A 57,671-nucleotide genomic window follows, 5' to 3' on the forward strand; every position below is an offset into this window, starting at 1 on the left:
GACCGCATGAAACTGCGGCACCGGGCGGCCAAAGGCTCCGAGGGATCACGACTGGCCCTGGAGATGCTCAAAAAACCGGAATGGCTGTTGTCCACCACCCTGGTGGGCACCAACATAGCTGTGGTTACCAACACCACCATGGCCACCGCCCTGATGCTTGAGTTGTTCGGCCCAGGCTCCAGTTGGATGGCCATCGTACTGGTCGCGCCCCTGATCTGGGTGTTCGGGGAGATCGTACCCAAGAGCATTTTTCAGCAGCGCGCCAACGACCTTACCCCGCGCGTCATCTTTGTCCTGAAATTCTGTTCCTACCTGTTCTATCCCATCCTGCTGGTGTTCAGCTTTTTGGCCCGCCTGCTGGGCCGCCTGCTCGGCGGCAATGATGCACAAAACCCCTTCACACTGCGTGAGGAGATCAAGACCATGATGCAAATGTCTGGCGGTGACGGGGACATAGAGCCTATGGAGCAGGGTATGATCCGACGCCTGTTCAATTTCGGCGAAACCACGGCGCACGAAGTGATGATGCCACTAATCGACGTGGCCATGGTGGAACAGGGCGTCACCTGCAGTGAGGCCAGAAATGTTGCCATCGAGCATTCACACGCAAGAATCCCTGTCTATCAGGAACGGGTGGATCGTATCGTGGACGTGCTTGACACGCTGGAACTGTTGGGGGTGGAGGCGGACGAGCCGATTCAACCCTTCATCAAGCAGGTCACATACGTACCCGCCGGCAAGAGTATCCAGGATCTTTTGCTGGACATGCGCAGGACAAGAGAGCAAGTCACGGTCGTGGTGGACAAGTTCGGCGGTGCGGAAGGCATCGTCAGTATCGAAGACATCCTGGAAGAAGTGGTGGAAGAAATCCAGGACGAGTACGATGCCGCAGAGTCCGAGATACAATTTATTCAGCGGCAGGAGGACGGCACCCTACTAGTGAACACCCGGGTTGATCTGTCTGATTTGGCTGAGGAGTTGGGCATTGATCTGCCAAAGGGCCGCTACTCCAGTCTGGCGGGTTTTTTGTTGGAGAAGGCGGGCGAAATTCCACCGGTGGGCAGCAGTATCGAATACAAGAAACTCAAGTTCGCCATACTGCGCGGGTCAGCCCAATCCATACAGGAAGTCAAAATCAGCTGACGTCTCGTTGGCAAAGGGATGGGGGCTGCTTCCCTACACCAGACAGACCCAGCTGGAAGCTGGGCCTGTCTGTCAGGCAATTTCATTAGGGGGGTAGTCAGCTAGCGCCTCCTGGTACAAGATATAGGGGTGGAAGATTTACGAGACAAACAGAAATCATGGCTAAGTCTGCAAGCAGGGCGAGACTATCCACGAACATATCGGGAATTTGTGGAGTGGTTTCCTGACGAGGAATCCTGTATCGCTTATCTGAAAAGGCTACGTTGGTCCAATAGTTTTATTTGCCCGGCATGCGGCTTTGCTTCAGAACCGTGGCATCAAACTCGAGGGAGACTGGTTTGCCCTCAATGTCGTCATCAAGCATCTGCCACTAGAGGGACTATCTTTGACAAGACACGCACTCCTTTTACAACTTGGTTTGAAACTGCTTGGCACATGACAACAGCAAAGAATGGTATGTCCGCAAAAACGCTACAACGAACATTAGGCACAAGCTATCGTACTGCATGGAAAATGCTTCACCAGTATCGTATTGCTATGGTACGGAGTGAACGAGAGCAGTTGTCCGGAATCGTTGAGGTCGATGAGAGCCTTGTGGGTGGTGTCGATCATGGTGGTAAACGAGGGCGTGGAGCCGATAAAGCTATCGTTGCGATTGCTGTTGAGATCAAAAATCCAAAGGGGTTTGGTCGAGTCCGAATGCGTCATATTCCTGATGCCTCAGGTGATCAGTTGCTTGCATTTATCACTGACGTAGTGGCTTCTGGGAGTACTGTACAAACCGATGGTTGGGGCGGATACAACGATCTGCAGCAGAAGGGTTATGTACACCAAAAGACGGTGCTTTCATCCAGTGATGACCCGGCACACGTTTCTATGCCGGGCGTCCATCGAATTGCGAGTCTGCTCAAGCGGTGGATCCTTGGCACACATCAGGGGTCGGTTAGTGCTGAGCATTTGCAATCTTATCTGGAGGAATTTACTTTTCGATTCAACCGTCGCACATCACGTAGCCGTGGACTGGTTTTTCGGAGATTACTTGAACAAGCTGTCATTACGGGGCCCATAATCGAGCATGAAATTGCTCATGGCTTTGATTGGCAGCACCACAACATATAGTGGGAGGAGGCGCTAGCTGACTACCCCCCTTTCATTATTGGTTGGCGCTACTGGATCTGCACCTTGACTGGTACAGCGGAAACCATGTCAACAATCCTGTTTCTATCGACCATCTTCTCGTTAACCAGATCCGGCCGACCTGTTGCCAGAGCTCTCAGGAAACGCGGTGGGAAGGCTCTGGCGCGTAAACGGACATTGATTTGCAGCGGGCCTTCGATGCCCGCTGGTACATCGACGTCGTAGCGTACATCCACGGTCTTTAACGCGGGAATGGAAAAGCTGTTGTCCGTGTGGGTTGAGAGGAATGGCATGAGCACCTCCTCTTCGATGAAATGCCCCTGGTCGTCCCGCATCGGCTCGCCGTTTTCATCCACCTGAATTCGGATGAACTCGTTGCCGAAATTGGCAAGACCCTGGTAGACAGGCGGATCCTCGTGACGTCGGTTGTAATCCGGGCCATGTATCACATCTGCCTCCAGTGTGAGCGGATCAATAACACCGGAACCACCGTTGGGTCCAACAAGATTACGCAGATCTTCATCATCAAGATTGCCGTCGGGTTCCGTTTCACCGGTTTCCGGATGCGCTGTATCAACCAACGTACCGCTCTCGTAGACCGTCTGACCATTATTATCGGAAACGATCAGTTCGACCCATACCTGTCGTTCCTGAGAAAAGCCGGAAGGCAGATTATGCCCGGTACCGCTGTTGGTTACGTGAACCGTGATCGGGATGGTACTGCCGCTGTCCGCATCCGCAGGGGCCGATACTGCGATCTCGGCTGCTGACTCCATGAGAATCCGGCGCCGTTGTACCTGGCCGATGACATTGCCGTTCTCATCGCGGGCCTCATTGTCCTGGCCAGGGAAGTCGACCAATGCGATATCGATGCCCGTGAAATAATGGGTGCTGACCTCCTCTCGCTCGAACACATATCTGGGACGTGGATACACTGTCGTCTCTCCTTCAGCGTAGGAACCGGCAGGTTCTGGCGGACCCAGATCCATGTGACAGTCCTGGCAGGTCACAACGCCTCCGACCGTATTATTGATCGGCCCGTAGGGACCATTTTTCCACTCAGTGAAGAGGTTTTCCAAGCGCTGGAAAGGCTCGTTGGTCACCGGATCAACGGCATCGGTCAGATTGGCGTCCGGTGGTATACGCACATCATGGCAGGTGCCACAGAACTCACTGCTACTCAGGTAGCCGTCTTGCATATTGATGTCCTGGCCATGAGCCGAAGTATGTGTAGGGCTGTACTCTGGATTATCCAGCGGCCCAAACTTCGTATCTCCGGGTTCCAATACAAACGCTGTATTCGCGATTCCGTCACCGAGACGACCAAATCCAAGTGAGGTATCTGGCCCGGAAATCTGGTGGCAGATGTCGCAGGAGATGCCTCCTCGTCCAGCCTTGGTGGCAAAATCCCTCATCGCATGGCCATTGCTGTCAGACAGGGTTGGGAAACTGCCAAGCAAACTGTCCACCGGATTATGGCAGCTTTGGCAGAACAGGGCCGTAGGATGATCACCGGCAGCGAATCCGGAACCTCCCTGGGATACTGAGAAGGCACTGCCGAGGGCCTCCAGTGCGCTGAATGTTGGACTGAGTGCGCTGTAGGCCATCATGTTGCCGGACCACTCACGGAACTGACGCGGATGGCAAATCCTGCACTGCTCCGGGTCGGAGAAATCTACCGTCTCCAACGGTTGAAGAGGAGTGGGATTTTCCAGGAAAGCTGTAAGCGCCTTGACTTCCTGGCGTGTAACGTCAATACCCGTGTGGACCAGTTCCTCGGCTATCGCACGTTGAGTGTCGTAAGCGGACTTGCCCTGAATATCGCCCCCGGATCCCATGATGCCCGTTCCATCATCGCCGTGACACAGGAAACAGAGTTTGTCCCTATAAATACTCGCTGTCAGGTCCGGTGGGAGTCCAGCGCTACTGCAATTTCCGCCCGTCCGCTTAACCCGTGCTTCCGCAGTGCTACCGCCGGATACCGCACGTACGTAGCAAGGCGAAATTGAAAGACCGTTCACTTTTGCTATCCAGTACCCATCATCATCGGCCTGGGCTGTGGCTAGTTCCTTCCCCGTTAATGCATCCGACAAAAAGACGAGGTTAAGGGTATCGCTCCGGCCTTTCACTACCAAGCGATCCTTATTTCCGTTCCAGCGGGCGGTATCGACTGCTACTGAGGCATTCTGTGCCAGCGCTCCGAAACTGGCAAAATGGATAAGAAGAAAAATTAGACTTGTACGGCAAAACATCCTGATCACCTTTTTCATTATGCATGCTCCTTGGCAAATCCCCGAAGACAGGCAGAGGGTAGAAGTAACCTCGCGTAAATAAAAGTGAACCCCAGCCGTCTATGATGTGATGAAATAGCCTTTGGTTATTGTAGTGGCTATAACCTAGTAAATTAGTAAGGAATGCCTGGTTGTCAACCCGCAAAAACTCATGGATAAAAAATGGTTGTTCGCGGGACCGCAGAACGGTGGGTTGTGACTAGATGCCTGTGGCAAACAATTTCTGCTCCAGGGCAACACAGCGAAGTGCTCTGCCACATCCGGATGCCGATACCAAGGAGGTCTAACAGACCAGGTACCGTACACCCACTCTTCTCCCTGAAAGATATCATCCTGGCCTTCCCTGGCCACAATGAAACGCCTACTGAGAACGTGACTGGCGATGCTGGGCCTGCATCTGCAGAAACTCAGACTCCTTCACCACGCCGTCACCATCCTGGTCGACTTCGCTGAAAGGCCGTGCATTTTTCAGACCTCTCATCATATAGCCCTGTTTGACACGCTCGCTGATTCGCTGACCGCGAGCCTCGATGAATTCATCCTCAGTCATGGCCCCGTCACCATTAAGATCGAATTCAGCGAATGTGGGCATATTCCGGCCCCTACCCACACCGCGCCCGGGGGCTTGCTCTGTCCCCTTCTCCGGCCCCCTTCCATAGGACCGCTGTGACATCTGCTGCTGCCGAATTGCCGCCATTTCGTCTGCACTCAGTACGCCATCTGCATCGAGGTCGAACTGTTCGAATGTCGGAGCCTTGGCGGCATTGCGCATCGGCCGTCCCTCGGCGGCGCGTGCTGCCCTTCGCTCGTTGCGAAGGGCATTGAATTCTTCTGTAGTAATAGCTCCGCTGCCGTCACGATCATAGGCCTCAAACGGCACAGGTCCCCGCTGAAGATAGCTGGGCGACTGAGCTGCAACAAACAATGCTGTTCCACTCAACAGAATCGTAACAATTGATTTATATAACATCTTCATATCGACTCTCCAAAAAACGGCACACTTGCCGGACTACATCCTGAAACACCTCTTTCTATCGGTAATATTAAACCGACAAACTGAAACCTAGCTGAAAACCGCAAAATCGTGTGAGGCACGGTGTTCGAGGTGTTTTTTTCGTTTGCGATTTTTATAGAGGGTTCTTCACGGCGTAGCAGTGCATTCCCCAGAGCTATGACGATACGCATGGTTCAATCACCTACGGTCAATCATTGTGATGAATCGCTCCAGTCCCTCCCGGTAACTGTTGCCACTCTGTAGAAACCCCATATTGTGACTGCCGCCGATCTGCAGAAACCGTTTCGGTTGACGGGCTGCCTGGTAGAGCCGCTGCCCATGCTTAAAAGGGATGATTTCGTCGTCCGGACTATGGACCACCAGAACCGGGCAGGTGACAGATTCAAGATAAGCCTTGGTATCAAATTGGAAACGTAACAGCCAACGCACCGGAAACAGGGGGTAGAGATCTGCTGCCATATCCGGCACTGAAGTGAAGGCAGACTCCAGGATCAGGCCTCTTGCTGGATAACTTGAGGCGAGACGGGCGGCGACAGCGGCCCCCAGAGAGCGGCCGAACAGCAGTATATCCTCCGGCGGGATCTTCCTCTGCTCAGTCAGCAGGCGCCATGCGGCCTCTGCATCCCGGTAATTTCCCGCTTCTGTCGGACGGCCTTCGCTCCGGCCGAAACCGCGGTAATCGAAGATCAGCACCGCCAGACCAAGCCGGTGAAAAATCTCCAGGGAATCCAGGCGATGTGAGATATTGCCGGCATTGCCGTGAAAAAAGAGCAGCGTGGCACGCGGCTTTTCGACCGGCAGAAACCAGCCGTGCAGGGTTATGCCATCGTCGGTGGTGAATGCGATCGTCTCGAAGCTCAGCCCGATTTGATCTGGCGTAGCCATGATCGCCCTGGTGGGCAGGCTGGGATAGTAGAGCAGGCGTGACTGGGAAAAATAGAGTATCAGCAGCATTGCCCCATAGACCGCTACCACTATCGCCACAAACGGCCATAGACTCTCCAGCGAAAAACGTGGCATTGGACGATGCTCCTCCGTCACTTCACATTGGGGCGGATTATGCGGCCATCGACATCAACCCGCGCGTCGGAAAAGACTAGCCATATCATGCGGTTATTCCACCCTGCCACACCCAGGTCCACTGATCGTACTTCTTCCACCCGCTTGCGGCATTACCTCTATCTGGGTGGCGATGCGCTCCTTGAGGGCTGAGACGTGGGAGATCACACCGATCAACTTGCCATCCTGCTGCAACCCTGCGAGGGTCTCCAGCGCAGTGTCCAGGGCCTCTTCATCCAGGGTACCGAACCCTTCATCCAGGAACAGTGAGTCCACCCGGACGTTTTTACTGGCCATCTGGGAGAGACCAAGCGCCAGGGAGAGACTGACGATAAAACTCTCACCCCCCGACAGGTTCTTGGTTGAACGAATCTCACCCGCCTGATAGTTATCCACCACGTTGAGTTCCAACGGCTGCCCATCATCTCTGATCAGAAGGTAGCGATCAGTCATCTTCTGCAGTTGCCGGTTGGCATGCCCGACCATCATTTCGAAGGTCAAGCCTTGGGCGAAGTTGCGATACTTCTTGCCATCCGCCGAGCCGATGAGTTCATGCAGAAGACCCCAGCGCGAACATTCACTTTTTTGTGCGTCGATCAGCTTGGCTCGATCTTGTTGTTTGCGCCTCAGATTCTCATTGTCGTCCAACTTCTGCCGCATGCCACCCACCTCCTGCTGGAGACTCTTTCGGCGGTTTACAAGCGCCTCCAACGCCTCCTTGAGCTGGTCGCGAGATTGGTCCGTCGTCTGTTTTTTTCGTTCGATATCCAACAATGATGATCTATCCCGTCTCCTTGTATTCAACTCTGTTTGCTCAGTTGCCAGCCGCTGGGCTTGCTGCATCAGATTGTTACGTTCTTCTTCGGGCAGACAGGCCGCCTGGTAGCTGGCTTCATCGGTGAAATCGAACTGGCCAAGTCGGATCTTGAACGCCTCCTGACTCTGTTTCAACTGATCAGCCCTGCCGAGCACCGTCCTTTCAATCAACGCAATCGCGGCTTTCAGTTTGCCCTGCTCCCCCGCTGCAAGATGAAATACCTGACGGGACTCTTCGAGTTGTTTTTCAGCCGCTTCAACAGATGTGAAGAGACGGGTCTCTTCGGTATCCGGGTTCTTATCTGCAAAAAGCGCAATTCGATCCCGGGTCAGGGAGTCCTGCTCACGGATCAGGTTGCGCAGAATCTCCCGTTGTTCTATCAGAACGGCCTCTGATGTGTTGATTTGCGTGGCTTGATGATCTGTCTGCAACTCCAGGTTGGAGATGTGTCTTTCAAGATCATTCTGTTGTTTCTGCCGATCAAGCCATTGATCTCGCCGTGTAATCAGCTCAGTCTGAATCGGCTTCAGCGCATCCGTGGCCAGCGCCTGAAAACCGTAGCCCCGCAGATCTTGCAGCGTCTGCTCCTGGGCATTCTGCAACTGGATCCTGAGTGCATCCAACCCATCTTTCTGGCCATCAACTGCCTGTCCTGCTGCGTGTTTTTTATACAGCAAACCTTGAATTTCCTGCTCTGATTGGTCCAGCGTCTCTCTTGTCTCTTCAATCAATTCACGTAGGGAGGCAATCTCCTTCTCGTATCTCTCAGCAGCCGACACGATCTTTGCGGTCATCTCCAGTTTTTCCCTATTCTCCTGCTGTAACCCTGGTAAGGCATCTGCCGGATCATCGCCCCCATCCTCAACAACAGCAAGCACCCTGAACCCTTCACGAATCTGCTGCTCTTCGGTGCTAATCCTGTCTCTGACTTGTTGTTGCAGGGTCTCGTTTTGTTGCAGGTCTTTCCGGGTTTCAGCCTGTTTAATCTGGAGACCGGAAAGCCTGTCACGGGCCTGTTTTAAATCCTCTCTCACACGCTTCAGTTCAGTTGCGGTCTCATCCGTGGCGGGAATATTCCCTTCTGCATACGGGTGTTCCTCTGCACCGCAAAGGGGGCAAGCCTCACCATCCTGAAGTTGCTGCCGGGCCTCCTCAAAACTCTGGATTCGGGTAAGCAGGGAGAGCTGTGTTTCCAGCAGCAACAACTCCCGCTCCAAGACCGCAAATCTCTCAGTTTGTTCCAGGATCTGCCTGGCCAATGGCCCCTCTTCGGCAGTGAATTTTTCATATTGGTTTTTGAGTTGACCGAGGCTAATGCGTGATTCACTCAACGAGTGGAGCGACTTGCCTGTCTCTCTTAGCAGGGACTCTCTCTCTTTGAGATCCGAGAGTAAGTTCCGCCACAGTGAAACCTCTCGTTCAGCGAGAATATCTGTCAGTTCATTCTGCTGTTGAAGCAGTTTTTTCTGGATAACTTCGAGGGCATCGTTTTGTCCCCGTAGCATTTTTGATTGCTCACTCCACAATCGTGAGGCTTCTCTCTTTTGCGTCTCGGCTGAAACCACTTCCCCAGCCTTATCACGGACATTTCCATCCAGTTCACGAAGCCGGTCAAACTGACTCAGAATTCTGGCAAGCTGTTCGACAAGTCCCTTATCCGCCTCGCTTTCTGAAAGAAGTTTCTGAACCTCTTTGAGGATGACTTTCTGCTCATCCAGAATCTGGCTGCCTTCACTATGCCTGGCTCGAAGGGCAACAAGCGTTTCTTCCGTCTCTCTGAGGACATTCGCGGCCATTCTGACAGGCGCCTCTTTTTCCCGCAGTTTGGTATCCAGCACTCGTACCTTGCCGATGACAAGCAGCGTCTCTTTTTGCTCGCCTCGCTTCTGCTTCAGCTGCTCATTGGTCAGTTTCCATGTCTCTTCGGCCCGTCTTACTTCGGCCTCTTTTTCAGGCAGGGTCAGCAGATACTCTTTGTGGCGTTGCTGATCCGTCTCCTGCTCACGACGTAGCGAACTCAAACTGGCAAAATCGCCTGCCAGTTCCAGGGCCTGCATTGCCCGCTCAAGCTTTTCTCCCTCAGGGTGAAAAACCTCCTGACGCATCTTCAAATCCTGCTTCTGCTCTTGCAGTAAGTTCAACTCCTCTTCCAGTCGTTCGATTCCATCCAACCAGGCGATTGCCTGACCTTTTTGATCAACCTGTTGATTCAAACCGGCCTCCTGCAGAACCCTCTGCTCAAGGCCTGCTTTCAACTGCTGCTCATCCTCTTCACTCAGCAGTTGCATCCCGGCCAGTTCAGCCTGAAGGAGATCCAGTTTTTCACGCTCTTCAGAGTGTCGTTTATGAACCTGAATGGAGATCTGGCTGTAGATCTCTGTGCCGGTAATCTGTTCCAGAATGGGGGCGCGTTCGTCAGGAGCCGCCTGCAGAAAAGCCGCAAAGCCTCCCTGCGCAAGCAGCATGGAGCGGGTGAAGCGGTCGAAATCCATGCCGGTAACCGTTTCAATCTGATCGGCAACACCGCGGAGCTTTGCCTCAAGAATCCGGCCTGAATCAACATCCGCAATCTCATGTTTAGGCGCCTGCAACTCCCCGCCTGGTTTTTTTCGCGCCCTGTGCTGGCTCCAGTGACAACGAAATCGTCCCGCCTGGGTTTCAAAGGTCACTTCGGCAAAACACTCACCCGTCTGCCGTGACATAATCTCATTCCCGCTCTTGGTGACCTTGTTGAGACGAGGCGTTCGGCCATAAAGCGCGAGACAGATAGCATCGAGGATCGTCGTTTTGCCCGCACCGGTCGGACCGGTTATGGCAAAGATGCCGTCGGATGAAAAAGCGGGGCATGCCAAGTCAATTGCCCATTCACCGGCAAGCGAGTTCAAGTTCTTAAAACGTACCTGCAGTATGCGCATTGTCCGTCTCTATTCTGCTCGGGTATCGGCTTGGTTGAGAACGGCGATCGTCTCCTGATAGGCCAGCAGAAGTTCAGGGCGCTGTGCTTCCGGCACCTCATGCGCCTCAAGACATCGTGCAAAGACATCATCGATATTCAGATCGTCGAGGGTTTCGTTATCGTGAATTCGGTTGAGCACCCGATCTATGATCCGGTTATTCTTCACCCGAAGAATCTCCAGATTGGTCTCTGATATCGCGGTATCGAGTTGCTCACGCAGGTCACCGATCACTTCCCCGCCTTCATAGACGACCTCCAACCATGCCTGGTTTTGTGTTGCAGTCAGCGCCAGGATCCGGGCGGAGATGTCGTCCCAGTCACCTTGTATGCGCTCAAGCCGTTGGAAGACAGGTGTCTTGATCAGCGTCACCGTTGCTTCTCTGCCAGTGAACTCAACGAGGCAGACACTCTTCTCCTGGGTGGCTTCTCCAAAGCCCATCGGCAGCGGAGACCCGCTATAACGCATCACTTCTGAGGCATCGATCTTCTGCGGGACGTGGAGGTGGCCCAACGCAAGATAGTCGATACATTCCGGGAAGATTCCCGAGGTCACATGGGCAAGTGAGCCGACATATAGCTCGCGGACACCATCGCCATCAACCGTTTGTCCTCCGGCGGCAAAGAGATGCCCCATGGCAATAATGGGAACCTCGATACCCAATGCGTTACGTTTCTGTTCAGCCAGGTCACACACCTCAGCATAGTGGGTGCGTATGCCCTCGATCAGTTTCTGTTCCTTGTCGTCAATGCTCTCACCGGCTTCCGCCACTCGAATATCGCGATCCCTCAGGTAGGGCACTGCACAAACGATGAGTTCCGGGGAGTCGTCACGATTTTGCAGCAGCAGAACTTCTTCATCGCGGCTCTCTCCGATCGAGCCAATGACGTGAACGTCAAGCGCGCGCAATAGTTCCTTGGGGGCATTCAGAAAAGAGGGAGAGTCGTGGTTACCCGCAATCACGATGACATGTCGGCAGGATGAGGCTGCCACACGACACAGGAACCGGTAATAGAGCGCCTGAGCTCGATTGCTCGGTGTGCTTGTATCGAAGACATCGCCGGCCACGAGCAGTGCATCCACCTGCTCTTGATCGATTTTCTCCGCCAGCCAGGAGAGAAACGCTGCGAACTCCTGGTAACGTTTTCGTCCATAAAGCGCCCGGCCGATATGCCAGTCTGATGTGTGGAGGATTTTCATACCCTCGCCCACCCCACAAGTTTCATTCCATTGCCTCACCACAAAGACGAGCCAGCTCATCTCTCAATATGATGGAAAAATGGTACTCCACCACTGAGTGTTTATCGATACGCGGGAATCGGTATTTTACCTGTTCGGCCAGCTGAATGGCTTTTAGGCTTCGATGTGCTCACAAAATGTAGCACATTCCACCAGGACTTCAGCTCGCTTTCCTGCTGTTATTGTCGCATTTACTTGGGGTGGTTCAACCCAGGACATCAGACCTCACGGGTGACTTAAAGCATGGCGTCCTGATTTGGAAGGAAACGATCATGGGAATCTATCCCGGTGCCGAACCGGTGTATCTGGCGCAAGCCCGGGTGGCAGCGCCAAACCAGCAGATCTAATCTGCTGGTCGGCACTACAAAATAGAACAAGTTACTAGCAGATAGCGCCCGTGCTGCACCCATTGGCAGGTACCGCTGCCAGTAACGCACGAACCAATGCGGGCGGCAACGGGCGGGAGAATTCATCCATATCGATTGTGATCTGTGACGTCACGACTCGTGCAGGATTCACATAAATCTCACCTTCTGCCTTGATGGTAACTGTGCCTTTTTGATCAGAGAATGGTGCCCGCAAAACCACACTGTTTTTGCCAAGCAGATGGATATCATTCGACAGTTCCAGCTGAATATTCTCATACTTTCCGACAGAAATCATACGTCCATCAAGGCGTTGAACTGTCGAAGCAAGAAGATCGAGTTGGACAAGCTTTCCAGCCTTATTCTCATACAAAACCTGCTGTCGGCCTTGGGCATCTATTCCAGTGATCTTTCTTACCTGGACGAGCACTGTGACTTCCCTGCTCAGTAAGGCATTGTTTATGAGATCACTAATACTGTATTGCTTAGCGGATTGTGCAGAATCAGCTGATGCTGCTGATACCAGCAGAATTGAAGCAGCACACACGCGCAACATATATTTGATCAGGGACATACTTATTATCCTCCAATAGCTGTTTTCTTTAGTAGGCCAGTAAATCTGTGGCCTTTCGGCATCAGGATACGTTTTGGGAAAAATATCCTAATCACCAAGCTAGTGCAGGTTTCTTAAGAGGGGATTAAAGGTTATTCCTCGAAGGCATTTTTGCCAACTCCGTCACAGTACAGGAAACATGCCTTATGCATCGATGAGCATTCATATGCACCTGCCCCTGGCATCTCGATGAGTTGGGAAGAATCAAATCAATAATTACCTCTGAAAAACGTAAGGGAGCAGTAGATTGGCGCAGAATCAGAGCTGGACTATGGGCAGCGCGATTGGGCCGGTGGCGCGCCATAGAAGCCTATTCTCCAGATTCCTGGCGATTGGCTTTGAACAAATTTTGTATTTGCACGAACTGTAGTGTTAGCATCGACCTTCAAGAAACCTGGAGGTTACTGTGGAAATCCTGTCGGCCATGCCGTTCGGGATAGCCGCAAGGCAGAAGTTGGATGAGTGGGTGTCCGGATACCCCAGAGCGGGATCCGGAATCGGGCCGAACGGCTTGAATGATAGGCACAGGCGGAGAAATCCCTATGAGTGGCGATCAGCAAAACGAAACCGATGACAAGAATAAGGCTGTGAGCGATACCGGCAAGCCCGAGCAACCTCAGGCGCGCATGGTGACAGTTTCCATCATGGGCAAACCCGCCCTGGTTCCCGATGACTCCACGATCATGCGGGCCATCGAGTACAGTGGCCAGCAGATCATCCGCGGAGCGGGCTGCCGCGAAGGCTTCTGCGGCGCCTGCGGCACTATCTACCGACTGCCCGGAGACTACCGGATTCATACCGGCCTTGCCTGCACCACCCTGGTCCAGGAGGGGATGGCACTCTCTCAGATACCATCCGTACCCCTTGAGAAAGCGGTCTATGACCTGGAAACGCTCACTCCTGACGTTGACACCATAAAAGCACTCTATCCTGTCGTCTTCCGTTGCGTGGCCTGCGGCACCTGCACCAAGGCCTGCCCACAGGGACTTCAGGTCATGGATTACATCCAGTCCGCCATGCGCGGTGACATTGCCGAACTCATGGAACTCTCATATGAGTGTGTGGGCTGTGGGCTGTGCGCCCTGCGCTGCCCTTCCGAGATCATCCAGCACAAGGTCGCCATTCTCGGCAAGCGCCTCTATGGACGCTATCTGCGCAAGGAGAGTAAAGAACTCGACATCCGCATCCGGCAGGTAAAGAACCACGAGTACGATGGCGAGTATGCCGAATTGATGTCCCTTGACAGGGAGGCTCTCAGCGAGCGCTATTACGCGAGAGATACGGAGTAGCACGGCCTCCCTGCAGGATTAGGGAAGGTAAGACAACACCACTTTCGGGGCGCTTGAAGGGGCAGTTTCTTAGCGACAACGAGCGTGCTTTCGGAGGAAATGAATGTATCCGGATTATCTAAAAGATTCGCTTGAAAAGGTGAATCAGACTCGATCCAAAAGGCTGGAGCTGGCGAAGAGCGACAAGCCGGTCTATCCACCGATGAATGCGGCGGAACGGGAGGACGTGCTCTCCAAGTTCCACCCCGATTCCGCGTCCGCCGCACGCAGTCACATCCGCATCGGCCCCAACAAAGGTGAGCAACTCACCACTGAGATCACCGATCTGCTCGAAGCCCATTCGATGCTCGACCCGAAGCGGATGGAGGAGAGTCTCGCCAACCCCGATTACGAGACCGATATGCTGATCATCGGTGGTGGCGGCGCTGGCTGTTGGGCCGCTATCACTGCCATTAAAAACGGCATCAAACCGATGATCGCCACCAAGCTGCGCCTGGGTGACGCCAACTCCATGATGTCCGAGGGCGGCATGCAGGCCGCCGTTACACCACAGGATTCGCCCACCCGGCACTATCTGGACGCCATTGGCGGCGGTCATTTTGACAACAAGCCCGAACTGGTTCGCGCACTGACCGAGGATGGCCCGGAGGTCGTCAGGGAACTGGAGAATCTGGGTGTCATGTGGGACAAGATGGAGGACGGTTCGCTCCAGGTCCTGCATGGCGGCGGCACCTCGCACAAACGCATGGTCTCCTGCCGCGACTACATCGGCGCCGTCATCATGCGTACCCTGATGGACGAGGTGGAGAACCACCCGGACGAGATCAGCGTGCGTGAATTCGAGCCGGCCATCGAGCTGCTGCTGGACGACAAGGGTCAATGCGCCGGCGCCGTCCTCTACAATCTGGACACCGAGCAGTTCATGGTGGTCAGGGCCAAGACAACGGTGATCACCACCGGCGGCTTCGGACGGCTGCATATCCGCGGTTTTGCCACCACCAACCACTATGGCGCCACCGGCGATGGACTGGTAATGGCCTATCGCGCCGGCGCCAACCTCAAATTCATGGATTCGGTCCAGTACCATCCCACCGGCGCTATTTACCCAGAGCAGATCGCCGGCTTCCTGATTACAGAGAAGATCCGCGGCGCCGGGGGCCAGCCACTGAACAAGGACGGCTAACTCTTCGTCTTCCCGCGTGAACCCCGAGACGTGGAGAGCGCCGCCATCATCCGCGAATGCAGCGACGTGCGGAACATGGGTGTCGATACCGCCTACGGTCGCAGCGGAGTGTGGCTGGACTCGCCACTCATCGACATGATCCATGGCGAGGGTTACACCAGGCATCAGTTCCCCGGCATGTGCCGGGCGTTCGACAACTACGACATCGATATCGTCAAGCAGCCGATGCTGATCTATCCCTCGCTCCACTATCAGAACGGCGGCATCGAGATCAACGAACGTTGCGAGAGCAATATTCCGGGCCTGTTCATCGCCGGCGAGGCGTCGGGCGGCGTCCACGGCCGCAACCGCCTGATGGGTAATTCGGTGCTCGACTATAACGTCTTCGGCCGCCGCGTCGGCAAGCAGGCCAGCGAGTACGCCAAGTCGGTAAAACTCGGCAAACTCAGCCTGGAGCATGTCACCGCCTACGCCGGAGAGATGACTGACCAGGGCATCGACAGCGATCTGATCTCGCCGGTGATCCTGCCCTCCTATACGCCAGAGGACGTCAGGCTGCATCAACTGGCCCGCCTCGGCAATATTCCGGCGCGCCACTCCATACTGCGCAGCCGGATCGGTTGTGGTTGTGGCAATGGGAAGGAAGGCAAGTGAGCGGTTTTCACGTTCTCCCCTGGTTACTTCCTGACGCAGGAGCTACCTCATGATGGTGTTCGTCTCAAGAGACAAGATCAACAGCGGGTTCACTGCGAAGGTTCAGCGGCTCGCAGACCAGAACCTGATGGCCTGCTACCAGTGTGGAAAGTGTTCCGCCGGCTGTCCCATGGCCGCCTATATGGATATCCCACCGAACCAGATGATCCGGCTGGCGCAACTGGGAATGGAGGAGGATCTGCTCAACTGCGAGGCAATCTGGCTCTGTGTCTCCTGCATGACCTGCAATATGCGCTGTCCAAAAGGGGTTCGGATCGCCGAATTGATCGAGTCCATGCGCCAGATAAAGCTGCGCGCGCGGCAGGACCACCTGCAAGTGGAGAAGATTTCCGCAGCGGATCTGCGCGCCATCCCGCCCATTGCCCTCATCGGCAGTATGAGAAAGTTCACCTCATGAAGCTCAGCTATTTTCCCGGTTGTACGCTCAAGAACCATGCCCGGAATTTCGAGGATTCCACCCTCTACGCGATGGATAAGCTTGGGGTGGAAGCGGTGGAGTTGGATCGCTGGAACTGCTGTGGCACCGTCTACTCTCTCTCTGCGGACGATCTGATGCGTCAGGTGGCGCCGATCCGCAACCTGCTGCGCACCCGTGAACGGGGAGACTCGCAGCTCATGACCGGTTGCTCCATGTGTTTCAACACGCTCAAACGGGCCAACCACCGCGCCCGCGCCAATAAGGAGGATCTGGCTCGCATGAACGATTTCATGTATGACGAGCCGGTCGATTACGCAGGGGATGTCGATGTCCTGCATGTCCTGGAGGTGGTGCGCGATCAGATCGGATTCGATGCCATTCGCGAGCGGGTGGTCAAACCCCTCGAAGGCCTGCGTGTGGCCTGCTACTACGGCTGTATGCTGGTGCGGCCCAACGAGGCGGCGATCGACGATGCAGATAATCCCAGGGTGCTTGAGGACCTGATCACTGTCCTGGGTGGCGAGCCGGTGGATTTCAGCCATAAGACCGAGTGTTGCGGCGCCCACCAGACCGTCGACAAGCCTGAAATCATCGCCGACAAGACTTACGAGATCCTGGGCGCTGCGAAGGCGCAGGGTGCGGACACGGTGGCGGTAAGCTGTCCCCTGTGCGCCTTCAATCTGGATCACCGCCAGGAGACAACCCTGAAAATCCATGCCGATTTCCATACCATGCCGGTCGTCTATTTCTCGCAGCTGATGGCTATTGCCCTCGGAGGGTCCGAGTCGGTACTGAGGCTGGATCTCCATCACACGCCTCCCGGTCCCCTGCTGACCGGGAAAGGTCTGCTCTGAGGGAAACAGGATGGCATTCGGCAAAATCAAACAAATCACCGGCGTTGTCACCATCAACAAGGCCTGGTGCAAGGGTTGCGGTTTCTGCGTCAATTATTGCCCAACCGATGCCCTTGCCATGTCATCCGAATATAACGCCAAGGGATATCATCCCCCGTACATCAAATCGCCGGACGATTGCAGAGATTGTGATTTCTGCCAGACGATCTGTCCGGAATTCGCCATTTACGTCACCCGCAAGGCGGAGACAGAGGAGAATGAGAATGCGTAAGACTGCCGCCGATCCGAAAGGTGTACTCGAGGGCTCTCACTTCCTCGACGGCGATCACGCAATTGCCGAGGGGGCATTGGCGGCCGGATGCCGCTTCTTTGCCGGTTATCCGATCACGCCGTCGACCGAGACGGCCGAACGCTTCGCCGAGCGTTGTCCTGCTGCTGGCGGCATGTTCATCCAGATGGAGGATGAGATTGCGTCCATCGCTGCCCTGATTGGCGGCGCCTGGGGTGGACAGAAGGTGATGACAGTGACCTCTGGTCCTGGCCTTTCACTGATGATGGAGAATCTTGGCCTGGCGGTCATGACGGAGACCCCCATGGTGATCGCCGATGTACAGCGCGCCGGCCCCTCCACCGGCCTGCCGACGCTCCCCGCCCAGCAGGATATGATGCAGATACGCTGGGGATCTCACGGCGACTACCGGATTATCGCCCTCTGCCCGGATTCGCCCCAAGAGTGTTTCGACCTGACGGTAGAGGCGTTCAATCTGTCGGAGACCTATCGGGTTCCGGTCTTCATCATGGCCGATGAGACCGTTGGCCATATGCACGAGAAGGTCGTCATCCCACCCGCTTCGGAGATCGAGGTGGTGGAGCGCAACTGGTATGAGGGTCCCAAGGCGGATTACCGTCCCTACAAGTTCACCGGCAAGGATGTTGCCCCCATGGTCAAGGCGGGTGACGGTTACCGCTTCCACATCACCGGCCTCACCCATGACGAGCGCGGCTATCCAAGCCTGACCGTGGAGCAGAACGAAAAGGTCGTCACCCACCTGATCGAGAAGATCGACTCCAACGCAGACAAGATCATCCAGCTCGATGAGAGTGAGGTGGAGGGTGCAGATGTCGTTGTCGTCTCCTACGGCATCACCTCGCGGATCGTCTCCCGTGCGGTACAGTTGGCGCGCGAGGCCGGCATCAAGACGGGGTCGATGCGGCTTATCACCATCTGGCCCTTCGCGGAGAAGAGAATCGAGGAGCTGGCCGGCAAGGTGAAGGCTATCGTTGTTCCGGAAATCAATTACGGTCAGATGGTGAGGGAGATCGAACGCAGTGCGGCCGGCAGGTGCCGGGTCGTCAGTGTTCCCCATTGCGGTGGCGCGGTGCATGATCCCGACGTCATCCTTGACGCCATCAAGGAGGCCAGCAAATGAGCATCGAAGTCAATATCGAAAAATTCCGCGCAGAGAGCCCGATGACAGATTTTCTGCGTATGGAGCGGATGCCGCATATCTGGTGTCCGGGTTGCGGCATCGGCACCGTGGTCAACTCCTTCGCCGAGGCCGTCAAGAAGAGCGGCATCGACATGGACAAGCTGGCGGTGATCTCCGGCATCGGCTGTACGGGTCGGGTCGCCGGTTATGTGAACTTTGATTCCATCCACACCACCCATGGTCGCGCCATCCCCGTCGCCACCGGTCTCAAGCTGGCCAACCCCGATCTCAAGGTGGTGGTGGTCAGCGGTGACGGCGATCTCACAGGTATCGGCGGTAACCACTTCATCCACGCCGCCCGCCGCAACATGGACATCATGGTCATCTGCGTCAACAATTTCACCTACGGCATGACCGGCGGCCAAGTGACGCCGACCACGCCGCAGACAGCCAACGCCTCCACCACACCCTACGGTAATTACGAATACCCCTTCAGTCTGCCGTTTCTGGCGGACGCCTGCGGGGCGACCTACGTGGCGCGCTGGACCTCGCTGCATGCGCGCAATATCACCAAATCGATTCGCGAGGCGCTGAATCACAAAGGCTTCTCCTTCATCGAGGTGATCGCCCCCTGCACCACACTCTATCAACGTCGCAATCGCCTGGGCGACGGCCTCGATGCACTCGAATATTACAAAGAGGACGCTGGGGTTGAGAAGGATGTCGACACCCGCGATGTAGGCATCGACTTCCAGGGCGATATCGTCATGGGCCGATTCGTCAATCAGGAGAAGCCGACCTACTACGAGGCAGTCAACGAGCGTTACGCCAACGTCTTGGGCGACGACTACCAGCTCTACGGCATGAGCAAGCCCGAGCGTGAGGAGAAGGCCAAGCGCGAGGCGGAGGAGAGAACCAAGGTACAAGCCCTGATGGAGGATGAAGAGGCCCAGATGATGGCCGAAGATATGGGCGTGGATGAGGAAGGGCTCTGAGGTGTTTATGTTTAACCACAGAGGACTCAAAGGAACGCAAAGGGAAATAAATGCATCGGATCCCAATGTAGGATGTGGTGAGCATAGCGAACCGCATCGCTCGGGGTGTCAGCGAATAATGCGGTTCGCAGGCTCACCAGCATCCTACAAATTTTGCAACGCGAACCAATCGCTTTTCTTTACTTTTCTTTGCGCCCTTTGCGGTTATAAAAATCAGGAGATCAACCATGCGTGAGGTCAGATTTTCCGGGTTTGGCGGTCAGGGCATCGTCCGTTGCGCCCTGATCACCGGCAAGGCGCTGTCGATGTATGATGACAAATTCGCCACCATGACCCAGAGCTTCGGCCCCGAGGCCCGTGGTGGCGCCTGCAGCTCCCAGTTGGTGGTCTCCGAAAGTCGGATTCTCTATCCCTACGTCACCCTGCCCGGCGTACTGATCGCACTGTCACAGGATGCCCACGATACCTACGAGCCGAAGCTGAGGGACGGCGGTCTCCTTATCTACGAGGCGGATCTGGTCACACCTAAAGAGGATACAGGGCGGGTACAGATGTATCCCGCGCCGGTCACCCGCTTCGCCGAGGAGTTGGGCAACCGCCTGTTTGCCAATCTGGTGACCCTTGGTTGCTTCTCTGCCATCACCAGGATCGTCACCCCAGAGGCGATGAAGAAGGCCCTGCCGGGGCTGATCCCGGACCGCTTTCTCGAAATCAACAAGAAGGCCTTCGACAAGGGTTTTGCATACGGGCTCGAATTGCTGGAGAAGAAGCCACTCGTGACTGGGGACGCGCAATGACAAAGCGCACCGGTGTCTTTGTTTGCCACTGCGGTAAAAATATTGCCGCCACTGTCGACGTCAAGAAGGTCGCGCAGGAGCTGGCCAAGGATGACGGTGTCGTTTTTTCCGAAGACTATGTCTATATGTGCTCGGACCCGGGTCAGACTGCAGTCATCGACGCCATCAAGGATAACAACCTCAATGGCATGGTCATCTCCTGCTGCTCGCCGACCCTGCACGAAAAGACCTTTCGCGATGCCTCGGAGCTGGGTGACCTCAACGCCTTCCAGTGCGAGATCGCCAATATCCGCGAGCAGTGCGCCTGGGTGCATAAAGACATGGAAGTGGCCACCGAAAAGGCCCTCAAGATCACCCGTGCATCGGTGCGTCGCGTGCAGCACAATCAGGCGCTTGAGCCTATCGGTGTTCCGGTTACCCGCCGGGCTATGGTAGTCGGCGCTGGCATTGCCGGCATTCAGGCCGCGCTCGATCTGACCGATGCTGGTCTCGACGTGGTTCTGGTGGAAAAACAGGCGACCATCGGCGGCAACATGCTCAAGCTGTCGGAGACCTTCCCGACCCTCGACTGCTCCCAATGCATCCTGTCACCGAAGATGGTCTCGGTGTCGAAGAATTCCAAGATCACGCTGATGACCGAAAGCGAGGTGGAGAGCATCTCCGGCTTCGTCGGCAACTTCAAGGTCAAGATCAAGAAAAAGGCGGAGTTCGTCGATCCCGAGCTGTGCAAGCTCTGCGACGACTGCACACCGGTCTGCCCGGTCGCCGTGCCCAATGAGTACGACGTGGGTCTGACCAACCGCCGCGCCATCCATATCCCCTTCGCCCAGGCGATCCCAGCCTCCTTTACCCTGGATGAAGAGGCCTGCCTCGGCCTCAATCCCGTGGTCTGTGGCAAGTGCGAGGAGGTCTGCGACGTCGGGGCAATTGATTACGACAAGAAGCCGACTGTCACCGAGGAAGATATCGGAGCGATCATTGTTTCCACCGGGTTCGACCTCTACGGCATGGAACATATGGGTGAATTCGGTGGCGGCCGCTACCCGGACGTGCTCGACGGCCTCCAGTTTGAACGTCTCTGCTCGGCTTCAGGCGCCACCGAGGGCCATATTATGCGGCCGTCGGACCACAAGGTGCCCAAGGAGATTGTCTTTATCCAGTGCTCCGGCTCCCGGGATCCGGAGAACCACTGCGCCTACTGTTCGAAGATCTGCTGCATGTACACGGCCAAACATGCAACCCTCTATAAACACCATGTCCCCGATGGGCAGGCCTATATCTTCTATATCGATATCCGCTCCGGCGGCAAGGGTTACGAGGAGTTCGTACAGCGTTCGATGGAGAATGACGGCGTGATCTACCTGCGCGGCAGGGTCTCCAGAGTCTACGAAAAGGATGGCAAACTCAGGGTGATGGGCGTCGATACCCTGGCGGGACGCAACGTCGAGATCGATGCCGATATGGTGGTTCTGGCTCAGGCGATGGAACCCTCCAAGGGGACTGCCGAGATCGCCAAGATCCTGAAGATAGCCCGCGACAAAGACGGCTTCCTGGCCGAGGCCCATCCGAAATTAAAACCGGTCGAGAGCGTCACGGCAGGTATCTACCTTGCCGGCGCAGCCCAGGGACCGAAGGATATCCCGGAGACGGTCAGTCAGGCGGGCGCCGCCGCCAGCAAGGTCATCGCCCTGCTCTCCAAGGATCAACTGGCCCACAGCCCGATGGTGGCAAAGGTCAGAGACCCCTACTGCACCGGCTGCGAGATGTGTGTCGACGCCTGCCCCTATGACGCCATTACCCTGGTGGACGGCAAGGCCAGCGTCAACGAGGTTCTGTGCGAAGGCTGTGGCTCCTGCGTGGGCGTCTGCGTGCGCGCCGCCATCGACGTCAAGAACGTCACCCAGCTGCAGATTCACGAAATGATCAGCGCCATCATGGCGTAATGGGAGGAGGATTCAGGTGTCGAACCCGTCGCAAACGACTGAAGTACAGGACTTTGAGCCGCGCATCGTGGCTTTCCTGTGCAAATGGTGTTCGTCCGCCGGCAGTGATCTGGCCGGTGTGTCGCGCATTCAATATTCGGCAAACGCCACCCCCATCACCATCCCCTGTTCGGGATCGGTATCACCCATGTATATCCTCTCCGCCTTCAACAAGGGGGCGGATGGCGTGCTGATTTCGGGCTGCCATCCAGGTGACTGCCACTATATGGAGGGGAACTATCTGGCCCGCCGTAAACTTTACCTGGTGAAGGAGCTGCTCCAGTTCATCGGCCTGGAGTCGGACCGCTTCCGCATGTCCTGGGTCTCGGCCGCCGAGGGGGCGAAATTCGCAGAGGTGGTCGACGAGTTTGTCGAGGATCTGCGCGTACTGGGTCCCCAGAACCGATTGAAGGCGGAGCGCTGATGGTCAATGTAGAAGAGATTCGAGACTATGCCGCCGGCCTGTTGGAGAAGGGGGAGGTCAAGTCGGTGCTGGGTTTTCGCCGGGGCTCAGCGAGCGCTTTTGCTGAACCCTGCACGATAACCAATGTCGGAGAGGCTGCTTCCCTTGTCTGGGATCCCACCTGCCTGAATAATCTGGCGCTCTATCTGGTCAAGGACCGCAAGCAGCAGGCGGTCTCCAAAACTCCTGACACACGTCCTGTTGGCATCGTCGCCAAGGGCTGCGACAGCCGCGCCATCGGTGTTTTGCTGCAGGAGAACTACTTCAAGCGCGAGGACGTAGTGGTCATAGGTGTCTCCTGCGAAGGCACGGGCGTCGTCGATCCGAGGAAACTGTCCGCCAAGCTGAAGGGCAGAACGGCGAGCCGGGTAACATTCGCCGTGCAGGGAAGCACAAGTGTCGCGGGAGGCAGGACGCCGGGAGCGACTGACGGCGCCGACGGCATCAATGTCAGCGTGTATGGCGATGAAACTGAAACCGTTATACCGGCACGAGAGGTTTTGGCCGACCGCTGCCTCGAATGCCGCGCGGCCGCTCCAGCACTCAATGACGTCGTTTTCGGCAATACGGTCGAAGCGCGTGATTTTAACGAGCCCTTCCATGCCGCCAAAGAGGCGGAGAGACTCTCTGAGGATGAGCGCTGGGCGACCTGGGAACGCCACTTTGATCGCTGTCTGCGCTGTTTCGCCTGCCGTGCAGTCTGCCCTATGTGTTACTGCCCTGAATGCGTGGTCGACAGCACCACATTCGTGGTCACGCTGGGAACCAGCGCCGAGGAGAAGGCCAACCGCATCCGCTGGTGTGAGCGCTCGGCGAATACCTCCGAGAGCGCTGTCTATCACTTGACACGGGCCATTCATCTGGCGGGTCGTTGTATCGACTGTGGCGAATGTGAGCGGGTCTGCCCGGTCAACATTCCGCTACGTCTGCTCAATACCAAGCTGGAAAAAGAGGCCTTCGAGATGTTCGAGTACCAGGCGGGACACGATATCGAACAGGCCTCACTGCTGTCGTCCTTCCGGGACGAAGATCCCAATAGTTTCATCAGGTAGCTCCCATGGAAAAGATCCTTCGCCAGGAAAAACTCAGGGAGTGGGTCGATACCCTCGACGACTGCGAGGTGTACGCTCCCGCCTTCGCCGACTCGGTCTGGAATTTTGCCAGGGTCGAGGCCGGCACTGATATCGACCTCTCTCATACCAATACCATCGGCTCCGTCAAGGCCTTCACCTTTCCGCAACGCGAGGTCTTCTTCCGTTTCGAAAAGAAGGACGGCGTTCCGGTGCTGACCCCGACACTACCCGATCCAAAGCCCACTGTGGTATTCGGCGTGCGGCCCTGTGATGGCAGGGGCATGCCCCGCAACGACACGGTATTCAATAAAGAGTTCGAGGATCCCTATTACTGGGCGAGACGCAACAAGCTGACCCTGGTTGGCTTGGCCTGCAATCAGCCCCACTCCCCCAACTGCTTCTGTCAATCGGTTGGTGGCTCGCCACACGCCGAGGAGGGTCTCGATATCCTGATGACAGACCTGGGCGACCGGTTTCATGTCAAGGGAGTCACTGCGAAGGGGGTGGAGGCCATGGAGCGGGGCCGCGACGCCTTCGATGCGGTTAGCGACGCTGACCAGACCGAGGTTGATAAGGTTCACGAGACCTCGCGCAGTTATCCCCAGCGCCCTATCGGGGACCTGGACGCCATTTCCGAGGCCCTCCGCGAGAGCTTCGACTCTCCACTGTGGGCCGATATGGCGCAGCATTGCATCGGTTGCGGCATCTGCACCTTTCTCTGTCCAACCTGCCACTGTTTCGACATCAACGACGAGGTGATTAGCCCGACCACTGGCGAGGGCGAGCGGGTGAGAACCTGGGACAACTGTCAGTTCCCGGACTTCACCATGCACACCTCGGGGCACAACCCCAGAGGCGACCTTGGTTCACGTCTGCGGCAGCGGGTCAACCACAAATTTCTCTACTTCGTCGAAAACCATAAAACCCAGCAGTGCACGGGTTGTGGCCGCTGCATCACGGAATGCCCGGTCGGGATCGACATTGTCGCGGTCTTGGAGAGGGTGGGGCAATCATGACGGATAACATCTATCTTCCAAAGATTGGGCGCATCGTCGGTATCGATGAGGAGACCCAGGGCGCCAGGGCAATCAAGACCTTCAAGGTCGAGTTCCCGAACGACGACGGTTTCGAGCATGACTGCGGTCAGTGCGCCATGCTGTCGATGTTCGGCAAGGGCGAATCGATGATCTCGATCGCCTCCTCGCCGCTGGTCAAGGAGTACAAACAGTTCAGCATCATGAAGATGGGGCGGGTCACCTCGGCCTTTCACGCTGCCAAAATCGGCGACTTCATCGGTATCCGTGGCCCCTACGGCAACCAGTTTCCCCTGGACGACTGGCAGGGCCGGGATCTGGTCTTCATCGGCGGTGGCGTCGGTCTGGCTCCGATCTGGCCGGTAATCCAAACGGCAGTGGCCCGGCGTGAGGAGTTCGGTAAGATCACCGTTTTCTACGGCGCCCGCACCTCCAGCGACATCATGTACGAGGCCGATTTTGAGAGGCTCAAGGAGTCAGTCGAGGTACAACTCTCGGTCGATGCCCCGGAAGAGGGCTGGTCGGGCTATACGGGGTTCGTTCCCGCCAACCTGATGGACAAGGCGCCGCCACCTGATAACGCCATTGCTATTACCTGTGGCCCGCCGATCATGATAAAATTCGTGATCCAGAATCTGCAGGCATTGGGCTTTGCAGATGAACAGATCTACACCACCATCGAAAACAAGATGAAGTGTGGTGTGGGCAAATGCGGTCGTTGCAACGTGGGTAAGGACTATGTCTGTGTGAAGGGCCCGGTCTATTCCTGGGCTGAGCTGAAGCGCCTGCCGCAAGAGTACTAGATACCATGTAGCTATTCACCACGGAGAAATCGGGGATTTCTCCGTAATCTCCGTGCCTCAACGGAGAGCGGAATGGTTACCAAACAGTATATTTTTAGAGTGTTAAGGGGACAGATGTAATGAATATCACTGGGATGCGTCACGGCGCAAAACTCCTGGATATTGTCGGTTTTCCTCGGTCCGAGGTACTGGGTCCAGAGGCGAGCGATCAAGAGATCAAAAGCCTTATCGAGCGTTGCGGCGAAGTCTTCGTCAAGCCGATATTCAAGGGCGGCGTTGGCAAGAAGGGTAAGCACGGTTTGCTGGGCAGGGCCAAGGACCTGAGCACCGCCATGAAGGAGAAGGAGCGGCTCTATTTTGCCGAGCACTTCCACAACAATACCCTGAGCAAGGCCGAGGGCGTTACCTTTGAGGGCGCGGTACCGGCTGCTTGTGAGGTCTACTTCTCCATCACCGACAATACCGAGTTCCGTGCGCCGACCATTACCATCACCCATCATGGCGGCGTCGATATCGAGGAGTTGCCCCCGGAGAAGATCACCAGCATCCCATTCGATCCGCTCACCGGGTTGAAAGGTTTTGTCATCTCCAACGCCCTGAAGCGCATTGGTGCTCCCAGCGAGTTGATCAGTCCCCTGGTGCAGAACCTGCCCAAGCTTTGGGATCTCTACCACAACTACGGTATGACCACACTGGAGTTGAACCCGATCCGCATGATGCCCAACAAGAAGGGGCGTCTGGTGCCAGTGGCCTGTGACTTCAAGTGTGGCTTCGACGACGATGACCCCAACGTTGCCCGCCTGGGTCTGCCGGCTGATCTGGATACCTCCAGCTACTCCGATTTCGAGCAGGAGGTGAACTCGCTGCGCACCTACCAGGGTCAGTCCGATGTATTCGTAATCAATGAAGAGGGTACGATCTCCGCCATGACCTTCGGCGGCGGCGCCAATGCCCTGGTGACTGAGTTGCTGGGTGACGCGGCCACCATCTCATCTGACTTTGGCGGCAATCCTCCCTACGCCAAGATGCACGACATCAGCCGTATCGTATACAAATATTGGCTGGAGCAGACCAACGTGCTCTTCATTATTGGCGGCAAGGCCAACAACACCGATATTTACGAGACCTTCCGCGCCATGGCGGATGCCCTGCGGGATCACTTCAACGCCCATGGTCCGCAACCGCTCTACGTGGTGGTGGGACGTGGCGGTCCCAACCTGATCCGTGGCATGGGCTATATGCAGGATACCCTGGACTCCCTGGGTATCCCCTATCAGATGTTCGGTTTCGATTCCGCCATGAGCGAGGTGGTCAACTACGCACAGGCTGCCGATGACTGGATGAAAAACGGTGGTCGTGAAATCGTGGCCAAAAAGATGGGGATCGCCGGATAACGGCTTTTCACTGCCCTGCTTTATATCTGTAACCAAGAATTTCCTAGCGTGGCCCAATGAGCAGGCCACGCAAGATCGAGGGAGCCAAATTATGCATCCGCAAGGTGTAGCTGCTTTTCCCCACTACTATGTGGGCATCAACTCTCTGACAGAACTGGCCACTAAAGATGACCGGGTCTGCGTCCTCAACATCACTGGCGGCGAGAGCCGTACCGTCACCCCGGTGAGCCACGTCTATTCCGGTGGCAATATCATCTGTGGCACCGCGCCTGGGCGTTCCGGCACCAAGATGAAGACCTCCGCCGGTGACATCCCGGTCTACGACAACGTGGCCGAGGCGGTGGACGATGGCCAGGAATTCAACGTTGTGGTGGTCTACCTGCCACCCTCCGGTGTGCGCGACGGCGTGCTCGAAGCGGTGCGGGTCAACCCTAACCTGACCAAGATCGTCATACTCACCGAGAAAGTGCCGGTACGTGACGCCCGTATCATCCGCGCCATCGGCCAGATGCACGGTATCGACATCTTCGGCGGCAACTGCCTGGGTCTGGCGGACGCCCACAACCATGTTCGCATCGGCGGCGCCCTGGGCGGCAGCGCACCGGAAGAGTCCCTGCTCCCCGGCTCTGTGGCCATCTACTCCAACTCAGGCAACTTCACCACCACCATTGCGGTCTACCTGGCGACCGGCGGTTGGGGCACCACAGTCTCCTTCTCCTCCGGTAAGGATGTCTATATCCACTACGCTGCGCAGGAGTGGACCCATGCATTCCACAATGATGATCGCTCCAAGTCTGCGGTGATGTATATCGAACCGGGTGGCTACTATGAGCGCGATCTCGAATTCGACAAGCCGGTGGTTGCCTGTATCGTGGGCCGCTGGAAGGCGAAGCTGACCAAGGCCTGCGGCCATGCCGGTGCCATCGCCGGGGCCGGCGATAACGCACTGGCCAAGGAGGAGTGGTTCATGGAGAAGTTTGGCGTGGACGCCATCTTCACCCCAGAGAACCCGGTCTGCTCCGAGAAGGGCGCCGTGGTGGTCAACATATCCCATATCCCGGAAGCCATGACCGCCGTGATGGCGAAACGGGGCGCCAAACCCGACTTCGACTCAGTGGGCGATCTCTCTCTCAAGTGCTGGTTCAGCAATTCCCAAGGCATCGACCTGCCGGATCATCTGAATCCGCCAGTCGTAGAGGCGATGGCTCCCTACAACGAGCAGATTGCCGGCCTCGGCGAACAGGTGGGTACGGTCTTCCCACGCCAGACCATGAAGGATACCTCCGGCGCCTCCATGATGGACCCCAAGACTCAGGTGACCAAGATTCATGGCACCAGTGTGCTGGACGCCTCCACCCACTCCTTCGAGGAGAATCTGGTACAGAGCCTGATTCGCGAGTACCCGGATGCGAATGGTGCGGCCCTGACCAACGTCGCCCTGAATACCTTCGTCAACCAGAGCGGCAAGATCGGGCTGGCTGCCGCTGACGCCTCCCGTGAGGCGGGTAACAGCCCCAATACCGCACTCTCTGCGGCAATTGCCATGGTGGGACCGAAGCAGGTAGAGAAGGCTCGCACTGTCACCATGGCGCTGGTCGAACTGTTCAAGAAGAGTGGCCTGGAGGATCCGGCAGACGTGGGATTTGATTTCAGCGCCCAACTGGAAGACGCAGACGCCGGGGTATTCCTTACCGACTACTCCGGTCGCTGCAACGTTGCCATGTTGGCGGCGATTGAGACCCGCGGCGCCAAATCGGTATTCATCGACTTCCTCAAGGCCCTGGAACAGAAGGGTGGCGGCAAGCTGAGCTGCAGTGTGCTGGTGGCTGCCATCACCACTCATCTGGCCTGGAAGGCGCTGATGCGCAAGCGTCTCTCGGTTACCACCGTCAGCAACCTGCCCTGGCACTTCCGGGTATTCAGCACCCTGATCGGCTCTGCCGCCAGTGCAGAGAACCAGGAGAGGCACATCTTCTGCGGCGTGGCCAACAAGGAGCTTATGAGCAGTTGGAGCTTTACCGAGACCGCCCATCTGGCTCTGCTCGGTAATCGCCCGGGTGAAGAGGCGCTCTACGCCTTCTCCGTCCTGCTCGGTCTGATCATTACCAACGGTCCAGGAACTATCTCCGCACAGGGCGCCAAGGGTGCGGTCAGCGCCGATGGCCCCGAGGTCCCGGAACGGGTTCAGGTCAACAAGGGTTATATCGGCTTCCTGACTCACACCGGTTACGCCCACGGCGGCAACGGCTTCGAGGCCATCGCCTTCCTGTTGGATCGCTTCCGCGATTCCGGCCTGAGTGGTCCCGACGACGCAGGCCACGGCATGGATCTGGCCGCCATGGCCACCGATTACGCCAAAGAGTACAAAGCGTACAAGACCAAGGCCAAGGCGGAAGGCAATCTCTCCTACGCCAAGATCCCCTGTGTGAACCACCCGGTGTTCAAGGGCGAAGCTGTTAACTACGACCCCCGCGAGGTGTTCGTCGACAAGCTGTTCAAGAAGCGCGGCAGCTATAACATCTTCCACGAGTTCTACCATGAACTGGTCAACGCCCTGTTCAAAACCGGCGTCAGCCGCAACGTCTACTGTGTCAACGTGGATGCCGTGATCGCGGTGATTTTGCTGAAGATGCTGTGGCAGCCTTACGCGGATGGGGAGATCAGCGATTCGACCATGGAATCAGCTGCCTTCACCACTTTCCTGTTTGGTCGTATGATCGGCTCTGCAGCAGAGATCGATGATCATACCAATCGCGGGCGGAATATGGACACCCGCACAGCGGCATCCCGCTGCTCCTACGTATCGTAGCTAGCAGTTTGACGAAACAGTTCAATCTGGATCCTGCAAGCAGTCGCAGGATTCAGGTGCAAATTTACTGAGGAAAAAACATGACAGAACAGACATCAACGATTGTTTGGACAAAAACGGATGAAGCCCCCGCGCTGGCGACCTACTCTTTTCTGCCTATCATCAAGGCATTCACGGAAGGGACTGGCATCAATATCGAGACAAGGGATATCTCTCTTGCGGGCAGGATCATCGCAAACTTCCCCGATAATCTGGGCGACAACCAAAAACAATCTGATGATCTGGCCATATTGGGTGATCTGGCGAAGAAACCGGAAGCCAATATCATCAAACTGCCCAATATCAGCGCCTCGATCCCACAGCTGAAGGCCGCTCTCAAGGAGCTTCAGGAGCTGGGCTATGACCTCCCGGACTATCCCGAGAATCCGAAAGACGATGCAGAGAAGGAGATCAAGGCCAGATACGCCAAGGTCCTGGGTAGCGCAGTCAACCCTGTTTTACGAGAGGGAAACTCCGACCGCAGAGCGCCGGGCGCGGTAAAGAATTATGCGAAGCAGAACCCGCACTCCATGGGCGCCTGGAGCTCTGACTCGAAATCCCATGTCGCCACCATGAGCAGCGGGGATTTCTGTGCCAACGAGAAATCCGTGACCATGTCCGAGGCAACCGACGCAAAAATCGAGTTTGTCGCCAAAAACGGAAGCGTTACCGTTCTGAAAGAGAGCATACCGCTGGAAGCCGGTGAGGTGGTCGACGCAACATTCATGAGCAAAAATGCCCTGACCAAATTTCTCGGGGAGCAGGTGGAAGATGCCAAGCAGCAGGGTGTACTCTTCTCCCTGCACATGAAAGCAACCATGATGAAGGTCTCAGACCCGATTATTTTTGGTCACTGCGTCAAGGTTTTCTATAAAGACGTCATAGATAAACATGCGGATGTCATCGCCGAACTCGGCGTCAATTTCAATAACGGCCTGGGCGACCTTTACGCCAAGATCGAAAATCTGCCGGCGGACAAAAAGGCCGAGATCGAAGCGGATATCCAGGCGATCTACGCTGAGCGTCCCGCACTTGCAATGGTGAACTCCGACAAGGGCATCACCAACCTGCATGTACCCAGCGATGTGATCATCGACGCCTCCATGCCCGCCGCGATTCGCACCTCCGGGCGGATGTGGAACTCCGACGGCAAGCTGCAAGACACCAAGTTCGTTATCCCCGACCACAGCTACGCACCCCTCTACCAGGCCACTATCGAGAACTGTATCGCCAACGGCGCGCTGGATCCGACCACCATGGGTACCGTCCCCAATGTGGGGTTGATGGCGAAGAAGGCGGAGGAGTACGGCTCTCATCCCACCACCTTCGAGGCTCCAGGGGACGGAACCATCCGTATCGTTGACGCCAATGGCGACAATATCCACGAGCAGGCTGTCGAAGAGGGTGATATTTGGCGCATGGTGGCGGTGAAAGACGCCCCCATCCAGGACTGGGTAAAACTGGCCGTGACCCGCGCCAAGGCAACCGGTTGGCCTGCAATATTCTGGCTGGATGATGACCGGGCGCACACCGTTGAACTCAAAAAGAAAGTAGAAAAATATCTGCAGGACCACGACACCACAGGTCTGGATATCCGCATCATGGGCGTCTACGAGGCGGCGAAACTCTCTGTTGAGCGGATGCGAGCGGGTGAAGACACCATCTCCGTAACCGGCAACGTACTGCGTGACTACAACACCGATCTCTACCCGATCCTCGAAGTGGGCACCAGTGCAAAAATGCTCTCCATCGTGCCACTGATGAACGGTGGTGGGTTGTTCGAGACCGGTGCTGGCGGATCTGCACCAAAGCATGTCCAGCAGATCAGGCAGGAAGGACACCTGCGGTGGGATTCACTGGGTGAATTTCTTGCGCTTGCCGCATCCATGGAGCATCTGAGCATTGTATCCGGTAATGCAAAGGCGAAGGTGCTGGGGGATACGCTTGATCAGGCAACGGGCAAGTTCCTGAATAACAACAAGTCACCTTCCCGCAAGGTCAATGAGCTGGATAACCGGGGAAGCCATTTCTATCTTGCCATGTACTGGGCGCAGGCGCTGGCTGAACAGACTGGTGATGCAGCGCTTCAGGCGCGTTTCGCGCCACTGGCGAAGCAGCTTGAAGAGAATGAGGCAACGATCGCTAAAGAGCTGATTGCGGCACAGGGCGAGTCTGTCGACCTGGGCGCTTACTATTGCCCGGATGCTGAAAAAATGGAAAAAGCCATGCGTCCCAGCACCACCTTCAATGCAGCATTGGATGCGCTTGGTTGATTCAGTGAGACACTACGGGAGCTTGGGAGCGTGGGGACGCGCTCCCGCTTTTCCTGTTTGGTTAGGTGGTCGGGTGTTGTGAACCTTTGGAGGTAGCATATGGTCGATATCGATGATCAAATGGTTGAGTTAATCAAAGAGTCCATCAAGCTGGAGATAAGCGGCAAGGGGTTTTATGAACGTGCGGCCGTTGTGACCGAAGACGAACTCGGAAAAGCCATGTTCATACGGCTCGCTAAAGAGGAGGATGGCCACCTCACAGTTTTGGAGAAGATATTCACCTCCATCACCGGTGGTGAGGATTGGCGGAATATTGCCGACAGGGAGATGCAGAAAAAAGGACCGGCGTCGGTTGTCGACCAGTTGGAAGCGGCTATAGCCAAGCGGGGAAAGGACAACAAGAATGCCAACGGCGCCGAAGCGCTCAAGATAGCGATGGAGATGGAGAGAAAGGCGATCCGTTTTTTTGAAGAGCTGGTCAAAAAGGCGTCAAACCCCAAGGTGCGTGAGTTGGCGGAGTCCCTCGCCGATGAGGAGAGGTTTCATTATGATCTGCTCCAATCTCAGCACGATAGCGTGTTGAACATGGGGTATTGGATCGATTCCACTGATATTAGAATGGACAGCAAATTTTGATTTGGCTAGGAGGCTGTCGGGTTTATCCGTTTGAAGCGAAAATCACTGGGGGCGAATCAAATCAGTTTATCAAACGAGGAGAATAGTGGACCTATTTAACGAGTTTGATATGCTGAGTTGATCGCCATCCAGGGATTTGCAGCCAAATAGCGTTAAATCCGACAGCCTCCTAGATTCCACTTCACCACGAATATAGGGATTGTAGGATGCTGGTGAGCTTGCGAACCGCATCATTTATGATCGATGCGGTTCGTTTCTCACCAGCATCCTACATGTTATCTCCATATCCAGCATGAGCTGAATAGTTACGAGAGAGACAGAGATCATGAGCTTCGAATTTAATGCCGATGAAGTCTTCGAGATGGCCGAGCAGATCGAGAGAAACGGGGCGGAGTTTTACCGTAAGGCTGCCGGGACCGTTATCGGCGACCCTGCAGGCAGAGACTTCCTCATCGAGCTTGCCCGGATGGAAGAGGAGCATGAGGATGTTTTTTCAGACATACGGAAATCCCTGACGGATGAGCAGCGGAAGTCGACTGTTGCGGATCCCAATGACGAGGCCATCGGCTACCTGCGTTCGCTTGCGGATACCCGGGTTTTTTTCCAGAAAGAGATAGATACATCTTCAATGGAGGAGATCCTGAAAGCGGCCATAATGACCGAGAAAGATTCGATCGCATTCTACCTGGGAATGAAGGAAATGGTCCCGGAGAGGGGCGGCAAGGACAAAATCGACCAGATCATCCAAGAGGAAATGAGCCATATTCGCCTCCTGAGTCAAGAACTCATTACACGCAGGAGTGGGTAGAGATAATCGAACGCTTGAGCAGGTTGGGTTAGGCAGTCTTTTTGCCCGTAACCCAATAATTTACGCCATTCTTGTCGTGTTACGCTACGCTAACATAACCTACTGTTTGTTAAGGTAGTTGGCGAGGCTTTGACAATACGAACACCATCGCCTTAAGTTAAGTGCCATTTCGCTCAGAGACGGTACGTTTCCCCATTGCTGTCGTTGCCTCTACCTGCAGCTGCGACCAGCAAGACAAGCTGGATCAATATTCTGCGGTCCTCCGGAAGAACATTATGAATGTAAATGAACCCCGGCAGTCGAAGTGGGAGTGGCTGGAGAATCCCGATTCCACATTCGAGTTGCATAGCACCGAGCGGAGAGCGTTTTACGAGTGGCAGGTGGCCGACAAGGAATGGTCGAAGGTCACCTGCGGTTTGGATGCCAAGGGCGGAAAGCAAAAGCAGTCGAAGAAAAACAAAAAGCTGCTGAAGGCATTGAATAAACGCTTAAATAAGGCGGCTAAGGCGTATAAAATAGCCAGAAGCAGGCTGCACGACGCTTGGTCTGCCTGAATCCCTTGAGGGATGTCTGCCTGGAGAAAAAGGCGCTACCCTATCGATTGTAAAGATGGAACAGCACCTTTAATGCGGCCCTTATTTTAACCTGATTACCCGTAAAATTCAGTCATGATCTGAGAGTGTTTTTCAATCCGCAAATAACGCAATTTTTCCTTATGTATTAAGACATTGCATCCGTCCAATAAGCCCTGTTCTGTAATCATTGAACCGGCCGATGCAGATGGATAACCATCAGGTTTTCATACAAAATCAATGCATTTGCGCTTTTTGCGTTGTTCGCGGACAAATCTCTTTCCCTATAGCAGCTGAGTGATAGGGATAATCAGATATTTTAATGCTCAATAGCGCCCATGCTGGTGGTGGATATAATTACTCATTTCCACGTACTGCATGTTCATGCGCTTCGTGATCTCGTGTACCTCTCGGGCAATGGCGCGCATCAGTTTGTAAACTATTTGCGGGTGCTCATCCAGCAGACTTTCAAGGTGCTTTCTCTTGATTTGGAGGACATCCGTGGTGCAGTCCGCCTGGAGTGTGGCGCTGTGTTCCGAACCGTCCAGAAATCCCATTTCGCCGGCCATCTCCCCCTCTCGGATGCACGCCAAGGTGACATGCTCACCACCCCCAGTCCCCCTATTCACCTGCAGGCGTCCCTTGATTAATATGTAAAGGGAATCGTCCTTTTTCCCCTGTTGAATCAGGATTTGGCCTTTTTTCAAGGTAATAACTGTAGCGATTCCTGCCAGCCGACCACACTCCCCGTCGTCCAACTCGCTTACGAAGGGTAGCTTGCAAACCGCATCCATATGTTTTTCTATGTTTCTTGCTCTTTTTTTCATTCCCTTTTTTGTTTCGGCTTGAGTTTCTTTCGGACTGCTTTTTTCTGCCATGATTTAACCCTCGTCAGCTCAGCTTTAAATTAGGTATCGATCAAACACCTGTCTATCCCAATGCGGACTGGTGGGCGTCACCATCACGGCCACCCGCTGTCCCGCACTGGGGTCCTTGCCGCGGGTATTTTTCCCTTCCACCCTCAGCTGTGGGGCTCGATCAGGCTGGTGGAGAAGAACACCGCATCGGAATCCCTCCATCAGTTCCGAAAATCCCACATGAGTATCATAGTGGATGTTTGCTACAAAATAGAGGACATAGTCGATCTCCTTGTCGAGTTGCTCGTAGGGCAGGCGGTAACTCGGCACGCTGTAGCGCAGCAAGCCATGCCCATATTCCTTTTTTTTGTTACGGTATTGTTACTGCAATGCCAGTATAATTAAAAAATTTCTGGTGTGGGTATCAGTCGTGGAGCATAGATGGCCCCTTCTCGGGCGTGCTCATGTCAGTTTTTTACCCCTGTCAGCCTTGTCCAGTACATCCGTGCATCGCTGCCGGGATTTTTTTGCAAGGGAAGGTTTGCGTGCCGCGTTCGGTTTCTTTATGGTATTTCTGCGCAAACAGTAAGGGTGATACCTGAACAGGCTGGCTTTGGCCGCATCGATGGTGGAACCTGCCCAGACCACCGACGGTAATAAATTAACGAGTTCCTAAGGAGGAACCAAATGAAGCCTTTGAATTTGACGGAGAAAATCCTGCTCGACCACCTAGTTGATGGGAATGAGCTACCCGCGCCCGGTACTGTGATCAAGATCAGGGTGGACGAGGCCTTCACTCAGGATGCCACCGGCACCATGTGCATGCTGCAGCTGGAGGCTATGGGCGTCAACCGAGTCAAGCCGCTCTCCGTCAACTTTGTCGACCACAGTATGTTGCAGGTCGGGTTTCGTAATCCGGACGACCACGAATATCTGAAGACTGTGGCCCAGAAGCTGGGCATTGTCTACTCTCCGGCAGGCACCGGCATCTGCCACTTTCTGAACATAGAGAACTTCGTCAAGCCGGGCATGACCGGCGTAGGTGCGGACAGCCATACCGTGAACGCCGGCGGCTGCGGCGCTATCTTCATGGGTGCCGGCGGCTACGACGTGGCTTTGGCGATGGCCACCGGCGAGTACAGCATGCCCATGCCCAAGGTGGTCAAGGTCAATCTCACCGGTTCAATACAGCCCGGCGTAATGGCCATGGACGTTATCCTCAAGATGCTGGAGATCAACGGCGTCAAAGGCGGCAAGGGCACCGTCTTCGAATATGCGGGGTCTGACGTCGCCAGCCTCTCCCTCACCGAACGCGCCACCATCACCAATATGGGCGCCGAGATGGGCGCCACCACATCCATCTTCCCCAGTGACGAACGCACCCAGGCGTTCCTTGAGGAGCGTGGACGCGGTCAGGACTACCAGCCGCTAGCGGCTGAAGAGGGGGCTGAGTATGAGCGGGTCATCGATATCGATCTCTCCGCCCTGGAGCCGTCGATCGCCATCTATCCCTCTCCCGGCAACGTGGAGAAAGTATCAGATCATGTTGGCGAGAAGATCAACCAGGTCTCCGTGGGCAGCTGCACCAACAGCTCCTATGAGAACATCGCCTCTTTCGCCGAATTACTGAAGGGCAAGCGCGTCTCCGTGGACACCCTGCTCTATCCCGGCTCCCGCTCCGTGGCCATGCAGTTGGCCGAGTCCGGTTACATGACCACGCTTCTCCACTCCGGTGTGCGCATCCAGGATAATGGCTGCGGCGCCTGTATCGGTCAGGGTGGTTCCCCGGTGAGCAAGGGCATCTCCCTGCGCACCTTCAACCGTAACTTCCCCAAGCGCTCCGGCACCGCCGACGCCGAGGTTCATCTGGTCAGCCCGTTGGTGGCGGCGGCCAGCGCCATCACCGGTGAGATCACCCTGCCCCAGGGGGATGTAGAGATCAAACAGACGCCGACGATCCTGGATATGGAATCCTTCATCATGCCCCTGCCCCAGGAAGAGGCGGAGAAGGTAGAGGTCATCCGCGGCCCCAACATCATGGCCCTGCCGAATTTCGACCCGCTGCCCGACACCCTGAAAGGCGAGGTTCTGCTGAAGCTGGGCGACAACATCAGCACCGATGACATCCAGCCCGCCGGCACCTTCCTGCCGTTGCGCTCCAATGTCAAAGAGTACGCCATGCAGGCCACCTTCAATCCGGTGGACCCGAGCTTCTCCACCCGTGCCTGCGAACATCGTGATGCCGGCGGTCACGGTATCATCGTCGGCGGTGAGAACTATGGTCAGGGCAGCTCACGCGAGCACGCGGCGCTCTGTCCCCGCTGGTTGGGCATTCGTGCCGTGGTGGTCTCCCAGTTTGCGCGTATCCACGTGGCCAATCTGGTCAACTTCGGTATCGTGCCCCTGACCTTCGCGAATGAGGCGGACTACGAGAAGATCAACCAGGGTGATACAGTCTCCATTGATGTCTCCAACCTTGAAGGGGATCTTTTTCTGGAGGTCAACGGCGAGCGGATCCCACTGAACCCGGCCTTCGAACCTGGTGACGTGGCGCCCCTGAAGACCGGCGGTTCACTACCCCTGTTCAAATCAACCTATAAAGGCTAAGCAATCATGGCAATGAAGATTGGTATCCCGAAAGAGTGCCACGAAGGTGAGCAACGGGTTGCTGCCACTCCCGAGACTGCCGAGCGGCTGCAGAAGCTGGGCTTCTCGGTGGCTATACAGGCGGGAGCAGGGGCTGGGGCAAACTTCAGCGACGACGCCTTCCGCGAGGCGGGTGTCGAGATTGCGGAAGAGGCCAAGACCCTGTGGGCCGAGTCCGACATCATACTCAAGGTACGCGCCCCGGATATCGACTGCCCAACCTGCCGGGACGAGACCGAACTGTTGCGCGAGGGCGGCACCCTCATCAGCTTCATCTGGCCAGCCCAGAACGAGGAGCTGATGCAGAAGCTGGCCGCACGCAAGGCCACCGTGCTGGCGATGGACAGTGTTCCCCGTATCTCCCGCGCACAGAAGTTGGATGCACTCAGCTCCATGGCCAACATTGCCGGTTACCGCGCCGTGGTGGAGGCAGCCAACCAGTTTGGCCGCTTCTTCACAGGTCAGGTGACCGCTGCGGGCAAGGTGCCGCCGGCCAAGGTTCTGGTCATCGGCGCTGGCGTCGCAGGTCTGGCCGCCATTGGCGCGGCTGGCTCCATGGGCGCCATGGTGCGCGCCTTCGACACCCGCCCCGAGGTCAAGGAGCAGGTGGAGAGCATGGGCGCTGAGTTCCTGATGCTGGAATTCGAGGAGGAGGAGGGCGGATCCCCAGGCACCGGCTACGCCAAGACCATGAGCAAGGAGTTCATCGAGGCGGAGATGAAACTGTTTGCCGAACAGGCGATGGATGTGGATATCATCATCACCACCGCCTTGATCCCCGGCAGACCGGCCCCTGAACTGATCACTTCAGGTATGGTCGAGTCGATGAAGGACGGCAGCGTCATCGTCGATCTGGCCGCTGAGCAGGGTGGCAACTGCGCCCTGACGGAGCCGGGCAAGGTGGCCGTCAAACACGGTGTCACCATCATCGGTTATACAGATCTGCCCAGCCGTCTGGCGACGCAGTCGAGCCAGCTCTATGGCACCAACCTGCGTCACCTGCTGACAGATCTGACCCCTGGGAAGGATGGTCAGATCGTGGTGGACATGGAGGACGACGTTATCCGTGGCGCTACGGTAATCAAGGATGGCGAGATCACCTGGCCGCCGCCACAGATCAAGGTATCGGCGGCCCCGGCGACCAAACCGGCAACCGCGGCCCCGCCGCAGCCGATTGAAGCCGATGTGAAAAAGAGTGGCTGGGTCGGTGCCGTCGGCCTTGCCGTCGGTGGATTATTGCTGGCCGCTCTGGGTCAGGTCTCGCCGCCGGAATTCCTGTCGCACCTCACGGTGTTCGTATTGGCCTGTTTCATCGGTTATATGGTGATCTGGAACGTCACCCCCGCCCTGCATACACCACTGATGTCGGTGACCAATGCAATCAGTGGCATCATCGTCATCGGCGCCATGCTGCAGATATCCAGTTCGAGCGGGCTGGTGCTAATACTGGCGTTCGTCGCCGTCCTGATCGCAACCATCAACATCGCCGGCGGCTTCTGGGTCACCCAGCGCATGTTGAAGATGTTCCAGAAGTGAGGTTTGATAGATGACTTCAGGTATGCAAACAGCTTTTTACGTCGTTTCCGCCATCCTTTTCATTCTGGCCCTGGGTGGTTTGAGTAACCCGGAAACAGCCCGGCGCGGCAACGCCTACGGCATCGCCGGCATGGGTCTGGCCCTGATCGCCACCATCTTCATGGGTGATCAGGTCCACGGCGGCGGTTACACCTGGCTGGCGGCGGCCATGATCATCGGCGCCAGCATCGGCCTCTTCCTCGCCATCAAGGTGCAGATGACCGAGATGCCGGAACTGGTGGCCATGCTCCACAGCTTCGTCGGTATGGCGGCGGTATTGGTAGGTTTCGCCGGCTATTTCGGTCCGGCGGAAGACCCGGCCCAGGCCCTCACCGGCGCGGCATCGATCATCCACGAAATCGAGATCTACATCGGCGTTCTGATCGGTGCGATCACCTTCACCGGCTCCGTGGTCGCCTTTGGCAAGCTCAAGGGGATTATCACCAGCAAACCGCTGATGCTGCCGGCGCGTCACTGGCTCAATCTTGGACTGGGCATTGCCACCATCTTTCTGGCGACCCTTTTCGTCGGCGGCGAGCACAGCAGCACGGCCATTACCGCACTGGTCATCATGACCCTTATCGCCTTTGTCTTCGGCGTGCATATGGTGATGGCCATCGGCGGCGCCGACATGCCGGTGGTGGTCTCCATGCTCAACAGCTACTCAGGTTGGGCGGCGGCGGCCACCGGCTTCATGCTGAACAATGATCTGCTGATCATTACCGGCGCTTTGGTAGGCTCCAGCGGCGCCATCCTCTCCTACATCATGTGTCGCGCCATGAACCGCAAGTTCCTGGCGGTAATCGCCGGTGGCTTCGGCACCGCAGGCGGCACGGTGGTTCCGTCGGGCGACGGCGAACAACAGGAGTACTCCCCGGAGACCTCCGCCGATGAGACGGCCGAGATGCTGAACAATGCCAAGGAGGTGGTCATAGTCCCCGGCTACGGCATGGCCGTGGCTCAGGCCCAGCACACCATCAACGACATCACCCGCAAGCTGCGCGCCAAGGATATCAACGTGCGCTTCGCCATCCATCCGGTTGCGGGCCGCATGCCGGGCCATATGAACGTGCTGTTGGCCGAGGCCAAGGTACCCTACGACATCGTGCTGGAGATGGACGAAATCAACGAGGACCTTCCAAAGGTAGATGTGGTGCTGGTGATCGGCGCCAACGACATCGTCAACCCCAGCGCCCTGGACGATCCCACAAGTCCCATCGCCGGCATGCCGGTACTGGAGGTCTGGAACGCAAGATCCGTGGTGGTGATGAAGCGCGGCAGGGGCGTCGGTTATGCCGGCGTGGACAACCCTCTGTTCTTCAGGGACAACACCCGCATGCTCTACGGTGACGCCAAGGCAAGCGTCGATGCCATCCTGGGTATTATCTAGGAGGTTGTCGGAAACCCGACAACCTCCTAAGCCTATGGGTATCTCTTTAGTCCTCTCCCCAAGATTTTTTTCAGGGAGAGGGCTTTATAAAGCTGAGTTGAGCAGCTTGCCTGCTCAAACGAAACTTATGCCCTGTGGGTATAAAGGGATACTGAGGCGCATCAGTGCGCCGGACAGGCGACTGTTCCAGAAATTGAATCTTCTCAAATAATCCACACTGCTCTGATTAAGGAGAACCTTATGGCCAAAGCCCCTGTTCGAGTTGCCGTTTCCGGCGCCGGAGGCCAGATCGGTTACGCGCTGCTGTTCCGTATCGCCGCCGGCGAGATGTTAGGCAATGACCAGCCTGTCATCCTGCAATTACTGGAAGTACCGCACGAACGTGCGCAACAGGCCCTTAAGGGCGTCATGATGGAACTGGAGGACTGCGCTTTCCCGTTGTTGGCGGGCATGATCGGCACAGATGACCCCAATACTGCCTTCAAGGATGCCGACTATGCTTTGCTGGTTGGCGCCATGCCACGTGGCCCCGGCATGGAACGCAAGGATCTGTTGCTGAAAAACGCCACGATCTTTATTGAGCAGGGCAGAGCGCTGGATGAGGTGGCGTCCCGCGACATCCATGTGACCATCGTCGGAAATCCCGCCAACACCAACGGTCTGATCACCATGAACGCAGCAAAGAGCCTGCAGCGGGAAAACTTCAGTTCGATGATGCGCCTGGATCTCCACAGAGCTATCTCCATGCTCGCCAGCAAGGCCGGGGAACCGGTGGACTCCGTCGAGCGGATGGCGCTTTGGGGCAACCACTCTCCAGCCATGTATCCCGACATCCGCTTCGCTACCATCGCGGGTGAGGAAGCATCCAAGCGGATCGACGAGACATGGTACAGAGACGAGTTTATTCCCAATGTCGGCAAGCGGGGAGCCGCCGTCATTAAGGCACGTGGCCTCTCCTCCGCCGCTTCAGCCGCCAACGCCATCATCGCCCACAATCGCGACTGGGCGCTGGGTTCTTCTGGACGCTGGGTCTCCATGGGAGTCGCCTCTGATGGTTCTTACGACATCCCGGAAGGCCTGTTTTTCGGTATGCCCTGCACTTGTGACCAAGGCAAATGGGAGGTGGTCAAGGGTCTTGATATCGATCCCTTTTCCCGCCAGATGATGGATCGGTCACTGGCCGAGCTCCAGGAGGAGCGCGACGCCGTCAAGCATCTGTTTACCTGACAGGGTTTGACCGGTTACATTGCTGATCCAGAACGACGAGAACTGCTTGCAGCGCATTCTGAATCTTCATGCTCAGTAAATTATCACTAACCAGTGACCGTCCGGAAACGCTGTTTTTACCACGAAGCGCACGAAGAACACGAAGGGAATTCATGGTTAATCAATCTCTTACCTTCGTGTTCTTCGTGGTTAGGTATGACTTTTCGGACAGGTACCAGAGCCTGTTAACCGCTACCTTGCCCAGCAACATCAGCTGACATTTACTGGTCAGCCATCCTCAGCCCTTTACGGGATCTGTCGTAAACCAGAATATTGCAACGTTCGCATTATTAATCCTACTGTCTTCCCCCACTAATAAATACCGTACAACCCTCATCCCGGCGGTAGTGTTTTTGCCGAAACATCTACATTGCTTGGTATATAGGTCTATCGCGTTTTATTACGTAGCCTTCCAATTAAGCGTTATCACTTGCTGGAAATTTGTGTTTAACGATGGCTCCAATCTTCAGGCAAGTTGGAGAAAGCTAATGGGATCCGGAGATTGGAATCGATCTGCCCCCATCAGTCGAAGCTCAATATGCTCTGCCATATCCGCAAGACATCGAGTCTGATCGGTAGAGTGATCCAAGCACGGGACCTTCTTGGATTTGCGCCTGCTACACCAACTGCCAAGGCGAAGATCACTATGCGATCACCTGAAAAGATGAAGTTATCCATATTGGGCACACGCGGCATCCCAGCCAAACACGGCGGCTTCGAAACCTTTGCCGAGAGGCTCGCACTCTATCTCACGGAGCGTGGGTGGGAAGTAACGGTCTATTGCCAGTTGGATGGTGCCGGCCAGACCTATGAAGATACATGGAGAGGTATCAGACGGGTGAATATCCCCGTCAAGTTGAATGGTGCGGTCGGCACGATAATGTTCGACTGGAAATCAACACTGCATGCTGCCGGCGAGGATTCTCTCAAACTGACTCTGGGTTACAACACAGCTGTATTTTCTCTCCTCTACCGTCTGAGGGGGAGAACGAATCTGTTCAATATGGACGGAATCGAATGGAAGCGCCCGAAATGGTCGCTGCCTGAAAAGATTTGGCTGATGATGAATGAGGTGTGCGGCTGCTACCTGGGCAATCACCTGATCGCGGATCATCCTGGTATCAAACGCCACCTCGAAACCCGGGTCTCCAGTGAGAAGATCTCGGTACTCCTCTACGGCAGCGACGCGCTCAAAGAAGCCTCCAGAGAAATGCTGGACCGATTTGGGGTCGAACCGGGAAAATATGCGCTTCTGGTCGCCCGGCCGGAACCGGAAAATTCGATCCTGGAAACGGTACGCGCCTTTTCCGCATCAGCGTCCGGCATGAAACTGGTAGTACTTGGAAACTATTATCCAGACGGCATTCCCTACCACAAAGCCGTCCTGGATGCGGCCAGCGACCAGGTTATCTTTCCAGGTGCCGTCTACGAGCCGGAAGTGATCAACGCACTGCGCTTCTATTGCGGGTTCTATATCCATGGCCATACGGTGGGCGGAACCAATCCTTCCCTGGTAGAAGCGTTGGGGGCGAAATCCCCGGTACTGGCCCATGACAACCAGTTCAACCGCTGGGTGGCAGGAGACGGAGCCATCTATTTCCGTGACGAAGCAGAGTGCCGCGACCAAATTGCAGACCTGGTCGGCGACCAGGCAAAACTGAAAGAGATGGCAACATCGAGCCGTCTACGCCATCAGGAGGCATTCACCTGGCCTGCTGTCCTCGGCGCCTACGAGAGTCTGCTTCGATCCTGGGCATACGGTCCGGCATCCAAATCGTCTTCAGTACCATCCACGGTTCAGTGGGCGAAACCTTTACAGGAGAATGAAGAGTCGTAGAGTGTAATTGGAGTCAAATTTGCCTATCTTGCTGGAACTTAAATGAAGATAAAAAGGCAAATTTGACTCCCTGAATGCCTGCCTCAATACCTGCGCGGAAAACACGGGAACGCAGGATGTGCTGAGCGTAGCGATGCGCATCTGTCGCAATTGATACGGTTCGTTATACTCACCACATCCTACAGGTTACCTCAGTGTTTACCATGCGCTGAAATAGATACAATCAAATTTGGAAATCATTAAGACCAAAAATCCTGATCGATAATAGTAGTTGTAATACAGATTTGTTACGCTGATCGTAACCTCGGCCAAATGTGATTGAGACGACTGGCCGGTTCCCAGCAGGACATCAATAATAACTTGTGGGCATTTGGATTACTGAAATGCGAAACATCCAGACATTCGGGTTACTGGCGGTCATTCTACACCTTGGCGGATGCGCAATAGCGCCAGGCATGCATATGCAGGATTCGGCGGGGGGGAGCACTGTCAGTGTGCCCGTTCGTTCCTCTGATGGAGGATACACCCAGGAAAAGCTGAACATACATGAAATCACCGGCGAACTGATCGTCGAACAGGAAGCGCTTCTCTATCCGCAGCTGACTGCTTCAGCATCACCCGAACAACCGGAATATCAGTACCGCATCGGTCCTGGCGACATTCTCAGTATCATTGTGTGGGACCACCCTGAACTAACCATTCCCGCCGGACAGTTTCGCGATGCAAAGACTGCCGGCACATTAGTCGGACCGGACGGGACGATCTTTTATCCCTACGCAGGAAAACTCAATGTCAAAGGTCTGACCGTCGAAGAGATCCGGGATGCGCTGACCAGGAAGCTCTCCCACTTCATAGAGAATATTCAACTCGACGTGAGGGTCGCGGACTACCGAAGCCAGCGCGTCTATGTGGTCGGCGAGGTTAACAACCCAGGTATCTACCCGGTGACCGATGTGCCGATGACCGCACTGGAAGCGATCAACCGGGCAGGGGGTTTTACGGTGGATTCCGACCGTCGCCAACTGACGTTGACGCGCCAGGGCGAGACCTACCGTGTCGACATGCTGGCCCTGTACGAGAATGGAGATGCTTCACGCAATCTTCTTCTGCAGCACGGCAATGTGCTCTACGTACCCGATCGGATCAACAACAAGATCTTTGTTCTCGGTGAAGTACGCAATCCATCCTCCTATCTGATGAACAAGGGCCGCAAGACACTGGCCGAGGCACTTGCCGATGCCGGCGGCGTCGACCAGAACTCCTCAAATCCCGCGCGGGTCTATGTCATTCGCGGCAGTGACACTCCGAAGGTATTTCATCTCAACGCGAGTTCACCTGACGCACTCATCCTGGCGGACAGGTTTCCATTATTTCCACACGATGTTGTCTATGTGGACACTGCCGAAGTGGTGCGCTGGAATCGCGTGATGTCCCAGATCCTACCTACGATAAAGATTCTGGAGATGGCCAGCCGGACAGCTTTCCCCCTGTTCCAGGGTAATGGCAATTGAACGAATCCTGGAGCGGTAGACCTTGAGCAGAGATCCGTGGCCACTGCAGTCGGGGACGCGTCACGCCCTGCCCTACCCCCCCCCAGAACAGGAATTAAGCCTACACGATTACCTCGGCATTCTGATCGGTGCGCGCGGGATGATAACTGCAATTGTTGCAATCTCGCTTCTAATCGGGGCTGCTGTGGCTTTTTTGTCATCTCCCGTGTTCGAGGCCGACGCACTGGTCAAGGCAGAAGAGGAGGCGAGCACCCTATCCGCTCTGGATCAAGTCAACTCCCTGTTTGCAGGCCAGTCCCCGGTCAACGCAGAACTAGAATTTCTCAACTCCCGGCGAGTCCTCGGCAGAGCGGTTGACAATCTGCGCCTCGACGTAAAGGCGACCCCTCTCTATTTCCCACTGGTCGGCAAATTTCTGGCCCGCCGTTTCCAGAGGGGAGAAGAGGATCTGGCCAAACCGCTGTTCGGCCTTGACGGCTATTCCTGGGGAATGGATCGAAATCGCAGAACTTAACGTGCCAGCGAACCTGCTCGATGTCACCCTGACACTGGTGATGCAGGATTCCAAGCACTATCGACTGTTTGGTCCGGACGGTGAACTGCTGCTTGAGGGACAGGTGGGCGAGAAGCCACAGTCACTCCCGGGTACGGCCGAACTGCGGCTCAGGGTCAGCGGGCTACAGGCCCATCCTGGAAGCCGGTTCAACCTGGTACGACAGGAACGGCTAACAGCAATCAAGGCGCTGAAGGACCGTTTCTCCGCGAAGGAAACAAGCCGTCAATCGGCATTGATTCGGTTGACACTGTTGGGGTCGAATCGGCTGGAAACCGCAGTGATCCTGAATGAGATCATCCGTATATTTGTGGAACAGAAGTCGAGATTTCTTTCCGTGGAAGCGGAAAGGACCCTCGATTTCCTGCATGACCATCAGTTACGTATTGCTCTTTTCGAAATCGATGCCTTTCATCAGCAGCCCGTGAACAGCATGGTGAAGCTCTGCCGCAGCCTGTGGCCCCAAAGTAGGTGTGCTGCCTCTTTCGCCGCCTTCCGGCTTACGGTGCAGCTTGATATTCTCGTAGAGCTTGTTCGCCGCGTAAAACTGCGGATAGCGGCAGACCACCTCACCTCCCGCTTGGACATCGGGAAGTAGATAAATGGCGGATCACCTGTCGCAGACGGTCCTTGTCGAACAGCCCCTGGATCATGGTGTGCAGGGCGTTGATGCCATCCTGTTCGATAGTCTCGTTGCCGGTCACCTTGCGCCAGGTGTAGAAATAGTCGTAGGGCGCAAACAGCGACCCCATGCGCGAGTTGACCCCATCGCTGATCACGCACAGGGCGTTGTACTTCATCAGCTCCGGGATATCGCGGGCATAGCGGGTGGTGAGCTGCACCCAGGCGTCGTGGATGGTTGCCTCTTCCCGGATCGCGCTCTTGAACTCGAACACCACCAGCGGCAGGCCGTTGATGTAGAGAATGGCGTCGGGGATGCGTTTTTCGCTGCCCTCGATCTCCAGTTGATTGACGATCTTGTAGATGTTCCTGTCGGCTCCATATTTGGCCGATTCTTCCGCAACAATGGACTCAACCTCGTCTTCACGGGGAAGACGCAACTCGGGCAACCCTGAATAGTCGATAAGCTGGATATAGAGGTCTTTCTGGCTGCGATGATTATTTTCATTGGCTGAAGGCTCTCGCTTGAGCAGGAAGCCGTCGGCGACCAGTTTGTGGATGGTCTTGTTGGAGTCGTAGAGATCAGCGGCAGAGAGCCGTTCCAGCCGCTGGATGATCGAATCAATCTCACCCCCGGTGATCTGGTCGCTGGCATAGCGATTTTTCAGAAAGGCCCGCAGGTCGGCTTGGATCAATACCTCGCTTGGCTGACGCGAGAACGAATCGCCCTTGTGATGGGGGAATCCCTGTTCTTCCAGCAGGGTGATGATCGCCTGTTCCAGTTTTTCTTCCGTGAATTTGTTTGTCATAGCGATATGCCTGGGGATTTTTGATTGCTGATGGGCGAGACTCTGCCAGTTCCAGGATCGACTTCAACATCCACGACGACCGGCGGATGACTCAACTGATAGCGCTCATTCAGATTGCAGGCATTAATGAACAGGGTACCGTCCTGCTCACGAATACCGAAGCTCTCGTGAATGTGGCCGCAGGCGTGAACACTCGGCTTGATTCGTTGAATGGTCTCAAGCAGGTCCTCACAGCCCACCCGGCGGCCGTTGGTGCAGGCATCCAATATGCCGAAGGCCGGGCCGTGGGTGATCAATACATCGGTATCGTCCGGAATCTGCTGCCAATGTTTGCGAATATCGGCTCCGCGTTGACGATTGAATGCCCAATGGAGAAATTCGGGTTGAATGGGTGAGCCCCAAAAACGGATACCGCCGATCTCCACCGCTGAATCGTTGATATAAATGATTTCGTGATCTTCGAGACAGGCTTCCGCCGATTGGCGTCGCTTGTCTTCGAAACACCAGTCGTGATTTCCGGCAATCACAATCTTGTGGGTAAAGTTCTGCGCGGCCATGAATTGAGCGAAATCCATAGTGTCGTCAAGGTCGCCCCGTGCCGTGAAGTCACCACAATGAATCAAGACATCACCAGGTTCAATCATCAACCCCTGATGCTGTGAATGCGTATCCGAGATAAAGGTCAAGCGAAGCGTGGTCATGATCTAGTCCGGGCTGGGGTTCCTAGATAAATCTTCCAGCACCTTGATGGTCTCCGACGCTCCATCCTGCTCAAGCGCGGTACGCCGGCGCTCGGCAAAGGCTTCGTATTCGCGAGACGCCTTGGAGTCTGCGTCTTTTTTACTGACCGCCCCGGCATGGGCCAGAACATCGCGTTCATTGAATTGCAGAAACTGGTCCAGCTTCTCCTGCCAGTCTTTGAGAAAAACCTGTTTGCGGCGTCTGGCCTGATCTTCGGCAAAATCGAGCCACATCACGACAATGCGGTTGAGTTCGTCGATCTCGGTTTCACTGAGATAGTTTTTGGCGATGGTGACATCGGATTTGCGAACAATCGCCCCTTTCCAGACCGTCAGCCCCATGTTGGGCAGTGAGGCATCGGCGCGGCTTGCAATCAGCTCGGCGGCGGTCTGGCCTGTGGCGGCAAAGTGCAACTTGTTCTGAATGATGCGGAAGAACTGGGCAGTCTCTCGCTGTGAGGGCTCATAGTCTGCCGACAGGGTAAAAATCTCCTTCACCCGCAGATACATGCGCCGCTCGCTGGTGCGGATGTCGCGGATGCGCTCCAGCAGCTCGTCAAAATAGTCTGGAACGGCGCTGGTACCTGCAACAGGCGGGTTCTTCAGGCGCTCGTCATCCATCACGAAACCCTTGACCAGATACTCCTGCAGGCGGGTGTTGGCCCAGCGACGGAATTGGGTGCCACGGAGGGACTTGACCCTGAAACCAACGGCCAGAATTGCTTCAAGGCTGTAGTGCTCAATTGCCCGGGTGACAGAACGGACGCCCTCCTGCCGAACTATCCGGAATTTCCGGATAGTTGCCTCTGGCGCCATCTCCTGCTCTGCGTACAGGTTTTTCAGGTGTTCATTGATGGTGCGCACATCCCGGTCGAACAGTTCCGCCATCAGGGCCTGGGTAAGCCAGATCGTCTCGTGCTCAAAGCGGCACTCCACGCGGGTCTTGCCGTCCTCGGTGGTGTAGAGGATGAATTCGCCCGTGGTTGTTGGCTGGTCACTCACGCCGATGCCTCTTCGATCAGTTTCCCGGCATCGGGGATGCGGAGTTGGCCGGAGAGGAGTTTGGGGAGGAGGGTGTTGCGAATACGAGAAAGCACTTCGATTTGAATGCAATTCGCACCGACCTTTTCCGTTAAGGAATTTGCCTGATGATCAAATAATTCAAGTACATCGCTAGTGGGCAATATCACAGAGAAACTCTTAAGCGTTGGGCTGCTCCAATTGGGAAAAGTTGAGCCAGTAGTCATTTGCAACAGCAAATCAATATTTCGTTTGTAGGTTTGCTCAACGAAGGATTGAGAGTCTTTGCCGCGGACAGCACATACTCCCCTGCCAAGGCAATACGTCCCATCTGACTTCACGTGTCGGCCGGTTGTCGAACCGCGAACGCAAACAATAAGGTCCCCAAATTTAGTGAGATTAGAAGGGGCAGTAGTCCATTTGGTTTTCTCGGCAAAATATTCACCAAACTCAACGGGACCGTTAACCAGAGGAGTCCCTTTGCCATCCGAGTTGTAGGTGTCTCCTTTGGGCGACTGGCCCATAATTACTTCCGCAACTTGCTCAAACGGCCCAACATCCCACCCTTCCGGCATCCAGCCCATCTCCTCGTTGAAGACAAAGCGGCTGGGGAACTGTTTTTGAATCGCTTCGGGTCGCTCCCGGCATCCTGCCTCCCGCGACACTAGCACATCCCTGTGCGTCGGCAGGGGTTTGCGTTTGTCGCCCAGGGCCGCTCTGGCCTCGGCGCGGGCGAGCAGGGGTTCGGGGATGGGGTGGCCTGCGGCCAGGGCGTTGTCGATGACCGGGTCAAAATCCACAAACCAGCTCTTGAACAGCGCCTGCGCCATCGCCTCCAGGGTGGCGTTCATCTGGCGGTTGAGTTCGATTTTGTCATCGAGGGTGCCGAGGATGTGGGCGATGGATTTTTGTTCGTCTAATGATGGAAGGGTTATGTCGGCTTCTTTGATAGATGCAGTCGACAAATTGACTTGTACCCCACGGTTGGCTCGCGACCTTAGGTAGTCAACGTGTGGTTGCCAGTTTGTGTAGAAATACAAAAACCGCGCATCGGTCAGGTCGTGCCTCTTAACCCTGATGCATCCCACACGTTGATTCAAAACAAACCGACCAGCATCTCGCACCCATGCTGTATTGCTGAGAATAGCCACTCGATCCTTCATATCCGTCATCGCTATCGTTATGTCGGATGGTTGCAAGTAGAACTTAGATAAATCACGTCCGTAGTCCTTTGGAACGAAAACAGGCGTGCTGTCTTCCTTAAATCCACCTCCTCGTTCTATGTAGCCCATTCGAAAAACTTCGATTGTGGAATCATCTGGAGCTACGTAGTCGCTACTTTTAAATGCGAACCCATTAATAAACTCACATAAATCCTGGAGTTGGTATGTAGTCCAATCACCGACCATAACCCAACCCCACCAAATTCTCCCGAATCACCCCGTCCAATTTCCCAGTCTCATCCATCTGACGATCTATTGTGAGCAACTGTTCGCCTGTGTTTCGCATGGGTCAGCCCTCATCCATGGAATCAGATAGCTTCATACGCCTATCACTTGCTAACAGGGTCATTTGATGAATGGCAATTTTATTGAGCCGTTGCAACCGTTCAGACTGAGGTACACCTTCAGTGATAAACAGGGCATTGAGGTTTTCCAGATTGGATAGGCAAACCAGCTGGATGATGTCGGCCTCATCACGCATATTGCCCTTTTGCTTGGGATTGCTTTTGCGCCACTGGGCGGCTGTCATGCCGAAGAGCGCCAGATTTAGCACATCTGCTTCGTTGGCATAGACGGTTGAGGTCTGCTTTTTTTCCAGCGTTTGTGGGATCAGGTGCTGCTGGATGGCATCGGTGTGGATGCGATAGTTGATTTTAGCCAGATTGCGCCGGATATCCCAGCCCAGGGTTTTTCGTTCATCTTCTTTAAGACGTTGAAATTCCTTGATGAGATAGAGTTTGAATTCGACTGAAACCCATGCCGCGAACTCGAAGGCGATGTCTTTGTGGGCATAGGTCCCACCGTAACGACCTGCTTTGGAGATGATGCCGATGGCCGCCGTTTTTTCGATCCACTGTTTTGGCGTCAGCGTAAAACTGTTCAGTCCTGCCTGAGTTTTAAACCCGTCGAATTCGACGGGTTTAAAATCGGGGTTGTTGAGATGCTCCCAAATCCCCAGGAACTCCAGAGTGTTGCGATTGCGCAGCCAGTTACGAATCAGATCGTCGGTGCGCTCCTTATTTTTATAACGGGCGATGTCAGTCAAGGAGATGTAGTCATCCTCCTGGATGGAGGCGACGGTTATCTCCTGGTTTAGAACATTGATCTTTGCCATGGTTTAATCCCTGTATCCCAAAAGCTCCAAATTTCTACGAATCACCGTATCCAGCTTCTCCGACTCAACCCTCATCTTATTCAACATCCTCTCCCCGCCAGATTTCAACATGCTGGGCTTCGATAGCCGGGTAAAATGATTCGGGCAGTTGGCGCAAATCAAAGACCTGGATCAGAATCGGGATGTTGGAATCTTGTAATGCAGTCCTGAAGTCATCCCACTGGTCCAGGCTCAGTGGGGATTTGGCGGGGGTTTTGATTGCCAGGTCGAGATCACTGGTATCGTGGGCTGCGCCTTTTACCCGGCTGCCATAGGCCCAAACGACGGCATTGCCCGGCAGGGTGGCTGCGGCGATGTCGATAATGGCCTGTCGGTCTTTGTCTCGCAGATCAATCATGGGGACACTGTTGAATGACTTGTTCGATGGCTTGTGCATCATGAATGAACCGGGGCAGCAGCTTGAGGGTGGTTTCGGCGAAACCTTTGCCATAATCGTGGGTCGTGTTGTTGCGGTTGTCCCGGTACTCAAGCCAGCGTTCGGCCTCTTCCAGGCTTATCAGGTCGTGGTGTGCGGCTTGCCTGAACACGTCTTTAAAGACCAGTCTATCGACCACCTTGGGGCTGTGAAACCAGGCTTTAAGGCACTTTCTCAATAGCTTGCCGGTCTGTTCGAGGATGATTTCGAACTCCTTTACGCAGGCCGAGCGATACATGTCGTAGTTGATGCTGTCGGCTTCACTTTGCTGTAACAGTTCCAATGCCTGTTCCAGGGTTTGGATGCAGCGTTTGTAAAAGGTAGTGTCTATGCTCATTCTGAATAACCCAAAATTGACAGATTTTTGCGTATTTCCGCATCGAGTTTTTCCGATGCCTGCATCTGTTGGTAGAGTGCCTTGGTTAATCCCGTCATCTTCTCCTCAAACGGCACACCGTCATCCTCAATCTCCGCAGCCCCCACATAGCGTCCTGGCGTCAGCACATAGTCATTGGCTTTGATCTCTTCGAGTGTCGAAGAGTTGCAGAATCCCGCTTTATCCTCGTACATCCCATCCTTCTGTTCTCCACGCCATGCATGGTAGGTGCAGCCGATCTCAGCGATGTCGTCAGTGGTCAGTTCCTTGTGGGTGCGGTCGATCATGCTGCCCATATTGCGGGCGTCGATGAACAGGGTCTCGCCCCGGCGGTCGCGGTGATTGCTCTCTGTATGACCCTCGACGGTCTGGGTCTTTTTGTTCTTGGTGAGAAACCAGAGGCAGACCGGAATCTGCGTGGTGTAGAACAACTGTCCCGGCAGGGCAATCATGCAGTCCACCAGATCGTTTTCAATCATTTTTTTGCGGATCTGACCTTCGCCCTTGGTAGCGGTGGACATGGAGCCGTTGGCCAGCACGAAACCCGCCACGCCGTTTTCCGACAGCTTGGCGATCATGTGCAGTATCCAGCCGTAGTTGGCGTTGCCGGTGGGGGGTACTTCGTAACCGGCCCAGCGCGGGTCGTCGCTGAGTTCATCGTTGCCGCGCCACGCCTTCAGGTTGAAGGGCGGATTGGCCATGATGAAGTCGGCCTTGAGGTCGGGGTGCTGGTCCTTGAAGAAGGTATCGGCGGGCACTTCGCCCAGGTTGCCGGCGATGCCGCGAATGGCGAGGTTCATCTTCGCCAGTTTGTAGGTGGTGCCGGTCTGCTCCTGGCCGTAGATGGAGATATCTTTGCTGTTGCCTTCATGGCTTTCGATGAATTTCACCGACTGCACGAACATGCCGCCGGAGCCGCAGCAGGGGTCGTAGATCTTGCCCCGGTAGGGTTCGATCATCTCGGCGATCAGGTTGACCACGCACTTGGGGGTGTAGAACTCGCCGCCGCCCTTGCCCTCGGTGGCGGCGAATTTGCCGAGAAAGTATTCGTAGACCCGGCCAACGGTGTCCTCCTCTTTGTCCGCAACGGTGTCGATGTTGTTGATGGAGTCGATCAGCGCCGCCAGCTTGTTCACATCCAGCCCCAGGCGGGAGAAGTAGTTGTCGGGCAGCGCACCCCGCAGGGACTTGTTGTTTTTCTCCACGGTGTGCAGTGCGGTGTCGATCTTGAGGGCTATATCGTCCTGCTTGGAGTGCTTCTGGATGAATGACCAGCGCGACTCTTCCGGCAGGTAGAAGACGTTCTTCATGGTGTAGAACTCCACCATGTCGAGATAGGCCTCCCTGCCCTCGTCGATCAACTCCTGTCTGCGCGCCTCGAACTTGTCGCTGACGAACTTGAGGAAGATGAGGCTGAGCACGACGTGCTTGTACTCGGAGGACTCAACAGTACCCCGGAGCTTGTCGGCGGTATCCCAGAGGGTCTGTTCAAAGGATTTTTGCTTTTTTGCTGCTGCTTTTTTGGCCATCTTCCTGATCCATGCGGGGTTATGCTGTGATCGTACTGCAATCTACATCCGATCAGAACCAGGAACAAGACTCGGGAAGACGGTCCTTTTCGATTTTGATATGTGACCTTTTGGTACACTGACTCCCCATTTGCGTGGGAGCGGCGCCTCGCCGCGATGGCTCCGTAGATGGGCAAATCGCGGCGAGGCGCCGCTCCTACGGATAGATCGTTGCAGGCCGCAGGGCATCAAACCCAAAGAGATTCAAAACCCCGAGGGGGATCCCACACCAACAGTTGATAGAATGGGCAGATGTCCGATTCTATTCAACGCACACTATCCATCGCCCCCATGATGGATTACACCGACCGCTTTCAGCGCTATTTCATGCGCCTGATTACCCATCATGCCCTGCTCTACACGGAGATGATCACCACCGGTGCACTGCTGCATGGGGATGCAGCGCGTTTTCTTGAGCACGATGACTTGGAACATCCCGTCGCCATTCAGTTACGTATTGCTCTGTATGAGGTTTTCCGGCTCTTCGAGGAGGGCCAACTGCAGCCCTTCGCTGTCGGCAGCGGCTTTCCACGCCTTAAAATCGGCGCCGACCCGTTGGCTCTTGTTGAGCAGTACTTGATTGAGATTATCCATGAGATCCTAGTTGGCTTTGTGCAGGCCGTCGTAGTCCGAGTCGGTCTCGAACTTGGCATAGTCGGGAAACAGCATCGGTCCCTGATTCTCCATCGGCATATCGGCCAGGGTCAGCTGACGGCGCAGTTCGCTCAGATGTTCGGTGGAGACGTTGCTGTGTGGGCGGCCGTGAACCTCTGTGGCCGCATGCTCCCCGGCCCTGCGGCCGAAGCTGATGATGTCGAGCAGGGAGTTGCCCATCAGCCGGTTTTTGCCGTGGATGCCGCCACAGACCTCGCCGATGCAGTAGAGCCGCGCGGTGGAGCAGCCGTTGCCGTCGATCACCACGCCGCCGTTCTGATAGTGCAGCGTCGGATAGATCAGCAGTGGCTTCTGAGCCGGGTCGGTGCCGCATTTGCGGCCGAGCTGCAGCAGCTTGGGGAAACGGCTCTTCAGGATGCCGGGATTTCGCAGCTCCACGCCAGGGGTGTCGAGCCAGATACCGCGAGTAGTTTCGTTGACCTGAACGCCCCTGCCCTCCTCGCACTCCCGCAGGATTGCGGCGGCGACGTGGTCCCGTGGCCCGAGTTCGTCGACGAAACGGTCGCCGAGGCCATTCAGCAGGTAGGCCCCGGCAGAGCGTACCCCTTCTGTGATCAGGGTGCCGGCAAGATGTTGTGGATAGGCCAGGCCCGAGGGGTGGTACTGGAAGGAGTCGAGATCACGCAGCTTGGCCCCCATCCGGTAGGCCATCACCAAGCCGTCGCCTGTGGCGCCGAAGTGGTTCGAGGTGGGAAATCCATTGAGGTGCATGCGGCCGATGCCGCCGGTGGCGAGTATCACCGCCTTCGCCTTCACCAGGGTGTAAGAGCAGTTTTTCAGTGAAGAGACAACCGCGCCTGCGCAGTGGCCCTGATCGTTGGAGAGCAGTTCCACCGTCGGGTTGTAATCCCAGACTTCGATGCCGGTGTTTGTCAGCGCCTCGCGCAGAACCCGCATCATCTCCAGGCCTGTGTAGTCCCGGTAGTAGACGACGCGGGGGGCGGAGGTGCCGCCTGCGCGGCGTGTCAGCAGATCGCCGTACTTGTCCACATCGAACTGCATGCCCTGTTGGATCAGCCAGCGGATGACGTCCGGGCCGTCCATCACCATCTGTGCCGCCAGTGGTTTGTCCACATAGTGGTGGCCACCCTTGATAGTGTCGTCATAGTGCATCTGGGGGGTGTCCCCCTTCTCCACTGAGGTCTGTATGCCCCCTTCGGCCATTACGGTATTGCTGTCACCCAGCCGCAGCTTGGTGGCAAGGATCACCTTCGCGCCGTTGCGGGCGGCAGTCAGTGCAGCGGTGCATCCGGCGCCGCCGCCGCCTACCACCAGAATATCTGTCTCCACGGTGTTGGCCCCGGCCAGATCGGCCTCTTCAATACGGGCGTCCGATTGCAGGACGTCGGCCAGTTGTTTATGACAGACATCGCCCTGGTTGGGGCCGACTTTGAGGGTGGTCATGGAGTCCGGCATATAATCGGGGTGGAACTGCTCAAGCAGATCCCGGGTTTTTGTCGGGTCGTTACTGGGCTCGCGAAAGCGCTGTGGCGTATAGTTGCCGAGGGCTTCGCTGTAGGGGATTCCGTTGGTCATGGTTACCAGTCTGTTTTGAGATTGCCGGGCAGTCGGGGGTTACTGCTTGATCTGCAGATCGCCTTTGCGGAGCATTTCCAGGCGGTTGATCAGATTTGACGGGCGGATGTGAAAATAGGCGGTGACGCGGCGGGAGAAGAGTCCCACATGGTTGGGGGAGATAAGTTCCGGGCAGGCGGTCATGCAGAAGTTGCACATCACGCACTCGATGAACAGCTCCCCTGCTTCGCCGAAACGCCCCTTGCTGGCGAGTTCAACACCGCGTTCGACCTCAATGCCTTTGGGGCAGGACTTGTCGCAACCGCCACAGTGCCGGCAGTGGTCGGCTTCAGGGAAGATCTGATGGAACTTGTCCTGCACCTCCCAGGAGTTCTTGATCTCTTCCAGTTGGTATGTGTGGTGGGTTGGTGTGGGGAAGACAAGAAAGATGACCTCCATCCCCTCCTCTACCAGCAGCTGACAACCCAGCTCCATTTTGAGCTCGTGGTTGTCGGCGCGGCGCACCATGACCCGGCAGGAGCCGCAGACGCCTTCAAGGCAGCCGACACTTTTTACCCGCGGATAACCGGCATGCCACAGCGCCTGGATGATCGAAAGGGACCCCGGGGCGGTGATGGACTTGCTGTTGATGGTCAGGTTAACGAGTTGTTCGCTTGTCTCACGCATAGATTCTGGAAAAAGTTGTTGTTCAATACATCGATTATCAGGACGCCGTGCAGATATTCGCGGCGTTGTGTCCGTGCGGTGCTTTTGAGGAAATCAGAACCCGACTTTTGCCCCATAAGACTAAAGTCGCCAATCCTTATTAAATCAATCGGTTATTATATATTTTTTGCGCTGTTTGCGCACATTCAGGCAAATTTCAGCCTGTCTGCCCGATTTGTTAATGGCTAATCATAGCGTAACCGGGGGTGGTGGTAAAAAATCTGGTCTATATTTTGAAGGGCGGAAAAATTCTGTTTACAGCAGTGTGCATCCAGCACTGCGGCAGTTGAGTACCCATAGCAATAGATGGTGCTGCATGAAGGTCCTGAACATTCGCCGCGAATTACGGCTGCTGCAAAGGCCAGGATCTATCGATCCCTTTGGAATTATTGTGCAAAGCCAGTTAACAACAACGGTCGATGGTCCCGCCTGAAAAGGCTGGTGCCGAGGAGTTCAAAGATGGCAGACAAGACCTTTACCCTTACCAACGATGAGACTGGTGATGCGGTCAGGCTGATGGTGCGTGAGTCAGTGCAGGGCCCCCCGACAGTCGATGTCACCAGTCTCTACCGGCAGATGGGGGTCTTTACCTACGATCCGGGTTTTATGTCCACAGCCAGCTGTAACAGCGGCATCACCTATATCGACGGCGAAGAGGGGGTACTCGAATACCGGGGTTATCCCATCGAACAGCTGGCGGAGAGTGGCAATTTTATCGAAGTGGCCTACCTGCTGCTCTACGGCGAACTGCCCAATAAGGATGAGTTGAAAAAGTTTGACGGAGTCATCACCCACCACACGATGATCAACGAGAGCCTGAAGAGTTTTTTCAATGGTTTTCAAAATAATGCCCATCCGATGGCGGTCATGGTCGGCGTGGTGGGGTCGCTGTCGGCCTTCTATCACGACTCCCTCGATATCAACGACCCGCGTCACCGGGAGATCTCCGCCCACCGTCTGATCTCCAAGATGCCC

Annotated in this window: 46 protein-coding genes and 3 pseudogenes (1 of these 49 cut by a window edge); 30 read left to right on the plus strand and 19 right to left on the minus strand. The window is 55.7% G+C overall.

Annotation, left to right across the window (positions count from 1 at the left end):
- Both G9Q73_RS16805 and G9Q73_RS16810 read left to right on the plus strand, forming a co-directional pair.
- The coding region (locus G9Q73_RS16805; protein ID WP_177420802.1) for a hemolysin family protein at nucleotides 1–1,143 on the plus strand (1,143 nt) is incomplete at its 5' end.
- Nucleotides 1,144–1,272: 129 nt separating this feature from the next.
- Complete coding sequence (locus tag G9Q73_RS16810; RefSeq protein WP_177420803.1) at nucleotides 1,273–2,262, plus strand: IS1595 family transposase; 990 nt, start codon at nucleotides 1,273–1,275, stop codon at nucleotides 2,260–2,262.
- Between the two features lie 47 nt (nucleotides 2,263–2,309).
- Here G9Q73_RS16810 and G9Q73_RS16815 read toward each other — a convergent pair whose 3' ends face one another.
- The 6 genes from G9Q73_RS16815 to G9Q73_RS16845 form a co-directional block, all read right to left on the minus strand.
- On the minus strand, nucleotides 2,310–4,118 hold the full coding sequence (locus G9Q73_RS16815; RefSeq protein ID WP_177420804.1) for a hypothetical protein: 1,809 nt from the start codon (nucleotides 4,116–4,118) through the stop codon (nucleotides 2,310–2,312).
- Nucleotides 4,119–4,932: 814 nt separating this feature from the next.
- A complete protein-coding gene (locus tag G9Q73_RS16820; protein ID WP_246345349.1) occupies nucleotides 4,933–5,541 on the minus strand; it encodes an EF-hand domain-containing protein in 609 nt (202 codons plus the stop codon).
- A gap of 222 nt (nucleotides 5,542–5,763) precedes the next feature.
- On the minus strand, nucleotides 5,764–6,591 hold the full coding sequence (locus G9Q73_RS16830; RefSeq protein WP_439654718.1) for an alpha/beta hydrolase: 828 nt from the start codon (nucleotides 6,589–6,591) through the stop codon (nucleotides 5,764–5,766).
- A gap of 108 nt (nucleotides 6,592–6,699) precedes the next feature.
- Complete coding sequence (locus G9Q73_RS16835; protein WP_177420807.1) at nucleotides 6,700–10,377, minus strand: SbcC/MukB-like Walker B domain-containing protein; 3,678 nt, start codon at nucleotides 10,375–10,377, stop codon at nucleotides 6,700–6,702.
- 9 nt (nucleotides 10,378–10,386) lie between these two features.
- Nucleotides 10,387–11,616 (minus strand): exonuclease SbcCD subunit D C-terminal domain-containing protein, encoded by a 1,230-nt coding sequence (locus G9Q73_RS16840; RefSeq protein WP_177420808.1) that lies wholly within the window; start codon nucleotides 11,614–11,616, stop codon nucleotides 10,387–10,389.
- Between the two features lie 420 nt (nucleotides 11,617–12,036).
- The gene (locus G9Q73_RS16845) at nucleotides 12,037–12,594 is read right to left on the minus strand and encodes a hypothetical protein (RefSeq protein WP_177420809.1); all 558 of its coding nucleotides are present in this window, start codon (nucleotides 12,592–12,594) and stop codon (nucleotides 12,037–12,039) included.
- Nucleotides 12,595–13,175: 581 nt separating this feature from the next.
- Between G9Q73_RS16845 and G9Q73_RS16850 the strand changes: the two genes are divergently transcribed.
- The 19 genes and pseudogenes from G9Q73_RS16850 to G9Q73_RS16940 all read left to right on the plus strand — a co-directional run bounded on the left by G9Q73_RS16850 (nucleotide 13,176) and on the right by G9Q73_RS16940 (nucleotide 34,181).
- Nucleotides 13,176–13,922 carry a 4Fe-4S dicluster domain-containing protein gene (locus tag G9Q73_RS16850; RefSeq protein ID WP_177420810.1) on the plus strand — a complete coding sequence of 249 codons (747 nt, stop codon included), beginning with the start codon at nucleotides 13,176–13,178 and terminating at the stop codon, nucleotides 13,920–13,922.
- 400 nt (nucleotides 13,923–14,322) lie between these two features.
- Nucleotides 14,323–15,759, plus strand: a pseudogene (locus G9Q73_RS16855) (FAD-binding protein).
- 49 nt (nucleotides 15,760–15,808) lie between these two features.
- Nucleotides 15,809–16,216 carry a 4Fe-4S dicluster domain-containing protein gene (locus G9Q73_RS16860; protein ID WP_177420811.1) on the plus strand — a complete coding sequence of 136 codons (408 nt, stop codon included), beginning with the start codon at nucleotides 15,809–15,811 and terminating at the stop codon, nucleotides 16,214–16,216.
- The gene (locus tag G9Q73_RS16865) at nucleotides 16,213–17,091 is read left to right on the plus strand and encodes a CoB--CoM heterodisulfide reductase iron-sulfur subunit B family protein (protein WP_177420812.1); all 879 of its coding nucleotides are present in this window, start codon (nucleotides 16,213–16,215) and stop codon (nucleotides 17,089–17,091) included. Before G9Q73_RS16860 ends, G9Q73_RS16865 begins: the two co-directional genes overlap by 4 nt.
- Nucleotides 17,092–17,101: 10 nt before the next feature.
- A complete protein-coding gene (locus tag G9Q73_RS16870) occupies nucleotides 17,102–17,362 on the plus strand; it encodes a 4Fe-4S dicluster domain-containing protein (protein WP_177420813.1) in 261 nt (86 codons plus the stop codon).
- Nucleotides 17,355–18,521 carry a 2-oxoacid:acceptor oxidoreductase subunit alpha gene (locus tag G9Q73_RS16875; RefSeq protein WP_177420814.1) on the plus strand — a complete coding sequence of 389 codons (1,167 nt, stop codon included), beginning with the start codon at nucleotides 17,355–17,357 and terminating at the stop codon, nucleotides 18,519–18,521. Before G9Q73_RS16870 ends, G9Q73_RS16875 begins: the two co-directional genes overlap by 8 nt.
- The gene (locus G9Q73_RS16880) at nucleotides 18,518–19,516 is read left to right on the plus strand and encodes a 2-oxoacid:ferredoxin oxidoreductase subunit beta (RefSeq protein ID WP_177420815.1); all 999 of its coding nucleotides are present in this window, start codon (nucleotides 18,518–18,520) and stop codon (nucleotides 19,514–19,516) included. The genes G9Q73_RS16875 and G9Q73_RS16880 overlap by 4 nt, the downstream gene beginning before the upstream one ends.
- Before the next feature lie 227 nt (nucleotides 19,517–19,743).
- Nucleotides 19,744–20,313: a 2-oxoacid:acceptor oxidoreductase family protein gene (locus G9Q73_RS16885; protein WP_177420816.1), complete on the plus strand. Its 570-nt coding sequence runs from the start codon at nucleotides 19,744–19,746 to the stop codon at nucleotides 20,311–20,313.
- Entirely contained in the window at nucleotides 20,310–22,256 is a 1,947-nt protein-coding gene (locus tag G9Q73_RS16890) for a CoB--CoM heterodisulfide reductase iron-sulfur subunit A family protein (RefSeq protein WP_177420817.1), read from the plus strand. Before G9Q73_RS16885 ends, G9Q73_RS16890 begins: the two co-directional genes overlap by 4 nt.
- Before the next feature lie 16 nt (nucleotides 22,257–22,272).
- Nucleotides 22,273–22,719: a hydrogenase iron-sulfur subunit gene (locus G9Q73_RS16895; protein ID WP_177420818.1), complete on the plus strand. Its 447-nt coding sequence runs from the start codon at nucleotides 22,273–22,275 to the stop codon at nucleotides 22,717–22,719.
- Entirely contained in the window at nucleotides 22,719–23,810 is a 1,092-nt protein-coding gene (locus tag G9Q73_RS16900) for a 4Fe-4S binding protein (RefSeq protein WP_177420819.1), read from the plus strand. The genes G9Q73_RS16895 and G9Q73_RS16900 overlap by 1 nt, the downstream gene beginning before the upstream one ends.
- A 5-nt stretch (nucleotides 23,811–23,815) precedes the next feature.
- Nucleotides 23,816–24,847 carry a 4Fe-4S dicluster domain-containing protein gene (locus G9Q73_RS16905; protein WP_177420820.1) on the plus strand — a complete coding sequence of 344 codons (1,032 nt, stop codon included), beginning with the start codon at nucleotides 23,816–23,818 and terminating at the stop codon, nucleotides 24,845–24,847.
- Nucleotides 24,844–25,668, plus strand: coding sequence for an FAD/NAD(P)-binding protein (locus G9Q73_RS16910; protein ID WP_177420821.1), 825 nt, complete (start codon nucleotides 24,844–24,846; stop codon nucleotides 25,666–25,668). The genes G9Q73_RS16905 and G9Q73_RS16910 overlap by 4 nt, the downstream gene beginning before the upstream one ends.
- Before the next feature lie 119 nt (nucleotides 25,669–25,787).
- Nucleotides 25,788–27,062 carry an ATP citrate lyase citrate-binding domain-containing protein gene (locus G9Q73_RS16915; protein ID WP_177420822.1) on the plus strand — a complete coding sequence of 425 codons (1,275 nt, stop codon included), beginning with the start codon at nucleotides 25,788–25,790 and terminating at the stop codon, nucleotides 27,060–27,062.
- Between the two features lie 91 nt (nucleotides 27,063–27,153).
- Nucleotides 27,154–29,871 (plus strand): CoA-binding protein, encoded by a 2,718-nt coding sequence (locus G9Q73_RS16920; RefSeq protein ID WP_177420823.1) that lies wholly within the window; start codon nucleotides 27,154–27,156, stop codon nucleotides 29,869–29,871.
- An 80-nt stretch (nucleotides 29,872–29,951) separates the two neighbouring features.
- Complete coding sequence (locus tag G9Q73_RS16925; RefSeq protein WP_177420824.1) at nucleotides 29,952–32,183, plus strand: NADP-dependent isocitrate dehydrogenase; 2,232 nt, start codon at nucleotides 29,952–29,954, stop codon at nucleotides 32,181–32,183.
- A gap of 99 nt (nucleotides 32,184–32,282) precedes the next feature.
- Nucleotides 32,283–32,819, plus strand: coding sequence for a ferritin-like domain-containing protein (locus tag G9Q73_RS16930; RefSeq protein WP_177420825.1), 537 nt, complete (start codon nucleotides 32,283–32,285; stop codon nucleotides 32,817–32,819).
- Between the two features lie 325 nt (nucleotides 32,820–33,144).
- Entirely contained in the window at nucleotides 33,145–33,627 is a 483-nt protein-coding gene (locus G9Q73_RS16935; protein WP_177420826.1) for a ferritin family protein, read from the plus strand.
- Between the two features lie 275 nt (nucleotides 33,628–33,902).
- Nucleotides 33,903–34,181 (plus strand): hypothetical protein, encoded by a 279-nt coding sequence (locus G9Q73_RS16940; RefSeq protein WP_177420827.1) that lies wholly within the window; start codon nucleotides 33,903–33,905, stop codon nucleotides 34,179–34,181.
- Nucleotides 34,182–34,525: 344 nt separating this feature from the next.
- Here the strand turns inward: G9Q73_RS16940 and G9Q73_RS16945 are convergent, their stop codons facing one another.
- Nucleotides 34,526–35,077, minus strand: coding sequence for a Crp/Fnr family transcriptional regulator (locus tag G9Q73_RS16945; RefSeq protein WP_177420828.1), 552 nt, complete (start codon nucleotides 35,075–35,077; stop codon nucleotides 34,526–34,528).
- A 24-nt stretch (nucleotides 35,078–35,101) separates the two neighbouring features.
- Nucleotides 35,102–35,401, minus strand: coding sequence for a hypothetical protein (locus tag G9Q73_RS16950; RefSeq protein ID WP_177420829.1), 300 nt, complete (start codon nucleotides 35,399–35,401; stop codon nucleotides 35,102–35,104).
- 342 nt (nucleotides 35,402–35,743) lie between these two features.
- Here G9Q73_RS16950 and G9Q73_RS16955 point away from each other — a divergent pair, with 342 nt between their 5' ends.
- The 7 genes and pseudogenes from G9Q73_RS16955 to G9Q73_RS20740 all read left to right on the plus strand — a co-directional run bounded on the left by G9Q73_RS16955 (nucleotide 35,744) and on the right by G9Q73_RS20740 (nucleotide 46,432).
- The gene (locus G9Q73_RS16955; RefSeq protein WP_177420830.1) at nucleotides 35,744–37,663 is read left to right on the plus strand and encodes an aconitate hydratase; all 1,920 of its coding nucleotides are present in this window, start codon (nucleotides 35,744–35,746) and stop codon (nucleotides 37,661–37,663) included.
- Between the two features lie 6 nt (nucleotides 37,664–37,669).
- A complete protein-coding gene (locus G9Q73_RS16960) occupies nucleotides 37,670–39,238 on the plus strand; it encodes a Re/Si-specific NAD(P)(+) transhydrogenase subunit alpha (protein WP_439654697.1) in 1,569 nt (522 codons plus the stop codon).
- 10 nt (nucleotides 39,239–39,248) lie between these two features.
- The gene (gene pntB / locus G9Q73_RS16965; protein ID WP_177420831.1) at nucleotides 39,249–40,667 is read left to right on the plus strand and encodes a Re/Si-specific NAD(P)(+) transhydrogenase subunit beta; all 1,419 of its coding nucleotides are present in this window, start codon (nucleotides 39,249–39,251) and stop codon (nucleotides 40,665–40,667) included.
- A 240-nt stretch (nucleotides 40,668–40,907) separates the two neighbouring features.
- Nucleotides 40,908–41,894, plus strand: a complete 987-nt coding sequence (locus G9Q73_RS16970; RefSeq protein ID WP_177420832.1) for a malate dehydrogenase — start codon at nucleotides 40,908–40,910, stop codon at nucleotides 41,892–41,894.
- A gap of 541 nt (nucleotides 41,895–42,435) precedes the next feature.
- Nucleotides 42,436–43,770, plus strand: a complete 1,335-nt coding sequence (locus tag G9Q73_RS16975; protein ID WP_304956619.1) for a DUF1972 domain-containing protein — start codon at nucleotides 42,436–42,438, stop codon at nucleotides 43,768–43,770.
- Between the two features lie 383 nt (nucleotides 43,771–44,153).
- Nucleotides 44,154–45,281, plus strand: coding sequence for a polysaccharide export protein (locus G9Q73_RS16980; protein ID WP_177420833.1), 1,128 nt, complete (start codon nucleotides 44,154–44,156; stop codon nucleotides 45,279–45,281).
- 22 nt (nucleotides 45,282–45,303) lie between these two features.
- Nucleotides 45,304–46,432, plus strand: a pseudogene (locus G9Q73_RS20740) (Wzz/FepE/Etk N-terminal domain-containing protein).
- Here G9Q73_RS20740 and G9Q73_RS16990 read toward each other — a convergent pair.
- The 8 genes from G9Q73_RS16990 to G9Q73_RS17025 all read right to left on the minus strand — a co-directional run bounded on the left by G9Q73_RS16990 (nucleotide 46,404) and on the right by G9Q73_RS17025 (nucleotide 53,741).
- Entirely contained in the window at nucleotides 46,404–47,264 is an 861-nt protein-coding gene (locus G9Q73_RS16990; RefSeq protein ID WP_246345353.1) for a type I restriction endonuclease, read from the minus strand. The pseudogene G9Q73_RS20740 and the gene G9Q73_RS16990 sit on opposite strands and share 29 nt — an antisense overlap.
- On the minus strand, nucleotides 47,261–47,965 hold the full coding sequence (locus G9Q73_RS16995) for a metallophosphatase domain-containing protein (protein ID WP_177420835.1): 705 nt from the start codon (nucleotides 47,963–47,965) through the stop codon (nucleotides 47,261–47,263). Before G9Q73_RS16995 ends, G9Q73_RS16990 begins: the two co-directional genes overlap by 4 nt.
- A gap of 3 nt (nucleotides 47,966–47,968) precedes the next feature.
- Complete coding sequence (locus G9Q73_RS17000) at nucleotides 47,969–49,006, minus strand: virulence RhuM family protein (protein WP_369408916.1); 1,038 nt, start codon at nucleotides 49,004–49,006, stop codon at nucleotides 47,969–47,971.
- The gene (locus G9Q73_RS17005; protein WP_177420836.1) at nucleotides 49,003–50,433 is read right to left on the minus strand and encodes a restriction endonuclease subunit S; all 1,431 of its coding nucleotides are present in this window, start codon (nucleotides 50,431–50,433) and stop codon (nucleotides 49,003–49,005) included. Before G9Q73_RS17005 ends, G9Q73_RS17000 begins: the two co-directional genes overlap by 4 nt.
- A gap of 103 nt (nucleotides 50,434–50,536) precedes the next feature.
- The gene (locus tag G9Q73_RS17010) at nucleotides 50,537–51,361 is read right to left on the minus strand and encodes a KilA-N domain-containing protein (protein WP_177420837.1); all 825 of its coding nucleotides are present in this window, start codon (nucleotides 51,359–51,361) and stop codon (nucleotides 50,537–50,539) included.
- A 76-nt stretch (nucleotides 51,362–51,437) separates the two neighbouring features.
- Entirely contained in the window at nucleotides 51,438–51,758 is a 321-nt protein-coding gene (locus G9Q73_RS17015) for a nucleotidyltransferase family protein (protein ID WP_177420838.1), read from the minus strand.
- Complete coding sequence (locus tag G9Q73_RS17020) at nucleotides 51,751–52,173, minus strand: nucleotidyltransferase substrate binding protein (protein ID WP_177420839.1); 423 nt, start codon at nucleotides 52,171–52,173, stop codon at nucleotides 51,751–51,753. The genes G9Q73_RS17015 and G9Q73_RS17020 overlap by 8 nt, the downstream gene beginning before the upstream one ends.
- Nucleotides 52,170–53,741: a type I restriction-modification system subunit M gene (locus tag G9Q73_RS17025; protein WP_177420840.1), complete on the minus strand. Its 1,572-nt coding sequence runs from the start codon at nucleotides 53,739–53,741 to the stop codon at nucleotides 52,170–52,172. Before G9Q73_RS17025 ends, G9Q73_RS17020 begins: the two co-directional genes overlap by 4 nt.
- Before the next feature lie 366 nt (nucleotides 53,742–54,107).
- Between G9Q73_RS17025 and G9Q73_RS19845 the strand changes: the two are divergent.
- Nucleotides 54,108–54,173 (plus strand): annotated as a pseudogene (locus G9Q73_RS19845) (hypothetical protein); the annotation flags it as partial.
- 57 nt (nucleotides 54,174–54,230) lie between these two features.
- Here the strand turns inward: G9Q73_RS19845 and G9Q73_RS17035 are convergent.
- Genes G9Q73_RS17035 through G9Q73_RS17045 form a run of 3 tightly spaced genes read right to left on the minus strand, consistent with a single transcriptional unit; the run spans nucleotide 54,231 to nucleotide 56,657 of the window.
- Nucleotides 54,231–54,374: a hypothetical protein gene (locus G9Q73_RS17035; protein ID WP_177420841.1), complete on the minus strand. Its 144-nt coding sequence runs from the start codon at nucleotides 54,372–54,374 to the stop codon at nucleotides 54,231–54,233.
- A gap of 6 nt (nucleotides 54,375–54,380) precedes the next feature.
- A complete protein-coding gene (locus tag G9Q73_RS17040) occupies nucleotides 54,381–55,991 on the minus strand; it encodes an FAD-dependent oxidoreductase (RefSeq protein ID WP_177420842.1) in 1,611 nt (536 codons plus the stop codon).
- Between the two features lie 39 nt (nucleotides 55,992–56,030).
- Nucleotides 56,031–56,657 carry a 2Fe-2S iron-sulfur cluster-binding family protein gene (locus G9Q73_RS17045; RefSeq protein ID WP_177420843.1) on the minus strand — a complete coding sequence of 209 codons (627 nt, stop codon included), beginning with the start codon at nucleotides 56,655–56,657 and terminating at the stop codon, nucleotides 56,031–56,033.
- Nucleotides 56,658–57,155: 498 nt separating this feature from the next.
- Here G9Q73_RS17045 and G9Q73_RS17050 point away from each other — a divergent pair, with 498 nt between their 5' ends.
- Nucleotides 57,156–57,671 carry the 5' portion of a citrate synthase gene (locus G9Q73_RS17050; RefSeq protein WP_177420844.1) on the plus strand. Its footprint extends 780 nt past the window's final position, so the window shows 516 of its 1,296 coding nt (coding positions 1–516); the start codon lies at nucleotides 57,156–57,158; its stop codon lies beyond the right edge, outside the window.

The sequence above is a fragment of the endosymbiont of Lamellibrachia barhami genome (genome assembly GCF_011947365.2).
GTDB lineage: Bacteria > Pseudomonadota > Gammaproteobacteria > Chromatiales > Chromatiaceae > QGON01.

What these genes read in the sequence shown, in the direction of transcription:
- G9Q73_RS16815 (WP_177420804.1), bottom strand. Translation starts at nt 4,118, where the DNA reads ATGGGATCCGGGGGCGATATTCAGGGCAAGTCCGCTTACGACACTCAA.
- G9Q73_RS16820 (WP_246345349.1), bottom strand. Translation starts at nt 5,541, where the DNA reads ATGTTATATAAATCAATTGTTACGATTCTGTTGAGTGGAACAGCATTG.
- G9Q73_RS16835 (WP_177420807.1), bottom strand. Translation starts at nt 10,377, where the DNA reads ATGCGCATACTGCAGGTACGTTTTAAGAACTTGAACTCGCTTGCCGGT.
- G9Q73_RS16840 (WP_177420808.1), bottom strand. Translation starts at nt 11,616, where the DNA reads ATGAAAATCCTCCACACATCAGACTGGCATATCGGCCGGGCGCTTTAT.
- G9Q73_RS16845 (WP_177420809.1), bottom strand. Translation starts at nt 12,594, where the DNA reads ATGTCCCTGATCAAATATATGTTGCGCGTGTGTGCTGCTTCAATTCTG.
- G9Q73_RS16850 (WP_177420810.1), top strand. Translation starts at nt 13,176, where the DNA reads ATGAGTGGCGATCAGCAAAACGAAACCGATGACAAGAATAAGGCTGTG.
- G9Q73_RS16860 (WP_177420811.1), top strand. Translation starts at nt 15,809, where the DNA reads ATGATGGTGTTCGTCTCAAGAGACAAGATCAACAGCGGGTTCACTGCG.
- G9Q73_RS16865 (WP_177420812.1), top strand. Translation starts at nt 16,213, where the DNA reads ATGAAGCTCAGCTATTTTCCCGGTTGTACGCTCAAGAACCATGCCCGG.
- G9Q73_RS16870 (WP_177420813.1), top strand. Translation starts at nt 17,102, where the DNA reads ATGGCATTCGGCAAAATCAAACAAATCACCGGCGTTGTCACCATCAAC.
- G9Q73_RS16875 (WP_177420814.1), top strand. Translation starts at nt 17,355, where the DNA reads ATGCGTAAGACTGCCGCCGATCCGAAAGGTGTACTCGAGGGCTCTCAC.
- G9Q73_RS16880 (WP_177420815.1), top strand. Translation starts at nt 18,518, where the DNA reads ATGAGCATCGAAGTCAATATCGAAAAATTCCGCGCAGAGAGCCCGATG.
- G9Q73_RS16885 (WP_177420816.1), top strand. Translation starts at nt 19,744, where the DNA reads ATGCGTGAGGTCAGATTTTCCGGGTTTGGCGGTCAGGGCATCGTCCGT.
- G9Q73_RS16890 (WP_177420817.1), top strand. Translation starts at nt 20,310, where the DNA reads ATGACAAAGCGCACCGGTGTCTTTGTTTGCCACTGCGGTAAAAATATT.
- G9Q73_RS16900 (WP_177420819.1), top strand. Translation starts at nt 22,719, where the DNA reads ATGGTCAATGTAGAAGAGATTCGAGACTATGCCGCCGGCCTGTTGGAG.
- G9Q73_RS16905 (WP_177420820.1), top strand. Translation starts at nt 23,816, where the DNA reads ATGGAAAAGATCCTTCGCCAGGAAAAACTCAGGGAGTGGGTCGATACC.
- G9Q73_RS16910 (WP_177420821.1), top strand. Translation starts at nt 24,844, where the DNA reads ATGACGGATAACATCTATCTTCCAAAGATTGGGCGCATCGTCGGTATC.
- G9Q73_RS16915 (WP_177420822.1), top strand. Translation starts at nt 25,788, where the DNA reads ATGAATATCACTGGGATGCGTCACGGCGCAAAACTCCTGGATATTGTC.
- G9Q73_RS16920 (WP_177420823.1), top strand. Translation starts at nt 27,154, where the DNA reads ATGCATCCGCAAGGTGTAGCTGCTTTTCCCCACTACTATGTGGGCATC.
- G9Q73_RS16925 (WP_177420824.1), top strand. Translation starts at nt 29,952, where the DNA reads ATGACAGAACAGACATCAACGATTGTTTGGACAAAAACGGATGAAGCC.
- G9Q73_RS16930 (WP_177420825.1), top strand. Translation starts at nt 32,283, where the DNA reads ATGGTCGATATCGATGATCAAATGGTTGAGTTAATCAAAGAGTCCATC.
- G9Q73_RS16935 (WP_177420826.1), top strand. Translation starts at nt 33,145, where the DNA reads ATGAGCTTCGAATTTAATGCCGATGAAGTCTTCGAGATGGCCGAGCAG.
- G9Q73_RS16940 (WP_177420827.1), top strand. Translation starts at nt 33,903, where the DNA reads ATGAATGTAAATGAACCCCGGCAGTCGAAGTGGGAGTGGCTGGAGAAT.
- G9Q73_RS16945 (WP_177420828.1), bottom strand. Translation starts at nt 35,077, where the DNA reads ATGGCAGAAAAAAGCAGTCCGAAAGAAACTCAAGCCGAAACAAAAAAG.
- G9Q73_RS16955 (WP_177420830.1), top strand. Translation starts at nt 35,744, where the DNA reads ATGAAGCCTTTGAATTTGACGGAGAAAATCCTGCTCGACCACCTAGTT.
- G9Q73_RS16960 (WP_439654697.1), top strand. Translation starts at nt 37,670, where the DNA reads ATGGCAATGAAGATTGGTATCCCGAAAGAGTGCCACGAAGGTGAGCAA.
- pntB (WP_177420831.1), top strand. Translation starts at nt 39,249, where the DNA reads ATGACTTCAGGTATGCAAACAGCTTTTTACGTCGTTTCCGCCATCCTT.
- G9Q73_RS16970 (WP_177420832.1), top strand. Translation starts at nt 40,908, where the DNA reads ATGGCCAAAGCCCCTGTTCGAGTTGCCGTTTCCGGCGCCGGAGGCCAG.
- G9Q73_RS16980 (WP_177420833.1), top strand. Translation starts at nt 44,154, where the DNA reads ATGCGAAACATCCAGACATTCGGGTTACTGGCGGTCATTCTACACCTT.
- G9Q73_RS16990 (WP_246345353.1), bottom strand. Translation starts at nt 47,264, where the DNA reads ATGACAAACAAATTCACGGAAGAAAAACTGGAACAGGCGATCATCACC.
- G9Q73_RS16995 (WP_177420835.1), bottom strand. Translation starts at nt 47,965, where the DNA reads ATGACCACGCTTCGCTTGACCTTTATCTCGGATACGCATTCACAGCAT.
- G9Q73_RS17005 (WP_177420836.1), bottom strand. Translation starts at nt 50,433, where the DNA reads ATGGTCGGTGATTGGACTACATACCAACTCCAGGATTTATGTGAGTTT.
- G9Q73_RS17010 (WP_177420837.1), bottom strand. Translation starts at nt 51,361, where the DNA reads ATGGCAAAGATCAATGTTCTAAACCAGGAGATAACCGTCGCCTCCATC.
- G9Q73_RS17015 (WP_177420838.1), bottom strand. Translation starts at nt 51,758, where the DNA reads ATGATTGATCTGCGAGACAAAGACCGACAGGCCATTATCGACATCGCC.
- G9Q73_RS17020 (WP_177420839.1), bottom strand. Translation starts at nt 52,173, where the DNA reads ATGAGCATAGACACTACCTTTTACAAACGCTGCATCCAAACCCTGGAA.
- G9Q73_RS17025 (WP_177420840.1), bottom strand. Translation starts at nt 53,741, where the DNA reads ATGGCCAAAAAAGCAGCAGCAAAAAAGCAAAAATCCTTTGAACAGACC.
- G9Q73_RS17035 (WP_177420841.1), bottom strand. Translation starts at nt 54,374, where the DNA reads ATGGATAATCTCAATCAAGTACTGCTCAACAAGAGCCAACGGGTCGGC.
- G9Q73_RS17040 (WP_177420842.1), bottom strand. Translation starts at nt 55,991, where the DNA reads ATGACCAACGGAATCCCCTACAGCGAAGCCCTCGGCAACTATACGCCA.
- G9Q73_RS17045 (WP_177420843.1), bottom strand. Translation starts at nt 56,657, where the DNA reads ATGCGTGAGACAAGCGAACAACTCGTTAACCTGACCATCAACAGCAAG.